Origin of the sequence: Gelatiniphilus marinus (assembly GCF_042684345.1) — a bacterium.
Lineage (GTDB): Bacteria > Bacteroidota > Bacteroidia > Flavobacteriales > Flavobacteriaceae > Gelatiniphilus > Gelatiniphilus marinus.
Genome location: NZ_JBHULK010000007.1, coordinates 57672 through 115342 on the forward strand (window position 1 = coordinate 57672; position 57671 = coordinate 115342).

Annotated in this window: 35 protein-coding genes (2 of these 35 cut by a window edge); 4 read left to right on the forward strand and 31 right to left on the reverse strand. The window is 36.6% G+C overall.

Annotation, left to right across the window (positions count from 1 at the left end; translation table 11 throughout):
- The 21 genes from ACFSQS_RS14110 to ACFSQS_RS14210 all read right to left on the reverse strand — a co-directional run.
- Positions 1 to 662: the 5' portion of a TRAP transporter large permease gene (locus tag ACFSQS_RS14110; RefSeq protein WP_388020318.1), read on the reverse strand. It extends 637 nt beyond the left edge of the window; only the first 662 of its 1299 coding nucleotides appear in the window; it begins with the start codon at positions 660 to 662; its stop codon lies beyond the left edge, outside the window.
- A complete protein-coding gene (locus ACFSQS_RS14115; protein WP_388020321.1) occupies positions 662 to 1126 on the reverse strand; it encodes a TRAP transporter small permease in 465 nt (154 codons plus the stop codon). Before ACFSQS_RS14115 ends, ACFSQS_RS14110 begins: the two co-directional genes overlap by 1 nt.
- 2 nt (positions 1127 to 1128) lie before the next feature.
- The gene (locus tag ACFSQS_RS14120; protein WP_388020324.1) at positions 1129 to 2109 is read right to left on the reverse strand and encodes a TRAP transporter substrate-binding protein; all 981 of its coding nucleotides are present in this window, start codon (positions 2107 to 2109) and stop codon (positions 1129 to 1131) included.
- A 16-nt stretch (positions 2110 to 2125) separates the two neighbouring features.
- On the reverse strand, positions 2126 to 2794 hold the full coding sequence (locus ACFSQS_RS14125) for a bifunctional 4-hydroxy-2-oxoglutarate aldolase/2-dehydro-3-deoxy-phosphogluconate aldolase (RefSeq protein ID WP_388020327.1): 669 nt from the start codon (positions 2792 to 2794) through the stop codon (positions 2126 to 2128).
- A gap of 78 nt (positions 2795 to 2872) precedes the next feature.
- Complete coding sequence (locus ACFSQS_RS14130; protein WP_388020330.1) at positions 2873 to 3919, reverse strand: PfkB family carbohydrate kinase; 1047 nt, start codon at positions 3917 to 3919, stop codon at positions 2873 to 2875.
- A gap of 117 nt (positions 3920 to 4036) precedes the next feature.
- The gene (locus tag ACFSQS_RS14135) at positions 4037 to 6205 is read right to left on the reverse strand and encodes an alginate lyase family protein (protein WP_388020333.1); all 2169 of its coding nucleotides are present in this window, start codon (positions 6203 to 6205) and stop codon (positions 4037 to 4039) included.
- Between the two features lie 12 nt (positions 6206 to 6217).
- The gene (locus tag ACFSQS_RS14140; protein ID WP_388020336.1) at positions 6218 to 6889 is read right to left on the reverse strand and encodes a DUF6250 domain-containing protein; all 672 of its coding nucleotides are present in this window, start codon (positions 6887 to 6889) and stop codon (positions 6218 to 6220) included.
- Positions 6890 to 6897: 8 nt separating this feature from the next.
- Positions 6898 to 8322, reverse strand: a complete 1425-nt coding sequence (locus tag ACFSQS_RS14145; RefSeq protein WP_388020339.1) for a sulfatase — start codon at positions 8320 to 8322, stop codon at positions 6898 to 6900.
- Positions 8323 to 8350: 28 nt separating this feature from the next.
- Positions 8351 to 9946, reverse strand: coding sequence for a sulfatase family protein (locus ACFSQS_RS14150; protein WP_388020342.1), 1596 nt, complete (start codon positions 9944 to 9946; stop codon positions 8351 to 8353).
- Positions 9947 to 9961: 15 nt separating this feature from the next.
- Complete coding sequence (locus ACFSQS_RS14155) at positions 9962 to 11425, reverse strand: sulfatase family protein (protein ID WP_388020345.1); 1464 nt, start codon at positions 11423 to 11425, stop codon at positions 9962 to 9964.
- On the reverse strand, positions 11383 to 13002 hold the full coding sequence (locus ACFSQS_RS14160; protein WP_388020348.1) for a DUF4955 domain-containing protein: 1620 nt from the start codon (positions 13000 to 13002) through the stop codon (positions 11383 to 11385). Before ACFSQS_RS14160 ends, ACFSQS_RS14155 begins: the two co-directional genes overlap by 43 nt.
- 18 nt (positions 13003 to 13020) lie before the next feature.
- A complete protein-coding gene (locus ACFSQS_RS14165) occupies positions 13021 to 16089 on the reverse strand; it encodes a chondroitinase family polysaccharide lyase (RefSeq protein WP_388020351.1) in 3069 nt (1022 codons plus the stop codon).
- A gap of 72 nt (positions 16090 to 16161) precedes the next feature.
- The gene (locus ACFSQS_RS14170) at positions 16162 to 16947 is read right to left on the reverse strand and encodes a hypothetical protein (RefSeq protein WP_388020354.1); all 786 of its coding nucleotides are present in this window, start codon (positions 16945 to 16947) and stop codon (positions 16162 to 16164) included.
- 7 nt (positions 16948 to 16954) lie between these two features.
- Positions 16955 to 18448 carry a sulfatase family protein gene (locus ACFSQS_RS14175; protein WP_388020357.1) on the reverse strand — a complete coding sequence of 498 codons (1494 nt, stop codon included), beginning with the start codon at positions 18446 to 18448 and terminating at the stop codon, positions 16955 to 16957.
- Positions 18449 to 18465: 17 nt separating this feature from the next.
- Positions 18466 to 19686: a glucuronyl hydrolase gene (locus tag ACFSQS_RS14180; protein WP_388020360.1), complete on the reverse strand. Its 1221-nt coding sequence runs from the start codon at positions 19684 to 19686 to the stop codon at positions 18466 to 18468.
- 241 nt (positions 19687 to 19927) lie between these two features.
- The gene (locus ACFSQS_RS14185; RefSeq protein ID WP_388020363.1) at positions 19928 to 21400 is read right to left on the reverse strand and encodes a T9SS type A sorting domain-containing protein; all 1473 of its coding nucleotides are present in this window, start codon (positions 21398 to 21400) and stop codon (positions 19928 to 19930) included.
- Between the two features lie 232 nt (positions 21401 to 21632).
- Entirely contained in the window at positions 21633 to 22580 is a 948-nt protein-coding gene (locus ACFSQS_RS14190; RefSeq protein ID WP_388020366.1) for a DUF5017 domain-containing protein, read from the reverse strand.
- Between the two features lie 133 nt (positions 22581 to 22713).
- Positions 22714 to 24369: a RagB/SusD family nutrient uptake outer membrane protein gene (locus tag ACFSQS_RS14195; RefSeq protein ID WP_388020369.1), complete on the reverse strand. Its 1656-nt coding sequence runs from the start codon at positions 24367 to 24369 to the stop codon at positions 22714 to 22716.
- A 12-nt stretch (positions 24370 to 24381) separates the two neighbouring features.
- Positions 24382 to 27561 (reverse strand): SusC/RagA family TonB-linked outer membrane protein, encoded by a 3180-nt coding sequence (locus ACFSQS_RS14200; RefSeq protein ID WP_388020372.1) that lies wholly within the window; start codon positions 27559 to 27561, stop codon positions 24382 to 24384.
- Positions 27562 to 27763: 202 nt separating this feature from the next.
- Entirely contained in the window at positions 27764 to 31879 is a 4116-nt protein-coding gene (locus tag ACFSQS_RS14205; protein WP_388020375.1) for a two-component regulator propeller domain-containing protein, read from the reverse strand.
- Positions 31876 to 32895, reverse strand: coding sequence for a LacI family DNA-binding transcriptional regulator (locus tag ACFSQS_RS14210; RefSeq protein ID WP_388020378.1), 1020 nt, complete (start codon positions 32893 to 32895; stop codon positions 31876 to 31878). Before ACFSQS_RS14210 ends, ACFSQS_RS14205 begins: the two co-directional genes overlap by 4 nt.
- A 118-nt stretch (positions 32896 to 33013) precedes the next feature.
- Between ACFSQS_RS14210 and kduI the strand changes: the two genes are divergently transcribed.
- The 3 genes from kduI to ACFSQS_RS14225 are packed head-to-tail and all read left to right on the forward strand — an operon-like array spanning position 33014 to position 35863.
- A complete protein-coding gene (gene kduI, locus ACFSQS_RS14215; protein WP_388020381.1) occupies positions 33014 to 33856 on the forward strand; it encodes a 5-dehydro-4-deoxy-D-glucuronate isomerase in 843 nt (280 codons plus the stop codon).
- 23 nt (positions 33857 to 33879) lie between these two features.
- Positions 33880 to 34668 (forward strand): gluconate 5-dehydrogenase, encoded by a 789-nt coding sequence (locus ACFSQS_RS14220; protein ID WP_388020384.1) that lies wholly within the window; start codon positions 33880 to 33882, stop codon positions 34666 to 34668.
- A 16-nt stretch (positions 34669 to 34684) separates the two neighbouring features.
- Positions 34685 to 35863, forward strand: a complete 1179-nt coding sequence (locus ACFSQS_RS14225; RefSeq protein ID WP_388020387.1) for a DUF4861 family protein — start codon at positions 34685 to 34687, stop codon at positions 35861 to 35863.
- Positions 35864 to 35997: 134 nt separating this feature from the next.
- Here ACFSQS_RS14225 and ACFSQS_RS14230 read toward each other — a convergent pair whose 3' ends face one another.
- The 10 genes from ACFSQS_RS14230 to ACFSQS_RS14275 form a co-directional block, all read right to left on the reverse strand.
- Positions 35998 to 38547 carry a DUF4955 domain-containing protein gene (locus ACFSQS_RS14230; protein WP_388020390.1) on the reverse strand — a complete coding sequence of 850 codons (2550 nt, stop codon included), beginning with the start codon at positions 38545 to 38547 and terminating at the stop codon, positions 35998 to 36000.
- Between the two features lie 227 nt (positions 38548 to 38774).
- The gene (locus ACFSQS_RS14235) at positions 38775 to 40166 is read right to left on the reverse strand and encodes a DUF3472 domain-containing protein (protein WP_388020393.1); all 1392 of its coding nucleotides are present in this window, start codon (positions 40164 to 40166) and stop codon (positions 38775 to 38777) included.
- Positions 40167 to 40219: 53 nt separating this feature from the next.
- Complete coding sequence (locus ACFSQS_RS14240) at positions 40220 to 40951, reverse strand: hypothetical protein (protein ID WP_388020396.1); 732 nt, start codon at positions 40949 to 40951, stop codon at positions 40220 to 40222.
- Positions 40948 to 44979: a discoidin domain-containing protein gene (locus ACFSQS_RS14245; protein WP_388020399.1), complete on the reverse strand. Its 4032-nt coding sequence runs from the start codon at positions 44977 to 44979 to the stop codon at positions 40948 to 40950. The genes ACFSQS_RS14240 and ACFSQS_RS14245 overlap by 4 nt, the downstream gene beginning before the upstream one ends.
- Positions 44980 to 45168: 189 nt before the next feature.
- The gene (locus ACFSQS_RS14250) at positions 45169 to 48030 is read right to left on the reverse strand and encodes a discoidin domain-containing protein (protein WP_388020402.1); all 2862 of its coding nucleotides are present in this window, start codon (positions 48028 to 48030) and stop codon (positions 45169 to 45171) included.
- Positions 48031 to 48397: 367 nt separating this feature from the next.
- Positions 48398 to 50248 carry a DUF4998 domain-containing protein gene (locus ACFSQS_RS14255; protein WP_388020405.1) on the reverse strand — a complete coding sequence of 617 codons (1851 nt, stop codon included), beginning with the start codon at positions 50246 to 50248 and terminating at the stop codon, positions 48398 to 48400.
- A 20-nt stretch (positions 50249 to 50268) separates the two neighbouring features.
- Positions 50269 to 51468, reverse strand: coding sequence for a DUF5000 domain-containing lipoprotein (locus tag ACFSQS_RS14260; RefSeq protein ID WP_388020408.1), 1200 nt, complete (start codon positions 51466 to 51468; stop codon positions 50269 to 50271).
- 28 nt (positions 51469 to 51496) lie between these two features.
- The gene (locus tag ACFSQS_RS14265) at positions 51497 to 53383 is read right to left on the reverse strand and encodes a RagB/SusD family nutrient uptake outer membrane protein (RefSeq protein ID WP_388020411.1); all 1887 of its coding nucleotides are present in this window, start codon (positions 53381 to 53383) and stop codon (positions 51497 to 51499) included.
- 11 nt (positions 53384 to 53394) lie between these two features.
- The gene (locus tag ACFSQS_RS14270) at positions 53395 to 56502 is read right to left on the reverse strand and encodes a SusC/RagA family TonB-linked outer membrane protein (RefSeq protein ID WP_388020414.1); all 3108 of its coding nucleotides are present in this window, start codon (positions 56500 to 56502) and stop codon (positions 53395 to 53397) included.
- Between the two features lie 369 nt (positions 56503 to 56871).
- Positions 56872 to 56961, reverse strand: coding sequence for a twin-arginine translocation signal domain-containing protein (locus tag ACFSQS_RS14275; protein WP_388020417.1), 90 nt, complete (start codon positions 56959 to 56961; stop codon positions 56872 to 56874).
- A 254-nt stretch (positions 56962 to 57215) separates the two neighbouring features.
- Between ACFSQS_RS14275 and ACFSQS_RS14280 the strand changes: the two genes are divergently transcribed.
- Positions 57216 to 57671: the 5' end (the start) of an ATP-binding protein gene (locus ACFSQS_RS14280; RefSeq protein WP_388020420.1), read on the forward strand. 3642 nt of this gene lie beyond the right edge of the window; the window shows 456 of its 4098 coding nt (coding positions 1-456); it begins with the start codon at positions 57216 to 57218; its stop codon lies off the right edge, out of view.

Here is a 57671-nt window from a genome sequence, read left to right on the forward strand (position 1 = left end):
CTTATAAATGTTTTGCCAACTTGTTTTATTGTACTTCTTTTACCCACATTATAACCTTTTTTTTTAGCCCAAAACGAAGCTACTACCATAAGGAGCAAACCTGTAATAATACCAGGAACATAACCTGCTAAAAACAGTGCTGCTATAGATACGCCACCACTTGCCAATGAATATACAATAAGCACATTACTAGGCGGAATAATTAGTCCGGTTGTAGAAGATGTAATATTTACTGCCGCTCCAAATTCTTTTGAATAGCCTTCTTTTTCCATTTCTGGACCTAATATGCTTCCCATTGCAGAAGCAGATGCCATTGCTGAACCTGCAATTGCCCCCATTAACATAGCTGCAATTACATTGATTAAGGCCAATCCACCTGGGAGCGACCCAACCAAGGTTTTAGCAAAATCTATTAAACGATGTGCTATCCCGCCTTTATTCATAAGTTGCCCAGAGAGCACAAAAAACGGAATAGCCAACAAAGCAAAACTGTCTAAGCCCGTTGCCATGCGTTGAGAAACCGTTGTGAGCGCGGGGAGCATTGAGATACTGGTCATCATGGTTAATAACGATGAGATAGCAATACTCCACGCTACCGGAACACCTATTAACAATAAGCCTATAAAGCTAAGCACTAAAACGAGTACGGGTAAATATTCCATTATAATTGTTTGTTTATGATATCTGAAAGCTTATAATAAATAATTAGAATACCACTTATTGGAATGATTGAATAGACCAAAGCAAGCGGAATCTGCAAAGCCGGAGAGTACTGGCCTAAAGTAAATGTTATATAAACCAAACGAATACCTCCAACCACAAAAGCTGAAAAGCAAAAAACAATAATAATCCAATTAATAAAAATTTTCAGCTTTGTTTGCCCTTCTTTATTTAACCTTGCTGGCAATAAATCTATAGCCACATGCATTCTTCTTCCCGATATGTATGCAGCTCCTAACACACCTACCCAAATCATTAAGTAACGTGCTAGTTCATCAGTAAACGAACTAGGTGAGCCCATTACAAATCTGGTAAAAACCTGCCAGAGCACATTAACCACCATAACAGCCATAATTACAGCAAGTACGATACCTAAAATACGATCAACTTTTTTTCTTAGCTCCATAATTATTGGGTTTCTTGAATTTTTTTAATAAGGCTATATATAGATTCATTACTCTTGTAATCTTCATAAATAGATGCTACTTTTTTCTTGAACACCGATTTATCTGGCCTTACAACCTTCACACCCGCTTCTTTAACAGCTTGTAAAGCCTCTAGCTCTGATTTGGCCCATAATTCTCTTTGATATTTTACTGAAACATCTGTTGCTTTTTGCAACCAAGACTGTTCTTGGGCAGATAAACGCTCCCACAAATGAGTACTTATAATTAAGACGTCTGGTATAGTGGTATGCTCGTTTAAAGAATAAAACTTACAAACCTCGTAATGCCTAGAAAGGTAAAATGTTGGCGGGTTGTTTTCGGCACCATCAACAACACCTTGCTGTAGTGCTGTGTATAATTCTCCTGATGAAATGGGTGTTGGCGAACCACCAAGACTGGTTACCATATCCATGGCGGTAACGCTCTCCATTACCCTTATTTTTAAACCTTCAAGGTCTTTTGGTGTTTCTATGGCTTTTTCTTTGGTATAAAAACTTCGGCTTCCGGCATCGTAATACCCTAAACCCTTTAGCCAGTATTTTTGTCCGCCGTCCAATAGTCCTTTACCAATGGCTCCATCCAAAACTTTAAAAGTATGTTCTCTATTTTTAAACAAAAAGGGTAACCCTAGTACTTTCATGTTTGGAGAGAAGTTTTCCATAACAGCTGCAGATACTTTGGTCATGTCCAAGCTACCAATTTGGAGCAATTCCAAGCATTGGCGCTCGGAGCCTAATTGCTGGTTGGGGTATATTTCTAATTTTAATTTGCCTTTTGAGTTTTTTTCCAGTTCGTCGCCCATTAGCAACATAGCTTTATGAACAGGGTGTCCGGTATCCAGTCCATGCGCTAATTTGATGGTTTTTTGTTTCTGCAAAGAATCGCATGAGCACAAGGTAAAAATTAAAGACATGGCTATAAATACCGAAGATAATTTTTTCATTAATAATAAATTACAATTATACTCTTACTGCTTTTATAGATTCTAAAGCTTTTCTTACATTGTTTTCCAGCTTTTTGTAATCATTATTGGCGATAATGTCTTTAGATATTAGTTTAGACCCCATCCCAACGCATGTTACGCCAGCATCAAACCATCCTTTTAGGTTTTCCTTGGTAGGTGATACTCCCCCTGTTGGCATAATACTTGTCCATGGTTGTGGGCCTTTAATGCCTTTTACAAATTGTGGCCCATAAATATCGCCCGGGAATAGTTTTACAATTTCGCAACCTAATTCTTCTGCTCTGGCAATTTCTGTTAGTGTTCCGCAACCCGGAGACCACAATACTTTTCGTCTGTTACAAGCTAAAGCTATATCTTCTCTTAGCACAGGGGTTACAATAAAGTTGGCGCCCAATGCCATATATATTGATGCTGCTGCCGCATCTGTAACAGAGCCAACGCCCATAATCATTCCTGGTAATTGCGCGATGGCGTATTTTGTTAATTCGCCAAAAACCTCGTGGGCAAAATCGCCTCTTGCGGTAAACTCCATTAATCTTGCACCCCCATTGTAACAAGCTTTTAAAACCTGTTTGCCAACTTTAATATCGTTATTAAAAAACAAGGGGACCAGCCCAGTTTCTTTCATAACACTTGCAACTTCTATTCTTGTAAATTGAGCCATTTAAAATATGTATTTGTTTGTTTTCTTAATTGTTTATCTGTTAAATTGAATAAAGAACTCAACAGGCAAACACTTATATTATCTTGCTACTCGACCAGAGGCATCCCCATCCATTAATTTTTCAACCTCTGAAACGGTTACTAGGTTTGCATCGCCTTTTATGGTATGTTTTAAACAAGATGCTGCTACTGCAAAATCTAATGCATTTTGGTCGTTTTTTGGGTATTTCAATAAACCGTATATTAACCCACCCATAAACGAATCGCCACCACCAACGCGATCTACAATATCGGTAATTTGATATTGGCGTGTTTGGTACATTGTTTTTCCATCATATAAAACGCCTGCCCAAGTGTTATGGGATGCAGATATTGAGCCTCTTAAAGTGGTTATTACTTTTTTTGCTTTCGGGAATTTTTTCATCATTTGTTTGCAGACCGACAAAAAGGCTTCGGCTTTTACATCCTGGCCCTGCTTGTGCACATCTAAACCTTCTGGATGAATACCAAAGTGTTTTTCGGCATCTTCTTCGTTTCCTAAAACAACATCGCAATACGCGGTTAATTCTGTCATTATTTTTTCTCTTTGCTTTTTATCGCAATAGGTCCAAAGTTTAGCTCTATAATTTAAATCTGTTGATATGGTTATACCTTTTGCACTTGCTGCTTTTACTGCTTCTAAACAAACATTGGCTGCACCTTGTGAAATGGCCGGGGTAATACCCGTCCAATGAAACCATGCGACGTCTTTAAAAACAACATCCCAATCAATCATTCCTGTTTTTATTTCTGCCATTGCAGAATGTGCCCTATCGTAAACCACTTTGCTCCCTCTGCTTACGGCTCCGGTTTCTAGAAAATAAATACCTAAACGGTTGCCACCCCATACTATTTTATCTACGCCAACACCACGTTTGCGCATTTCCATCATGGCGCATTCGCCAATATCGTTTTTTGGTAAGCGTGTTACAAAATCTACAGGCACGCCATAGTTGGCCAAAGATACTGCTACGTTAGATTCTCCGCCGCCATAAACCACATCGAAACTTGATGCTTGCGAAAACCTTAAAAATCCTTGAGGCGCCAACCTTAGCATAATCTCTCCAAATGTTACTACTTTGCTCATTTATTAATTTTATTAGAACTTATTAAATTTATCTTGTAAATTTCGGAATTGTGTAAAAAACACAAAGGGTAGAAACTGCCCAAATTAGAGGGTAAAATTGATACGGTCTTAAAATGTTTATTCTTTAATGATATGAATATGCGAGCCCTCTTTGTCTTTTTCAATTAAAACAACCTCGCCACTTACCAACCTATTATTAACCTTAAAAAAGTTTGATGCTGGCGCAGGTGAATTGTGAACTACGAGCATTGTGTACTCTTTGTCGTTGATAGCAACAGAAAGAGCCTCTACGTCGGTGTCTTTTAGCAACACATTGTTTCTGTTATAAACCGGTACTTTTTTATAGGTTAGTGCCGTATTATCTGGAAAATACAATACCGAAATAAATGAGGCAAAGCCCTGCGCTTTTTTATACAATTGGGCACTTTTACTTTTTTCTCTTAAATTATATTCTGAAGAATACCAAGAATCATTCAGAGCAATCTCAATAGGTTTTATGGGTTGTATTCTCAAATTGTTTTTAAGATAGGTGGTTGTTAAGCCTTGGTTTTCTATTTTAACATTGGTATTTGGAAAATTAAAATACTGCGAGTATTTATGCTTGCCGTTAGATGAAAAACTATCGAAAACCAACCATATATTTGGTTTTAAAAACAGTAATCGTCTTTTTACCGATACCGGATCTTCCAATCGTTTATAAGCTGTGTTTTCTGCTTCGGCATAATCAAAACCTGTTGATATTTTAGTGTAAATACCTTGAGAGCGCGCTTCAAAACTATTAATCCAAGAGTCTTTATAGATAGTATTTGGCAAATCATCTACACCTAGTGTATTGTGGCTTATATTGCTTTTAAACAGATCCCTCCATTTATTATCAACGTAAGTATAGCGGCCACTATCTACCAAATAATCTTTGTTGTTGGCAAAAATTGTAAAATGCAATATGTTATCGTGCCCATGACCGCATCCTAATTTTTTTAAATGAAAACTAGAATATGTGGCATCTTCTGCCCAAGAGGTTCGCATGTACAAATCGCCGGAACTTTGCTGGTAAACAGACAAGAATTCGGGTGTTTTAGCACTTAGGCCTTTGTAATTTATGGCTTTCTGATTTCCTAGTAAAAAGTAAGTCTCGTAATCGAATTCTGGAAATGCCCTTGATTTTAATACAGCATCGTTAAATAGAGACGATGCTAGTGTTATCAGGCCTCTTAAATCTGTATCGTCGCTATCACCCAAAAGTGGTTGATGGAAATTTGGTTTTTGCCATTTTACATTGGCATAGGCCATATCTTTTGTTTTTTGCTCAATGGCTTTTGGCAACTTAAAACCCTTTAATTGAGCTACCAAATTAACATTCATATAACAATGGAATACTTCGTTATGGTACATTGGCGATTGTTCCCATTGAGTGCCATCTGGCAAAACCTGCAAATTAGCACAGGTGGTTAATTTCTCCAATGCATCTTTTTGCCATTGTTGGGCAATTTTAAATTCGGTTAAAAAATGAGCCACGTTAAATAAACCTTGATATTCTAAAACGCCCCAATTACTGGTTTTCGAGAAATTGCTAAACGCACTATTTATATAGTCTGCGTGTTGGTAAAGCGAGGTAATGAATTTTGACAAAAACTCTGGTGTTACGTGTTTGGAGTGTTTTACGTACTCAAAGGTTTTAATCCAGTTTTCGCACCTTATGCCAGCTTCAATTCGTCTCCATGATAATTTTTTAAGGCTATCTTGTAAAGGGTTTTTATCAATCCAATGCGTTATCTGTTCTATAAAACCCTTGGCGTATTTTTCGTTTCCGGTTATAAAATAGGCTTTTCCTAAATCGGTCCAATACTTATGTCTGTTTAACATAAAACACCATTCTTCATCACCATTTGGGATGGCCGTCCAATCTATTTCGTCTTTGAATTGATGGGGAATATTGGTTTTTTCCATGTCCCAATCGTATCGAAACAAAAAATATTTATCTAAAACTTGGTTGGCAACTTCAATGGTTTTTTTTATGTCCTGTGGATAGTTGCCATTAATATATGCCAAATCATTTTTAGTTACTTGTAAATACAGGTTATCTTTGGCTCTATAAACTTTAAGCAATTGCCTTAGGGCTTCTTTATGATTGTTGTTGGCAATCGATTTTTTTACTGATTTTAATTCTGGAACATTGTAGTCAAGCTTGTTAAAAAGAGATTGATTCTTTTTTTGGGCAGAAACACTAATGGCAGATACTACAAAAAACAGAACATAATAAACTGATTTAAAGCACATTGATTTCATTGTATTTGTTATTTAAAGTTGCATTATTTTAAAATTATCGATTTTCATGTGGTTATTTACAGTTCTAAACCCAAAATAGCCATTTGTATAAGGTTGGCTATCATGAACCTTGAAAATTATGTCTCCATCACGCGAATAACTTGTAAAATTATCTTTTACAATAATTTCAATTTTCATTGTTTTATTGGCGGTAATCATAAATTTTTTATCAAGCAAATCATGTTCGGGCAATAAAGGCCTATGTATATTACCATTATAGCGTCTAAATCTGGTTTTAGTATTGTGGTGCCCGCCATAGCCAACATAATATAGCTTTAAGTGGTGATAGTTAGGGAAATGGCCAGCACGTTTTTTCGAGTCTTTAAAAAAATGGTCTGGATTTTTTGGGTCGTTTGCCATCCAAAAGCAATTCATGTCCGATACTCTATCGTATTCTCCTCCATTATCTATAATTGTGATATTGTAGGTTATTTTTACGGGAGCCACCAATTTGTTTTTAAACCAAATAGTACAGCCCTTAGCATCGATAACCTCTATGCTTTTGTTTTTAAAAATGGTTTGGCCGTTACTTTGTTGTTCTACCACCCAATTATCTGAAGAAGCTAGGGCGTTTCTGTAAATAATGCCGTTGCCCTTGCACCCAAGGGCTAAAAAAAATAGTATGCAGAATTGTATATTTTTCAAAATGAATATTAGTTAGCCATTGGATTGGTTGTGGTGGTATTGGCATTATGGTTTTTTTGGAGCTCATGAAGTCGTGCTTGCAAAGCCTTAGCTTTCTGGGGAAATTCATTAGCCAGATTATTGGTTTCTGAAACATCATTGGCTAAATTATAAAGCTCAACTGTTTTGGTTTCATAAAACTCAATAAGTTTCCAATGGCCTTGTCTAATCGCAGCTCCTGGTGTCCAACCACTACCATGATAATGTGGGTAATGCCAATAAATCTCGTTTCTAAGTATTTCATCATTAACAAATAGTTTTGAAATATCTATCCCGTCTATTTTAAGGCTGTCATTTATTTTTATGTTAGCTTGCGAAAGTAGGGTTGGAAAAAAATCGTGTCCAACTACCGGTACTTCGCTTATTATGTTTTCTAACGAAAAGTTTGAAGGTTTTACTAACAAAGGCACCCTAATGCCGCCTTCGTACAACCAACCTTTTCCAGCCCTTAAAGGCCTAACAGAGGTTGGTGCTTTAAAGCTATATCGAGGTTCAAGGGTTGAAAGCCCGCCATTATCTGAAGTAAAGATAATAGTTGTGTTGTTATACAAACCTTCTTTTTTTAATTTTTCTATAAGGTTTCCAATATTTTTATCTAGAGCAAATAACATAGAGGCGTAATCTGGGTTTGTTTGCTGCATTTTTGTTGTAGCTGTTCCTTCTTTCTTGTGGGAAACCTTTAAGCTATCTAGGTTTTTCAGTTTTGTTTCAAACTTATCTATGTATGCTGTATTTGCCTGAATTGGGGTATGTACCGTGTAATAAGATAGAAATAATAAAAACGGCTTATTGCTAATGGTGTCTAAAAAATTAATGGATTCTTGTGTTAACCTATCTGTAAGGTATTCTCCTTTTTTGCCATCTTTTAAATACGGGTTTTTATAGGGCGAATAATAACCTCCTGGTGGCTGTCCTTTTTTATAGCCTCCAATATTTGTCTGAAAACCATGGTCTGTTGGCAAAAACCCTTGATCTCCCAAATGCCATTTTCCGGCAAAAAATGTTTTGTATCCGTTATCTTTTAAAATTTCTGGTAAAGTAGGTTCAGATAGTGGTAATTGGTTTAAATCTATAGCGCCAATTAGCGGTCTGTCTTTGGGGTCGTCTCCGGGCAACCAATCTGTAATATTAAGTTTTGCAGGGTGTTTTCCTGTTAATATTGCTGCTCTTGATGGTGAGCAAATAGAGGCCGAAGCATAGGCATTTGTAAAATTAATGCTTTTTTTACTAAAGGCATCTATATTTGGGGTTTCGTAAAATGTACTGCCAGAATAACCAAGGTCTGTCCACCCTAAATCATCGACAAGAATAAATACAAAATTTTGTTTTACAGGTTCTTCTTTACATGAAAAAAAGAGCCATACTAAAGTAACGGCAAATAGCTTTTTAATCATAATTAGTTTGTTTGTTAAGTTTAAAGGATCAATTTAAATTTACTTCATGCTGATTAGTATAACCATCTTTCTTTAAATTTTTCAATTTAGTTTTCAATTCCTTAACTTTTTCAGGAAATTCCGGAGCTAGGTTTACTTGCTCGTTTGGATCTTTTTTAATGTTGTATAACTGGGGGGTTGGCTTAAAACCAGTTTCTATTACGGGACCCCAGGGCACTAGTTTTGGGCCATCTAGGGGTTCTATATATTTCCAATCGCCTTCCAAATAAGAAATGGGACCCTTAAAGCTTTCTTGAATTAATGCTGTTCTTCCGGTTTTATTCTTACCCATAAAAACATCTAGTGTGTTTTGGCTATCAATTACATCTTTATTTACTTGTTCTATGCCGGCCAATGCAGCAAAAGAACTTAAAAAATCGACCTGACTTACAAGTGCGCTAGAAACGGTACCCTGCCCTTTTCCATCTGGCCATCTTATAATTAAAGGAATTTTGCTTCCGCCATCATAAGCACTATATTTTCCGCCTCGCAAGCCGCCTGTTGGCTTATGGTTTCCTAGCAATTCTCTAGCTTGATCGTGGTAGCCATCATCAACAACTGGACCGTTATCACTAGAAAAGACTATAATTGTATTCTCCAATAAATGTTGTGCTTTAAGTGTTTTTACAATTTCATTAACCGTCCAATCCAATTGTAAAATCACATCGCCTCTAAGACCTAAGCCACTTTTGTCTTTAAACATAGAATTGGCGACTCTTGGCACATGGATATCGTGTGTGGAAAGCAACAGGAAAAAAGGTTGGTTTTTATTTTCATTAATGAATTTATTAGATTTATCGACCAATTCCATAGGTATGGTTTCGTCGTCCCAAAGGGCCGCTTTTCCGCCTGTCATGTAACCAATTCTGCTTATTCCATTTACTATGGTATGGTTATGGCCTTGAGAAGGTTTCATGGTTAACAACTCCGGGTTTTCTTTTCCTGTTGGCCAATCGCCGACTTTTTCTTTATAGTTTACGGTTATGGGATCGTTAGGATCTAGATTCACTACATAATGGTTTTCAACGTAAACACAGGGTACCCTATCGCCGGTCGCTGGGATTAAATACGAATAATCGAAACCTATCTCTAAAGGGCCAGGGCTTATTTTTCCGTTCCAATTTGGTCCGTTTTTATCACCTAAACCTAAGTGCCATTTCCCCACTATACCTGTTTTATAGCCTGTAGTTTGCAAGAGTTTTGGCAATGTGGTTCTGGCTGTATCAATTAACAGGGCTTCGTCTCCTTTTGCAACGCCTGTTCCTTTTTTTCTCCAAGCATAATTTCCTGTTAACAACGAATATCTGGATGGCGTACAAGTTGCTGCGGTTGCATAGGCATTATCGAACAAAATACCTTCTTTTGCCAATGCATCTATGGCAGGTGTTTTAATTTCTGTGGCACCGTAAGCACTAACATCGCCGTAACCTAAATCGTCTGTGTAAATAAAAACAATGTTTGGCTTTTGCTTGTTTTCGCTTGATGTTTCGCTGTTGCTTTTTGTTTCTGCTGTTTTGTTTTTACAGGCTAAAACAACAAAAATAAACAGAACGTAAATAAAGAAGGATTGTTTTTTTAAAGTCATGGTGTTTGGTATTAATTAATAAGGTTTATCGAATAATTCGCTGGCGTGCATTTTACTAGCACTAGGTATTACGGCTTTTTTCAAGAATTTGGTATCGCTGGTATTTTTGCACCAATCAATTAGTGTTTGCCTAAATTGGTCAATATTTTCGATATGATTTTTAGAACGTATTAAATTATTCATTTCGTAAGGGTCTTCTTTTAAATCGAAAAATTGCTCCCTGTTTTTTCCCCAATTATAAACCACGTATTTATAACGGTTGCCAATTACTGCCCGACCCTGGGTTCCGTGTGCGTGCTTGCCTTCAAATTTGGTTTCAACCACCAAATAGTCGTGCGGTTTGTAGTTGCTGTTTTTTGCAATAAGCGGTTTTATGCTTTTGCCTAAAAAGCCGTTGGGAATATCAATATTCGCAAAATCTAAAATGGTTGGGTAAAGATCCAATCCGTTGGAAATTAATGTTGGATTATGTTTTTCTTCGGAAGTATTAGCGTTTTTGTAATTAACGATAAAAGGCACTTTGATACTTTCTTGAAAGAGGGCTGTTTTTTGGTTCCAACCGTGTGATGCATTGCCATCGCCGTGGTCGCTGGTAAATATGATGACGGTATTGTCGCGCAAACCCAAATCATCAATAGCATCGATAATCTTACCGATTTCTTTATCCACTTTTTCAACCAATCGGTAATAGGCATGTCGGTATTGGCGCCAGTCGGCTTCGGTGTAATGTTTTGTTGGATAGATTTTTACCGAAGCATTTTGCTCTATTTGCAAAGCCTCTGGAAAGGTTTCAGATTTCTTGAAATTAATTGGCAACTCTGGGGTTTCGCTTAATGGCACTGGCGGAATATTTCCGTAAGGCAAAGGCTGGTTTCTGGCCCATTCGCAGATGTTATGCGGATTATCAAAAGAAGCCACCAAAAAGAAAGGTCGCGTTTTGGTTGTTCTGGATTTTAAATAATTGATGCTTTTTTCGGCTAGGGGTATATCGCCAAAATCGGCTATTTTTTCAAAGCCGTTCCCCTCTACCATAGCAGCTTCGTGGGCGTGCCATTTTCCGCCGTAGGCGCAATCGTAACCCGCTTGTCTTAAAACATGCCCAAGTCCTGTTTGCTTATCTTTGGGCTGCATCTCCTTTTCACCTTTTTCATTCGAGTTTACGCCCAAACTGTGAGGCATTTTACCCGTAAACATACTAGAACGCGAGGGTGTGCACAACGGAAACGTAACATAGGCATTTTTAAAATAAATGCCCGTTTTTGCCAACTTATCTATATTTGGTGTGTTTAAATTTAAGTTTCCCGCAACGCTTAGCGCTTCGGCTTGGTGCTGGTCGGTCATAATCAAAACAATGTTGGGTTGGTTTTGAGTTTGCCCAAACGATATTGTAAAAACACCCAAACAAACCCATACTATCAGTTTAAAATTATTCATATTCACAGTTTGTTTTGCAGCCATTTCTTTTCTGTTTTTCGCCATTGCCTTAAGGTTTTACACACCCATTTAGGGGTTTTCCCCAATCGATGCTTTAGTTGCGCTTGGTACAAAGATTCGGGAAAAACTTTAGCGCCTAGACTTTCTAAATATCCAATATTTTTTTCATTTAATGAAGTTTTAGAGCCATGTAATCCAACAACTATTGGATTAACCACGGCAAACCCCCAATACATGCCTTTCCCCGAGTGGCTCCAAAAATCGTAATCTTTAGTGGTGTTGCCCACTCTTTTATAGTTCCATAACGTTAAGCCTTTTAAATGATGTGGTTCGTTTTTGTAAAATCCGCCGTGGTTGGTCATTTTAGAGCCTTCATATAAATCGACCAAATTATTTATGGGAATATCGGCATGCGAGTCCCATCCTTGTTTTGGGGTTTTTACTCGCCAAATTACCGAACCCGAAGTTTTATGCGACATGGCTGCCCCGTGAAACTGCCCGTAATTGGAGGCATCGTTTATCAAACCCGTGAGCACCCTAGTAGATTGCGTAACGTTGGTTAATTTGTGCCCGCTATTGCCCTGGACCAAAAGCTGTAAAATAGACGATGCATAGCCATTATTTATGGAAACAGCACCAGTAACATTGCTGAACCTGCATTTTGTAACCCAAGAATTTGCAACACGGTTCATGGCAATAATGGACCACGCATTGTCGTGAATATAATCTTTGTGATGTACGAATTTATCCTTGAAATTTGCCTTAAAAAAAATGTTTTCAACGCCAACATTTTCCAACGGATAAAATGGTTTTGCCTGCCAATTGTAATTGGTATTAATAAAATTTACTAATGGGTCTTTTAGAGTGATTTTATTACCTGAAATACTTTTTATGGCGTGGTTTTCAATAAACGTAACGCCTTTTTCTTTTATTTTTTCCCAATGCGGCCGTGGATTTTTACCTTGTAAGGCTTCTTTGGCTGCATCCAAATTATAAGGCATTTCTAATTGAAGGTATTTTGCATTTTTAAATAATTTTACATTTTCTACTTCAATTACAACATCGCCCGCGTTTGCCTGTTTTATAATGTTTGTTGTAGCATCAGCTTTCCTTTTCGGAAAAAAATTAAACATATAACTCACTTTCCATTCCGGTTCGTCGGGGTAGCGACGCAAAGTGTGGTTTTTCATCTGGATAACCGTACCGTTTTTTCCCATACCGCTCCCTTTTAATACAATGTTTGAAGCCGTTATTTCGATGGGATTGGTTTTGGTTGGGTTTACGTTTACCAAAAATTCGCCTTTGGGAAAAAACACCACACCGCCCTTATTTTTTTTTGCAGCATCAATGGCCGATTGAATGGCTTTTTGATCGGAAATGGAATCGTTGGGAAGGGCACCAAAATCCATCACATTAAAAACTTTTAAATGCTTGTGCTTTTTAGGAATACCTGTTTCTCCAAGTTTATAGCCCGCGTAAGAATAATTGAAAAGTTTGGGGATTTCAGGGTTGGATATTTCGTCTTTAAACTTTTTCCAAATGGCTGCTTCTTGGGCAAAAACATTGAAGATTGCAAAAAAACACAGCAAAAAACTTCTTTTGAAAACCACTTTATCAATCATAATGAAACTTAGTAAAACTTAAATTTTAAGCAGTTTGATTTCGTGCGACAAACCATCTTTTAACTCTAAAGTAATAAGCGTTTCGTTTAAAGTGTTTTCAACCGAAAGCACATTATCTGTTATTGCTGCAGACCACTTTCCGTTAACCGTTATGGTAAATTTTAGGGGCTGGCTGTAATTTTTAAATTTCCCTTTTTTGTGCTCCGGAAAGTTTAAATCGGGTTGCACAACGCTTAATGTGGCTTGCTGTACGCCTTCCTTTTTTGCCATGACCAACACCGGTTTAGAGGCTGTTTTTAAAATGCCGTGTTGTAAATTTTCATCGGCCTTAAAAACAACGTATCCGGTGGTATTGGTTTTTAAATCCTTTACAATATGCGCCACACTATCGGCTTTTAAGATGTTGAAGGATTTATCGTTTTCTACACGTTTATCAAAATTATGTATTTCAGCTTCGTTGTTAAAAGGGTAAACAACATATTGGTAATTGGCATTTTTTGGTGCAAATCCGTGGTCAATCCATGCCGATGCAAAATTGCCTTGGGTTTCTTTTGCCCCTTTTCCCTTCGGATTCATTTTACCGGTATTCACAGAATATTTGTTGTGATATGAATGTTGTTTTTCCTTTTTAAAATGAATCGTGTTGTTCGATAGCATGTGATAGGCGTTTCCGTAAGGGTCGATAATCCAGTTTTTAGCTTCGGGGTTTTTAGCTAATTCACCCTGAAAAGGAAACTTGGTTATTTTTTTTGAAGCTGTGTAAATAGCATCCTTTTTATCTTTTAAAAACGTTTGGAACAAATTGGTTTGTGTTGCATTTTCAGTATCAACACTAGAAATATTGGTGCCAATACAGATTAATTTATCGCCAAAAGAGAATACAGATTTCTTTGCTTTTAGTTTTCCGGGAAAACCAACTTTTGTCTCTGGACCATCGGCGTTGGACCCTTTGCCTTCGTTTAAAACCATTCCAAAAATACCGTTGCCATTTAATGTTGCGGTACCGGCAAAAGATTCGTTAGACCGAAACATAATTAAGGGCATTTTTGCTTCTAATTCTTCAAGTGGTAAATAAATAATAGTTGCTCCCGGATAGCGGTTCCAGTCCCAACCTTCTTGTTTAAATCCGCTGCCTATTTCGCCTTTACTATTTAATAATTGAATAGTCCCGTTGGCCGGATACCTACCGTACCTGTTTGATGCGACGTAAATTTCGGAGGCCCAAACATATTTGCTGTAACCCTTAATAATGGCGGCCCAATCTTTTTCTCTTTTTACTGCAGTGGCAGCGTAAGGGAATGTATAAAAACCAGAGAGTTCTTCTTGGTTTATACCGTGAACTTGGGTAAACAATGTAGTATTTAATATATCGTCTTTTCCCCAAAGCCTTAAATATGCTGCAGCCACCTCTTTGTCTATTTTAGACATTCCTGTTGGATCTCCTGCATTGGCCATCAACAAAAACTGTTCTTTTAAAGATTTTATACTGTTGCCGTCTAATGGGTGCCTGCCAGCATTTCCGAATCCCCAATCGAATTTCTGACTATAAATTCTGGACGCTAAAAATGCCTTTTTAAAATTTTTATGTCCTTGAGTTCCTATTCTAAATCGTGTTCTGGCTAATGTGTTTATTACTTTTGGCACGGTTTGAAATGCCCCTATGCCATAGGCAGGATAATGCCCGTTGTGGTGCCACGCCGTTCCATCTACCTTAAAACCCCATTCTTCGTTTTGTTGCGCCAAGGTAATAGACATGTATTTTGAGTACGCCCGTAATAAAGCGGCTTGTTTTTCTTGAGATTCCAGTAAAAAAATAAGCATTAAATGGTAATACGATTGGGTGTTTAAATAATCGATATTTACATGGAATTTGCTCTCATCGTCTAGCAACATTCCTAAATTAAACAACCAATGCAAACTGCTACCAACCTCTTGCAATAAGCCATTGTTGTACAAAAATTGGCGCATGGTAAAAAAGGCCTCGGTAATTTCGCGAACGTTGTAACCTATGTGGTGCCTCGTGCCACCGTTAGAACCTGCTTGCCAACCTTGGTCTAAAAAATATTTTGTTCCGGTTAAAAACATGCTTTCTATTTCAGCCTTTTCAGTTGGGTTTGCCCTATCGTGAAAATTAGCTAGTTTTTTTAATACTTTACCCAAGCTTTTTACATCGTTGTATCTATTGGCACCTTGTTGGTTTTTATCGTAAAACGATTGTTTTCTATTAAAGGTTAACGGGGGTCCTGTAACGGTTTTACCGTTATCTTTTAAATGTAATTCGGCATACATTTCTCGTAGCGAATTTATGTAAACCTTATATTTTTTTGCGATGGTTAAATCTGCATCAATAAGCTGTTCAAACTTTTTTAAATCTAACCGGATGGCCATAGAAATGGGTTTAGCCTCAAGGTTTTTAATGCGGTTGTAGTTGCTTATTAAGGGCATCCAATGGTCTTTGCCTAAATCTAAATTCGATTTTATGAAGGGTACAATTTCATCGGGGTATTGGTGCCTGTCATCCTGATATTGCGAAAAAATAATATCGTCAAAAAATAAGGTGCCGCTTTTTGAGCTTGTTGAAATTTTAAATACATCGTAATTTACAGCAGCTCCTTTTTTTGGCGCATTACCTTGCATTTCGTAAAAAGGTACCCAAATGGTGCGCCAGCCTTTAAAGTTTAATGTAATATCGAACCAAACTTCTTTTTTTCCAGCTTTTTCATAAGAAATGGTAATGGTTTCGTTTTGAGGTTTTTGGTTATAAATGTCCATTTGCAGTGTTGGGCTTGCAGGAAAATGGTCGCCGTAAGCTAGCGGGCTTTCATCTTGTGTTAAAAATTTAAAGTTTGAGGTTTCAAACGAAGCTTTGTCTGCCCAAGTCCATTGCAGCGCTTTATTACCAAATTTAAAATGGGCATCGCTTGTCGATAAATTACTGTTTGATGCTTTGTATTGATTTAAAACCTTTTCATCTTCAAAAGATTCCACAGCAGGTTTATTATCTTGTGCATAACTTACATTTATAAACAGCCCCATTAAAAACAGAATTGATTTTATTTTATTTGAAAAGCATTTTAATTTTGCCATTTGCCCGTCTTTTTTTTTATTAAACTAAATATTTAAGCTTTTTTTACCATTCCTGAAGCTTTAAATTCAGATTTATTTATCTTTTAACCTAACAACTTTGGTTCCCTTAATTTCCCAATCTTTAAACCAAACGCTTTTTGTCGGGTTTACCTTGTTGGGTTTGCCAGTTACAAAATTACTTACCAATTCCAGGTTTCCAATAAATTTATCCGATGTTATATTTTTTTTTGAAATATGCCCCAAAACCTCACCCTTTTCTATTTCGAGCACTGAAAAATTGATGGCATAACCATTTGTTTCTTTTGATATTAACACGTTTAAATCGATACCTTTTTTTAAGGCCGCAACAATATTTTCGTTTTTATGATTTGGACTTGGAGCACCGATAAACAACGATCCATTTGTACACACACCAATATTTATGCCTTGTTTATATTCTGTTTTGTTATTAAAATTTAATACCCTGTCTTTCGACCCCAAATTAAAACCCGCCCAATTATTATTTAAACTAGAAATTTTGTTGTTATAAAAACCTAACCGTACCGTCATTTCCAAATTGCCCTCTTGTGTTCCCAATTGTCTTGTTAACAATTGGATTTTTCGAGATTCGTTACTTACCAAACATTCTATTCCGTGGCTTGAAATTTGCCAATCTTGTGGATTTTTGGACCAATATTCTGTTGCGTCTATAGAACTTGTAGTTGTGGTATTAAAATTGCTTTTATAAGCGGTTGCCGAATTACCCTTTTTTATACAACTGCCAGCAAAAAGTAATACAAATACTATTAGAGTGCATAATTTAATAGCTATAAATGATTTGTCTATACTAGAAAAAAAATGAAATACACTCAATTTCATTATTTAATTATTTTTGGTATTTATCTAACCAAGGATCCTTCTTTTCCTTTAAGTTTTTAAGTAATTCTGCGTGCAATCTTTTTTCATTGGCATCATCTTTACCAATTAGGTTGGTTAATTGATATGGGTCGTTTTCGTTATTGTATAAAAACTTGCGTTCCACATTATTACTATCTATGGTAATTACGTAAGTATATTTGTGGGTTCTAATACCGCGGTGCCCCGATTGTGGTTGGCCTTCTAAAATAAAATAATACAGTGCCGATGTGGGCTTGTCGCCTTGGTCCTTTAAAAGGATTGATGATAAATCTTGACCATCTAAATTAGTTGGAATACCATCTGTTGCTTCTACTAAATTTAACAGTGTTGGCATAATATCGGTGGCACTAACTATTAAATCGCTTTTTTGATTTGCTTTAATTTTCTTTGGCCATTTTATAATGAAAGGCACATTTATAGATTCTTCAAACCAAACGTTTTTAGACATTAACCCGTGGCTTCCCATCATCTCACCATGATCTGAAGTAATAACAACTATGGTGTTTTCTTCTAAACCTTCGTCTTTTAAAGTTTTTAAAACCCGCCCTATTTGCTCATCAACACCGGTAACCATAGCGAAATGGTTTCGTACATGCTCTTTGGCTAAATGGGTTCGCTTTCTTGTGGCGCCAGAATGAAAGGCCAGATCTTCGGCATCGGTATCTAAATTTACATTATCTCTAACTAACAATTCATCTAATGTTTTATCGCTGTAATGTTTTAAATATTTTTCCGGCACATATTGATACGGCGGATGCGGTGGATTTACAGACCAAAATAAGGCAAAAGGCTTATTAGCGCTTCGGGTTTTGGCTGATGGGTTTTTAATATAATCGATAATCACATCGGCTTCGTGTTTTGGCGACCACTCGTTTACATAAGTCAATTCGTCTTCTTTGGCATCGTTTATCCAATAGTGCGGTGTGTTGTGCTGATCGAAAGTGCCGTAGGCGTACCAGAAGTTGAAACCGTGGCGCAATTCTTTAGGTTGATAGGCGTCCCAAAGCACAGTATCTTTACCAGGAATGGGCTTTGGCGAACGCAAATGCAGCTTGCCAACATAACCGGCATCGTAACCGTTTTTTACCAAAACATCAGAAATACTTATATCCTCCTTTCGCCAAGAATTGTTGTATTTATAGCGATTGGAATTGGCATTGCTAAGCACCGAATTATTGTATGGCAACTTGCCCGTCATTAACATCCCGCGATATGGACTGCACAATGGATAGTTGCTAATGGCGTTGGAAATTACCATACCTTCTTTACCCAATTTATCTAAATTGGGCGTGTAAACCGGATCTTGATTATTAATGGCAACCGATGCATTTCTGAACTGATCGGGAAAAATAAACAAGATGTTGGGTTTCTCGTTTTTGGTTGCTTCGGATTTGGAATCCGATTTACAAGAAACTAAAGTTATTGCTATAAAAACCAGCGAAAAAACCTTTAAACAATTCATTTTAAACATATTAAAATTTACTTTTTAGCTTTTAATTTTTTTAATCTCGATAAGGCTTCAATGTAATAGTAGTCTGCATAAATTAATGCCACATCTATTTCGTGACCTAATGATTTGGCTCCGGTTGAATGCAATAAAAACGAATCGGCTTTACCAACGGCAGAATAATTTTCAGACCCTAAAGATTTCAGCATTTTTACGGCCGCATTGTAATAGCGATCTTGGTCTGCTTTATCTTCAACCAAAGTGCTTAAATCTAGTAATGCCGAGGCAACAATAGCTGCTGCCGAGGCATCTTTTTCTTCTTTTGGGTCGTTTTGAACATCAAAATCCCAGGCAGGCACCATATCTTCGGGCAAGAGATCTAAATACTTATCGGTTATTTTTTTAGCAAAGTCTAAAAACTTTTTATCTTTAGTTTCTTTGTAAACCATAATGTAGCCATACACGCCCCATGCTTGCCCGCGCGACCAACGGCTGTCATCGGCATAACCTTGCTTGGTGTGCCTATTTAGTATATTGCCATTAATTGAGTCGTACTCTAAAACGTGCCACGAGGTTAAATCGTCTCTAAAATGGTTTTTCATTGTGGTTTCAGAATGCTTTACAGCAATATCGTAAAACTTTTTATCGCCTCCGTTTTTAGCGGCCCAAAAGAGTAATTCTAAATTTAACATATTGTCTATAATTGTAATATGCTGTTGCCAACGCGGATGCATTTTGTTGGACCAAGATCTTATGGTGCCTACTTTGGGGTTAAACCGTGATGCCAAAGACGCAGCTGATGTTAATAAGATATCTTTATATTCTTTTTTATCTCCAATTTGGTAACCCAGGCCATAGGCAGGAAACATCATAAAACCAATATCGTGGTGCTCTGTAATGTTTTTAAAATCTTCGAAAACCTCGGTACGTTTTATGGCTTCGTCTTTCCAGCGTTTGTTTCCTGTTACATTGTAAGCATACCACAACACACCGGGATAAAAACCAGAGGTCCAAATTAATTTATGGTTGTTTACCTGTTTCCATTCGGTTGAATCGGTATCGATTAAACGCGGGTGTTTTGTAAGGTCTGTTAGTTTAGGAACTGCAATTTCAAGTTGATTTATGCAATCGTTTATTTGTTTTTGTAAATCTATATCGATTGTATTTTCTGAAACAGAAATTGTTTCGGTTTTATTAGTTTTATTTGAATTTTTACAGCCTACAAAACTTATTAGACCGATTAGAAGAAGCATTTTAAATCGCATGGTTTTATTCATTTTAAAAATTATATTAGTGTTTAAGTCTTCTTAAATATACGAAGCCCAGTAACAAAGATGATTAATAAAAAAGGGAAGGCTGTGGGTATGGTTGTTCATTAAGGTGGTTATAGCTGTTCATTTTAAGAGTATTTAGTTTATAAAAAAACCTCAACTACATTAAAACTATGCAGTTGAGGCCTTTTTTTTGGAAAACTATAAATTGTTTTTTTAAATACTATTTTAAAACAACTTTTTTAGTTAAAACGCCACCTTCTTGAGATTCTAGCCTTAAGAGGTATAACCCTTTAGAATAGTTTTTTACATTTATGGGTTTAGCATTGGTATTTGAGTAAATTACTTTACCGGTAATATCAATAAGCTTTACATTTTTTATGTTAACATTTGTGCTTTTTGTACCTATATTTAAAATACTGTTTGTAGGGTTAGGATACACTTTTAAAGCTTGACTTAACTTATTATTGGCAGTAGATAAAACTGAATTGTCTACCGTAAAGTCTAATTGCTGCAAAGCTGTAAAGTTTGAATTGGGTGTCCAGGCTTTAGACAAGACAAAACGATAGTACCTATAAGCCTGTGATGTTGTTAACGTTATGGGGTATTCGCTTCCAGCACCACTATTTCCACTAAACATACCAACTGCGGCACTTAAATCGTCCCAATTGGTATCATCGTTACTTCCTTGAACAATCCATTGAGACTCATCTGGCGCACCTTTATTAGATGTACCGTTTGCCAACACATATCTTACTTGGGTAACTGCAATTGGATTATATTTACTAGCCACTTCAAATTTGTAACCTTCTCCAATTGGTATCAATACGCCATTTGCCAACCTAGGAACCGATGTGGCTGTTGTTAAAACATCTGCCCATTTTGATGTGTTTGAAAAATTAGAATCGGACATTGAAGCACTAGGCGTGTTAAATATGTTTGTTTGCCCAGACGAACTCGTGTTTAAAGCAGAAAATGCACCGTTAGCAACATCTTCTAGTGCCGCATCAAACCTTACATCTGAAATATAAAATGTTCCATGCTGGCTAACACCAGAATTAAAGGGCGAATTATCTGTTTCCATTTTAAATGCTACCGTTACAGAGTTACCGGTATATGCTGACAAATCTAACTCGCCAAAAACATAGGTTTGAGGAGATACTCCAGAAGTTGCAATGGCACCAGTAATATTAGCGGTTTCATTAGTCCAAGTGGCTGTATTTGGGGCGCTTCCGTGAGAATAGTCTTCAGAAACCCAAACTGTAAGTGCTGCACCACCACCAACAACATAACGTTGCTGGGTCCAAAACGACACTTTGGGAGCATTTGCAGACGAAAGGTCTTGGCTTGTCATTAATGCCCACGCTTCTATTTCGTAATTAGTGTCAGCTGGAGACCCACTTGTATTAGTAAACGCAATGGTTCGTTGCTGTCTTACAGCACCATTAGGTATTCTATTTGCTGGTCTAGAGCTTTCATTAAAAGCAGGACTAGAATCTGAAGCATCAACAACGTCGCTTACTCTTTTACCAACTTGGTTTGCAGCTTGACCTCCTAAGGCCACTTTTTGTACGGTAAATCCTCTGCCTTCATTCTCGTACCTAAAATCTTCGTAGTAAATTGTTTGCGCGCTGATTGAAAATGCAAACAGCCCTAAGGTTAGAAACAACATTAATTGTAAAGTAGTTTTTTTCATAATAATAAAATATTTAATTGTTTATTGTTTTCTGATATTAGTTTGATTTTTATAAAACTAAGTAGAATTAATTATTTAAATAAAGGGTTGGCTGTTCAAAAAGAGGGGTTTTATTAGCCAATATAAAATAAACGTGCCGTGTTTAACAACCATTAGTTTGCTTATTCACAAAAAAAATCCCTAAAACCTATGTTATTATAGCGTTTTAGGGATGTATAAACAAGTGGTTTATTTAATCTGTTACGGTAATGGTGTATTCTTGAATTTTTTCTTGTTGCCCGTGTATGGTTTCGTTGTTACCAATAAAAGTTAGGGTATAGGTGCCTGCTTTTGTGTAAGTGTATTGAAAAGTGTCTAGTTTTTCAGAATATGTTTTTAAGGCCTCTCCTTTGTCTGGTGCAACTTTTGTTAAATTAATGGCATTGGTAATTAACCAATCTTCGTTGGTTATCCAGCTTCCGGACACCTTAACTTGGCCGCGCATTCTCCATAAACCGTCGCTTCCTTTACTGCTGTCCCAGTACCATTTATTGGCGTTCCAACGACCATCGACACCTTGAACATCAACAGGCTTAAACCCTGGCTCTTTTTCTGTGGCCACGGTAAGTGGTGCTGGTGCATCGGCTACATCCATTTGTATATTAAGGGCATCTAAATACCATTCTGCTGGTCTTGTGGCGGTGTTGTCGCAAAAATATTTGAATGCGAAATAAATAGGGTTTCCATCAGCCAAATCTGTTATGTCCACTACACCTGATTCTTGTAGCGTAAAATCGTATAGGGTGGAGATATTAAATCGATCTGAAATCTCTGTCCAAGAGGCATTACCTACCCCTTCAGCAGTACCACTACCATCGTAATCTCTTGAATACCAAACAGTTAGTAGCCCAGATTTATTATCGCCCAAACCCCATTTTTGGGAATTTAAAAAAGACATGGTTACGGTGCCTTCGGCATTGGTACGGTCTCTATATTTATACTGATGCTCGAAATCGCCTGCATAAAAATATAAAAAATTAGGTGCATTTATTACTTTAAACTCTACGGGTTCGCCCACTTTTACAGTGGTATTAAAAGTAACTTCAAAATCTGGAGCGGTTACTTCTTCTTGATCTTCGCAACTCTGGAATGTAAAGCTTATTAGAAGCAACATTGTTAATACATAAACTGCTTTTTTCATTTTGTAATTTTTTAGTTATTATTATTTACACCAATATAAACTTCAAAATAATTGATTAAATCCGCTTCTATATCATCTAAAGAAAACATAATTCGAATTTATTATAAATCATTTTAAAATTCATTTGGTATGATTACCAACCTGTGGTTTGTTTTATGTTTGTATTTACGCCCAATTCTTGCTCTGGAATAGGAAGAATATAATGCTTGCTTGCATCAAAATCATTATAGCCATCATAAAAATCAAAAGAAGCATTCATTACGTTTCTTCTTGGGCTGGTGTTTATAGGCACATTGCCAAATATAGGAATATCGTTAGGACCTAGCTCAAACGTTCCCATGGTTACCCAATCTTCATTATTAAAATTAGGGTCTGCAGCCAAGGTTTCCATGGTTGTTTTGGTTTCGTTTACCTTTTGCTCTAGCAACCCCCATCGAACCAAATCGTATTTACGATGCCCTTCAAAGCATAATTCCAACAAGCGCTCTTCTTGAATTGCACCATCTGAAATTGAGTTTAATGGTGTAGCATTAGCTCTATTTCTTACCATGTTAACGGCATTCAATGCGTCATTGGAGCCGGGTGCTATTTTATTAACCGCCTCGGCGTATATTAAATACATTTCTGACAAACGCAGCACTGGCCAATGGTGCGACCCATAGCTTGTATTGGTTGTATTAGGCTCTAGATATCTGCGATATTTTGATGCCGGAATCATAAACTGGCTGTTAATAAGCCCCAATTGGCAATTATCGTTTCTTTTATTAAAATACGGCAGTGTGTTCCAAAGTCCTCTTTCGTCATTCAGGTCTGCTCTGTATTTTAAAACCAAACTAACGGTAGCATAAGTTAATCCAAAACCTTTACCTTTAAAAGCATCTCCACTGCCACACGCTTCATCATCAAATTTTATCCCAAAAGCAGAACCTATTTTGGAGGACTGATTGGTGTCTAAATCTGCAAACGAAAATCCTATTTGAAATAATGTTTCCTTGGTTTCATAGTTTCCTCTAGCCAATTCATTAAATATATCGGCATAACTAGGGTTTAATTCGTGGTAAGAATCGTCTATAACCTTCTTACTCCAATCTCTTGCCTTCTCGTAAGCTCCAGCCTGATTAAAAGGCGCGCTTGCCATATATAAGTATGCTCTGGCCAACAAGCCTCTAGCGGCACTTTTACTGGCTCTTCCTCCCACGGTTTCGGCTGCGTTAGGCAAATATTGTTCTGCAAACTCTAAATCTGCAACAATTTGCTTAAATACATCTATACCTGGTGTTCTTGGCAACAATTGCTTATTGGTTTCTTCTAATGGCATAGGCACACCTTGGATGCCTCCAAATGCTTTTTGCACATCAAAATATAGAAATGCTCTTAAAAACCGTGCTTCAGCTGTGAACTCTTGTTTTACATGGGTTTCTAAAGGCGATTTTTCAAGACCCACTATTAGGGTGTTTGCTGCCGAAATACCTTCATAATACGTACCCCAAATATCTCTTAACATGGGTTCTGATGCTGTAAAGTTATTTTTTCGCATATCGCGAGCCCCTTTTCTGTTATATAATCCTTCATCTGTCCAATTGGTTGGATATTGAGCGTTTATTACTGCTTCTCTGTAAACGGCCACTACACGACTGTAAGCCCCTGCTAATCCTGCTAAAGCACCTGCTGGTGTACCGTAAAGGGTTTCAGAAGTAATGTTGTCTTCTTGTGCTATTTCTAATTGCTCGTCGCAGCCTTGTATTAAAAAAGCACTTAGGATTGTTATTAATATGAATTTTATTTTCATGATTTATTTTTTTTAAAATGAAACATTTAAACCTAAACTAAATGTTCTGTGTTTTGGATATGCTGAATAATCGATACCTGGTGTAATTAACGAACTCGCTACCGATACTTCTGGATCGAAACCAGAATAATCAGTCCAAGTAATTAAGTTTTGTCCAGATAGATATAATTCTAAACCGTTTAATTTAAATTTCTCTAATACTTCTTTTGAAAAATTATAAGAAAAATTAACGGTTTTTAAACGTAAGTACGAGCCGTCTTCGACTATACGAGATGAAATATCTTGAAAACCTTGGCCACCTGCGCGATGCATATCGGTATTTTGGTTTTCTGGCGTCCATCTATTAAGCGTTGTTGCCAATTGGTTTTGGCCGCCGTTAATCATACCTTCAAGCACCAACCGGTTGGCGTTTAAAATATCGTTGCCGTAAGACCATTGTAAAAACGCACTTAACTGAAAGTTTTTATAGGTAAAGGTGTTACCAAAACCTCCAAAGTGTTTAGGCAATGCATTGCCAATAATGGTTTTATCGGCACCTGTAATTTGCCCATCGCCATTCAAATCTTTATATTTTTCGTCTCCTGGTCTGTGGCTTCTGTAGCTGGCTTGCCCAGGAAGTAAGGTGTGCGTAGAAGCTTCAGGGTCGTAATTTTCAAAATCCGTTGGTTGATAAACGCCATCGGATATATAACCAAACATATTACCCAAAGGCTGCCCTTCTTCTACAAGAAATTGATTAGTGCTTAACAATCTGTAGTAATTGGGTTGACCAAAAATGGGTTTTCCATTTGGTAAAGATACAATGGTGTTTTGATTGAAAGAAATATTGAAATCTGAGGTCCACTTAAAGTTTTTTGTGGACACATTAACCGTATTTAAGCTTAACTCTAAACCTCTATTTCTTACTTGCCCTGTGTTGGTCCAGACAGATTCAAAGCCTTGAGACAAGGCTGTATCGGCGTTAATTAGAAGATCGTTTGTGTCTTTTTGATACACTTCAACCAATAAGGACAGTCTATCATCAAAGAACCCCATATCTAAACCGGCGTTATACTGCTCTGTGGTTTCCCAAAACAAATCTGGGTTAGCGCCAAAACTTGTAGGGCGTTGTCCTTGTACGGTTTGCCCTCCAAAAAAGTAAGAGGCATCGCTATCGGTTAAAAACTCAAATCTTGCGGTACCAGGAATTCTATCGTTACCTGTTTTACCGTAACCTGCTTTAAACTTTAATTGCGAGAATATGTTTAAATTTTTAATAAAATCTTCTTTATCTGCGTTCCACGAAACAGCTGCCGATGGGAAATACCCAATTCTGTTTTGCTTAGGGAAGTTTGAAGACCCATCGCGTCTTATAGACGCCGTAAACAAATACTTTCCTTTATAGCCATAATTAAACCTACCTAGTAAAGAAAATATTCTTGATTCTGCTGTACCACTAACATCATCAGAACTATCTAAAGTTCCACCATCTAAAGAATTGATGCCCAAGTTTTCTAGGTATTGTGGAATGTCTATGGATCTAAAACGGGTTCTTGAGGTGTTTCTAATATTTAAAGTAACCCCAACCAATCCGTCAAAAGAGTGGTTGTTGATTTTCTTTTTAAAATTCAAAGTATTTACAGTAGAGAAATTACGCCATTTTTGTTCATCTAAAGAACCATTTATACCATCAATTTTACTTAATAATCGGCCATAAACCGTTTTACTGTTATTAAAGATACCTGTGTTTCTAAATTGGCGGCTAAAACTTGCTCTGGTTTCAAATCTAAAGGTTGGAGAAATTTTATATTTCAGTCTTAAATTACCTATAAACTGGTCGTTTTCTCGTTTTCTGTATTCGTTATTTAAAGATACTATGGGGTGCCAAACCACAATATTAAAGGCATCAAAATCTTCGCTTATATTATCTAAAGGATCAAAACCTGGTGGATAGTCTCTAAATTTATTAGCCACATTGCTGTAAGTTACTAAACTCCTTAAAAATGAATACGAAGAATTTCCTTTGGTATCAAGACCTTCTTGTGTGTAATTGGTGTAAAGCACATCTGCGGTTAAATCAAGCTTATCGTTAATTTTATGGTTTACCGTCATTCTTCCGTTTAACCTATTGTATTCGGATTTTAATAAGGATCCTTGATCTTCAACGGCATTTATCGAGGCATTGATTCTGGTTTTTTCGTTACCGCTAGAGATGTTAAGCTTGTGGGTTTTAGAATATGCTGTTCTAAAAGCTTCGTCTTGCCAATCTCTACCAGTTGCACCTCTATAATCTTCAAGGTCGCCTACTTGAACACTTTGCCCAAGGTCTTCATCAAAAACAGAAAACCATCTGGTACTTGTGGCATTTTCGTTAATTTCTGAGGAAAGCTTTATATACTCGTAAGGCTCCAAAACATCCAATGTTTTTGAAACGTTTTTTATATCTAAACGTGTTTCGTAACTAATTTTTGTTTTCCCAGCTTTAGCACGTTTTGTTGTAATAATAATAACACCGTTGGCTCCACGAACCCCATAAATGGCAGTTGCCGAAGCGTCTTTTAAAACAGTCATGGTTTCAATATCCGAAGGATCAACAAGACCGGGATTAAAGTTTTCAATAATAAAACCGTCCATCACATATAAAGGCGAGTTATCGCCATTTACCGTATTTCCTCCCCTAATAACAATATCCATACCTGCTCCAGGTTCGCCACCGCCGGCACTTACTTGCACGCCCGCTACGCGTCCTGCCAGGGCTTCATCAAAATTTGCAACGGGCGCTTCGGTTAGCTTATCCATTTTTACAGTAGCCACAGAGCCCGTGAGGTCTTTTTTCTGTACCGAGCCGTAACCAATTACCACAATGTCGTCTAATTTCTGAAGGTCTGGTTTTAATACCAAGTCTATTTTTGTTTGGTCTGTAACCACAATTACCTGGGTTTTGTAACCCACATAACTAAAAGTAAGCGAAGCTCCCGAAGTTATCTGTATGGTATATTTACCATCAAAATCTGTTGTTGCCCCGTTTAATGTTCCTGTTTCCAAGACGTTGGCACCGGGAAGCGGCATACCAATTTCGTCTGTTACAATGCCTGTTATGGTTTTAACTTGTGCATTAGCGGAAAAGCTACACAATGCGATAAACAAAGTTGCAAGCGGTAACATTTTACTAAGCTTTGGCTTTGTTAAAAATAGCTTGAAATGATTTTTCATTAATTTGTTTTTTAGATTTTATAATTAGGTTTGGTTTGTAGAGGTAAATTTAAAATCTAATTCTGTTTTTTTAGGGGGAAACAAAGCTCTTTTAGAAGCGGTTAGCTGTTCATTTTTATAAACAATGAAACTTTTGTTTAGCTTATGGCACTGATTTTAAAGCATTAACATTTAACAGCCAAATGCTTTTGCCCATTTGGTTTTAATGGTTATCTCGATATTGGGAAGGCAAGACGTTAAATAATTTTTTGAATGATTTTCTAAAATGCTTCAAGTCGTTAAACCCTAAATCGAAAGCAATTTCAGAAATATTCATGTCCGATTTACTTATTAATTGCGCCGCTCGTTTTAATTTTATAGTTTTTATAAATTCTGAAATAGACTGGTCTGTTAGCGCTTTTAGTTTTCTGTAAAGTACCGAACGGCTGGTTCCCATCTGGTCTATAAAATTGGCTATTGAAAACTCTGGGTTGGATATGTTTTGTTCTACAACCTCAATAGCTTTTTTTAAAAACACCTCGTCTGCCGAAGTTATTGTTAGCTCTTTTGGCTGTAGTATGATATCTTTTTTAAATTTATTAATTAGGCTTTTTCTGGACTTTAACAAATTAGCCACCCTAAGCTCTAAAATATTTACATCAAATGGTTTTGTAATATATGCATCGGCACCAGTTAGATACCCCGTTTTTTGGTCTTCTTGAGATGTTTTAGCCGTAAGCAAAACAACTGGAATATGACTGGTTTTAATGTTGGTTTTAATTTCGTTACACAGGTCTATACCATCCATAACGGGCATCATCAGGTCGCTTACTATTAAATCGATGTTTTGTTTTCTTGCAATCTCTATAGCTATTTTGCCGTTTTCGGCTTCGAAAACATTATATTTTTTTAAGAAAACCGATGTAATAAAGGTACGAAGCTCAACATTGTCTTCAACAATTAAAATAGATGCCAGAGATTTGTCTGTGGTTTTATCTGCAATCTTATTTTGTTCTTTTTGCTCGATAATTGCTTTTTCAACATAGGCTGCTTTTTCTAGATTAAACCTATTGGTTTGGTTATCTGGCTTCGGGCTTGCAAGCATTTGCCTACTAGTTAGATGCTTGTTTCCCAATGGCAGTTTCACGGTAAAAGTCGCACCTTTGTTTTCGTTGCTTTTAACTTTTATGGTGCCTTTATGCAGCTCTACAAGGTTTTTGGCGAGCGACAAACCAATGCCGGTTCCCGAGCGCTCTCCCAATTGATAAAACCTATCGAAAATAAATTTCCTGCTGGCTTTTGGAATACCTCTGCCATTGTCTGTTACTTTTAGCTTGACCCAATTATTGGTCTTGCTTTTATTGGATTTGCCTGAAACGGAAATATCTATTTGTATTTTACCACCTTCTGGGGTAAATTTAAACGCGTTTGACAATAGGTTGAAAATAATTTTTTTTAGCTTGGTTTGATCGAACCACACCTCGATATCTTTAGCATTATAGGTTAGCGAGAAATCAATTTTTTTTGCTCTTGCCAAATCATCAAACGCCAATTTAATATTCTTTACAAAGGGCACAATATTATTTTGCGATGCCGATAATAGGAGTTTACCAGATTCGCTTTTCCTAAAATCTAAAAGCTGGTTTATTAACTCCATCAAAGCACTGGCGTTACGGTACATGATTTGGTGTTGCTTTTTAACAAAGTTATCTTTGTTTTCTGTTTTCAGCAGCCTTTCCAATGGACCCAAAATAAGGGTTAGCGGGGTTCTAAAATCGTGAGATATATTAGTAAACAACTCTAGTTTTAATTTGTTTACTTCTTCAATCCTTTCTTTTTCAAGACGCTCTTGTTTAAGCTCGTTGCGTTCTTTAATTCGCATTAAAGCAAGCTTCCTAATTACTAAAGCCAAAGCTGTTAATATAATAGCATAAAGCAAATAGGCCCACCAGGTTAGCCAGGGCGCAGGTAAAATGTTTATAGATATGGCAGCGCCTTTTTCGTTCCATAGCCCGTCGTTGTTAGAAGCTTTTACTTTAAAAACATAGTCGCCACTATCTAAATTGGTATAGGTTGCCGATTTTTTATTACCAATGTAATTCCAATCTTTATCGAAGCCTTCTAATTTATAAGCATATTGGTTTTTATTGGGTTGCGAAAAGCTTAAGGCCACAAAATCGAAATTAAAATCGTTTTGCTTATGCTTTAAGGTAATAAGGCCGGTAGAATCGGTAATGTTTAAATAGGGCTTGTTGTTTACTTTAAAAGATGTTATGGTAACGGGAGGTACAAAAGTGTTTTCAACAATATCATTGGGATTAAAAACATTAAACCCATTAGCACCACCAAATAGCAATTCGCCGTTTTTGTTTTTTAAATAGGCGCCATAGTTAAATTCGTTACTTTGCAAGCCATCAGAGGCATTAAAATTTTTAATTTGATGGGTTTGCAGATTAATTCGACTTAATCCGTAATTTGTGCTTAACCAAATATGGTTGTTATCATCTGGTATAATACCATAAATTACATCGTTGGGCAACCCACTTGTAGTATCAAAAATAGCTGTTTCTTGAGTGGCCGTATTAAAATAATACAAACCGTTTCCTTCAGTACCTATCCAAAGGCCTTTGTTTTCATCTTCAAAAACAGCAAGTACAGGGTTGGTGGTTTGTGCGTTTTTTTTGCTTAAAAAATCTATTTTAGAAAGCGTTTTGGTTTCAATATTGATTTTAGACAAACCATTACTACTTGCTATTATAAGCTCATTTTTATTTGAGGTTCTGGCTATGTTGTATATTAATTTACCGGCCAGATTTTCAGTATCCTTAATTCGGGTTATTTTATTTGTTTTAGGGTTTAAAACATTTAATCCGCCACCCGAAGTGCCTATCCATATATTATTTTTATGGTCTTCAAATAATGAAATAATTCTGTTATTGCTTAAACTGTTTGCAGAATTGGGGTGGTTTTTATATCTTTTAAATTGAAAAGGCTTATTATTGGGGTTTAAAAAATTAAGTCCCTCGTCGTGTGTACCAATCCAAAAATTACCTGCCCGATCTTGAATCATGGCCTTTACATTATTGGCACTTAAACTTTTTGGGTTTTCAGGATTATGCACATAATATGTATAAAGCTGTGTTTTTTTGTTGTACACGTTAATACCCCCGCCTTCTGTACCAATCCATAGATTATTGTATGGGTCCTCAATAATCGAGCTTACAACTTTGTAGTTAAGTTTGGTGTTGTTAGCGCCCGACGAAAAATGTTGGAACACATCATAACTTCTGTCGTAATAACTAATTCCGCCAGCGTAAGTACCTATCCACATATCGCCTTTAATATCTTGGTAAATTTTGTAGATGGAATTTTGGCTCAGGCTATTTGGGTTGTTTTCGTCGTGCACAACATGCGATATAGATTTTTTGTTGGCATTTAAAACATAAATTCCGTTATATGTTCCTATCCAAAGGTTTCCCAAATAATCTTCGCGCAAAGTGCGTACATGGTCTGTAACGGCTTTTTGGTTTTGTGATTTTAAGCTAAAAAACTCAAACTCATCGGTTAATTTATTTAAAAGTGCAAGACCGTTTTTAAAGCCTAACCAAATATTGTTTTCTTTATCTTGGTAAAGTACTGATACATTATTTTCGTTAAGTTCTGCAGCCGAATTCTCAGGATAAGCATAATGCTTAACAGTTTTGGTTTTTAAATTATAGACTCCAATGGTTGCTGTGTTTTTTATCCACAACTCGTTTTGGTTAGCAATCAATAAAGCCCTATTAGGCACTTTAAACAGTTTGTTATTAGACTTACTGAAGCCAAACTTTTCAAAAAGACCTGTTTTGGTGTTAAATAGTTTTACACCTAAGTTGGTTCCCAGCCATAGGTATCCATTATCATCTTCAACAATGCTCCAAATCTCAAAATTTTCTATGCCTTGTTTTTGGGTTTCAATTTTATAGCGTTCAAACGTATTGGTTTCTCTGTAGAATTTATTAAGGCCATCAATAGTGCCCACCCATAAATTCCCTTTAGCATCTTCGTGCAATGCCTTAACAAAGCTACTGCTTAAACTTGTGCTGTCTTGAGAGTGGTACCTGAATACCGTAAACACGTTGCCATCGTATTTATTTAAACCATCGCGCGTACCAAACCACAAAAAGCCTTTTTTATCTTGTATAATGCTAAGTACCGAGCTTTGAGACAAGCCTTCTTTAATTGAAAAGTTCTTAAACTTTAAAGCCTTGTTATTGTTTTCTGTTTCTTTTTGCTGACCAAACACTAGACCGGTAAGCAAACAAAAAAGCATATACACGATATGTTTTTTAATTTTCATTTTTTTGAAGATTGGCGCTCTATTAAATTCGACTCCATTACTATGGTTTGCGGACGTAAAGACCTGCTTTGTTTTTTAATATGCTCCAACAACAACCCTGTTGCCTTTTTACCCATTTCAAACCCGGGCTGGTCAATGGTTGTTAAAGCAGGATTTATTACCGTTGAAATGGGTTCGTTACTAAAACCAACAATAGCGATATCTTCAGGTATTTTTATGCCTTTACTTGCAAAATATTTCATAGCGCCTATGGCAGCAACATCATTAGCAGAGAAAATGCCATCAAAATTCAAATTCTTGCTCAACAATTTTTTAGCGTTTTTAACGCCATCGTCCTCCATTAAACTAGAAGAAACCACAAGCTGTTCGTTAAAAGGCAGATTGTTCTTTTTTAAAGCGGCCTTATACCCTTTAAACCTGTTTTTGTATATCTCTAAGGTTTGAGGGCCAGAAAAATGCACCACGTTTTTACATCCGCTTTTTATTAAATGCTGTGTGGCAACAAAACCGCCTTTAAAATCGTCTATAAGCACGTTATTGGTATTTGGTATATTACAATGCCTATCAAAAAAAACCAAAGGCACCCCGCTGCTGTTTAATTGTTGTAAATGGCTATAATCTGTAGTTTCCATAGATATAGAAATAAGCACACCATCTACCCTATTGGCCACCAAAGTGTCTATAATTTGTTTTTCCCGCTCAAGCTGCTCCAAAGACTGGCAAATCAACACATTATAACCGGCAAGGTATGCTGTTTCTTCAATCCCTTGGATGACAGAAGAAAAGAAATGCCGCGATATTCTAGGCACAACTACACCAATAATATTGGTAACTCTTTTTCTTAAGTTAGATGCCACCACATTACGTTGGTAGCCTAACTCTTGAGCTTTTTCAACAATTTTGCATTTTGTTTTCTCAGTAACCCTAGAGCTGTTGTTTAAAGCTCTTGAAACCGTAGAACTATCTATATTCAAAGCCTTAGCAATATCGTGTATGGTTACCTTGTTTATTTCCATTGAAATGATATATCCCGTTTTTGCATTGAACAAATATACAAAAAAATTAAAAATACAATCGATTGTATTTTTATGTAAATTGCCTATATTTGTAAAATATCACTAATACGTTACAACTATGAAAACACATTATTCAACAAGATATGCAGCTTCTCCACAAGATGTAAAATCTTATGACACATCGAGACTAAGAGACGAGTTTTTAATTGATAATTTGATGGAGGCCGATAAGATAAATTTAGTTTACTCGCACTACGACAGATTTATTGCAGGGAGCGCAGCACCAACAAATACGCCGCTAAAACTTGAAACCATTGATGCTTTAAAAGCTGATTATTTTTTAGAAAGAAGAGAATTAGGCATTATAAATGTGGGCGGAACAGGAACAGTAACCGTTGACGGAACAGAACACACATTAAAACACAAAGAAGCTTTGTACATTGGCCAAGGCAATAAAGATGTGGTTTTTGCCAGCAAATCTGCTAGTAATGCAGCACAATTTTATTTAAACTCTACACCTGCACACAAAGCTTATCCTGATAAAAAAATTGGAACTAACGATGTCGAAGTTATCGAATTAGGCTCGCCAGAAACCGCAAACGCCAGAACCCTAAGAAAGTACATAGTAAACAGCGTTGTAGATGTTTGCCAATTACAAATGGGAATGACCACCTTAAAAGCAGGAAGCTCATGGAACACCATGCCAGCCCACGTACACGATAGACGAATGGAAGTGTACTTTTACTTTGAAGTACCCGAAGACCAAGCCGTTTGCCATTTTATGGGGCAACCACAAGAAACCAGACACATCTGGATGGGCAACAACCAAGCCGTAATTTCTCCACCATGGTCTATACATGCTGGGTCGGGCACCAGTAGCTACACTTTTATTTGGGGAATGGCTGGTGAGAACTTAGATTATAGCGATATGGATCATTGCAAGATAAACGAATTAAGATAACCACTAAAAACACACAACAAAATATGTCAACCAAATTATTCGATTTAACAGGAAAAACAGCCCTGGTAACAGGCGCTGTACATGGTTTAGGTATGGCTATGGCGAAAGGACTAGGAAATGCTGGTGCCACTTTAGTAATAAACAATCATACAAAAGGCACTTTAGAAAAGGCTATTGCTGAATATAAATCCTGTGGACTAAAAGCTTATGGTTATGGTTTTGATGTTACAGACGATAAAGCTGTTGAAGCAAACATAAAAAAAATTGAAGCCGAAGTTGGCCCCATCGATATTTTGGTAAACAACGCGGGCATTATCAAAAGAACCCCTATCGTTGAGATGGAAACCGCAGATTTCGAGCAAGTTATAAAAGTTGATCTTGTAGGCCCCTTTATAGTATCGAAATATGTGGCAAAAGGGATGATTGAACGCGGTGGCGGAAAAATAATAAACATCTGCTCTATGATGAGCGAACTGGGTAGAGATACCGTTAGTGCTTATGCCGCCGCCAAAGGGGGGTTAAAAATGCTTACCCGAAGCATGGCTACAGAATGGGCCAAGTATAATATACAAACCAATGGCATTGGCCCAGGGTATTTTGCCACGAGCCAAACGGCTCCTATTCGAGTTGATGGGCATCCGTTTAACGAATTTATTATTAAAAGAACACCTGCTGCGCGTTGGGGAGATCCTGATGATTTACAAGGTGCAGCAATATTTTTGGCCTCTAAAGCAAGTGATTTTGTAAACGGCCACGTGGTTTATGTGGACGGTGGTATTTTGGCAACCATTGGCAAACCAGCTAACGAATAAATAAAAAAACAACAAAATGAAACGACTTTGTAAATCGATTTTGTTTTTTTCAACTTTAGTGATGCTTTCTTCTTGCGAGAAAAAGGAGAAAGCAACAACTATTAGCGTTAAAAATACGCTTGATGTTGAAAGAACTTTTGAAACCGTAGAATTAACCAAATCATTATTAAACCTTGAAGATCTTTCCACTACAGGAATCTTAAATACAGAAACCAACACGTTGGAATTGACGCAAACCGTTGATAACGATGGCGACGGAGTTTTAGATGTTATTTTATTTCAACCCAAAATTAAAGCCAATTCAGAAAGTACTTTCAAAATAGTTACGGTTACAGAAGCCGAAAAACCAAAAGCACCAGAGTTGTGCTATTCGCGTTTTGTGCCCGAACGTACCGATGATTATGCCTGGGAAAACAACAAGGTTGCATTTAGAGTATTTGGCCCAACGGCTCAAAAAATGGTGGAAGATAACGTTGCTGGCGGAACACTATCCAGCGGTATCGATGCGTGGTTAAAACGCGTAGAGCATCCTATTATTAACAATTGGTACAAAAAGGAAATCGAAACCGATGGCACCTACCACGAAGATACGGGAGAAGGCTTAGATAATTTCCATGTTGGGGTAAGCCGTGGCGTTGGTGGTATTGCCGTAAAGGTAGATAGCACATATTATTTTTCGAAAAATTATACCAAATGGCGCAGCATTACCACAGGCCCATTACGTACCAGTTTTTATTTAGAATACGAAAATTGGGATGCTGCCGGAAATACCATTAAAGAATCAAAAATTATTAGCTTGGATTTGGGAAGCAATTTCTCTAAATTCACAACACATATTGAAGGCACTAATACCATTGCTGCAGGTTTAACTTTACACGAAAAAGATGGCGATGTTATTGCAAATGGTACTGATAATTGGGTAAGCTATTGGCAACCTCATGCCGATTCTGAATTGGGTACAGCTATTATTGCCCCAAAAGATTATTTTGTTGGTTTTGAAAATTATAATGTTGAAACTAAAGACCTTAGTAATGCTTATGCGCATTTAAAAGTAACAGACAATAAAACGGTGTATTACGCAGGTTTTACTTGGAAAAAAAGTGGTCAATTTAACTCGAACTTAGAATGGCAAAAACACTTAAGCGATTTTTCAAATAAAATAAACAATCCGTTAGAGGTTAGTTTGAATGAATAATGCTTTTCAGATTAAACACTTAAAATAGACAATAAAAAAAGGAGCGAGGTTAAATTTCGCTCCTTTTTTGTTTAAAATTATTCGCATCGCTTCAGGTTATCAATAACAACTTGAAGCGCTATCACATTTTCAACCTATCGTATAACTATCTTTTTTGTAATTACATTCCCTTTATTGGCTTCCTTCAATCTTAAAAAATATATACCTTTTGCTATATTAGACACATTAATAGTTTCGGTGTTTTTACCGCTGTAAACTGCTTTTCCAATCACATTAAACAAAGAAACAGACCCAATTTTAAATGCTTTATCAGCAACTCTGATATTTAGCGTATTTGAAACGGGGTTTGGATATATTCTAATATTATTTTTGAACTCAAAAGCTTCGTTTGACAAAGCTGTAGGCGACACAAAATACTTAACATCTGATATGTAAAACGTGCCATTTCTATTTGTTGGAGACCAAGCAGACGGACTACTTGTGTATTTAAAAGCCAAAGTAAAGGTTGAACTGGTGTAGGCCGATATATCTAAAACAGATTCGATATAAGTCTGCGGATTTTGGCCAGATGTTGCAATTTGGTTAAGGCTGGAGGTTACATTGGTCCAAGTAGCAGTTGTTACGTTATTAGTATAATTGGTAGAAACGAAAGCTTCTAAAGCCGAAATACCACCATTGGCGTAACGTTGCTCGGTCCAAAAACTAACATACTTATAAATATCGCTAGCACTTATGTGCGGATTATTGGTTGAAACATCAACGGTTTGCATAACCACCCAAGCTTCCAATTCATAATTAGTGTTAGAAGAAGTACCAACAATTGAAAGTGCTCTTTGGTCTCTTGGCTGGTTTGCTGGAATTCTAATTGCCGGCCGGGGTTCTGTAAATTCGTTATTTGAATCTGCCGCATCCGGAATGTCGCTTATCCGTTTTCCTATTTGGGCCTCATTTTGCGAATCGGGGTTTTCTACGACCTGTACCGAATAGCCTCGGTTTTCAGCCCCAAAATCATCATAATGGAAAATGGGGTAAAAAGGGCTTGGCGCCTCTTGGTCAATCCAACTTGGTAAGCTTCCTAACCGGTACGCCAATTGCGCCTCGTAAAGAGATTCTTCATCTACATGCGTGCCTTGAGATTCATTTTCTTGATATTGATTGGCGTTTGTTGACATCGTAAATCCTTTTAGCCCAGAAATTATCGGCATTAAAAATTTAGCGTATCGTGTTTCAGCATTTGGTCGCCAAGATTTAACGCCATTACTTTGATATGAAACACCTTCAAAATTCCACAGCACCATGTGCCTTAAATGATTTGGCAATGCCCCTGTTGATCCACCTTGTTGAAAAAAGAAACCACCTTTACAAACATCAAACAACGTGGTTCTGGGTTGACTGGCATGAACTTCCATACCCGAGTTGCCATTTTGCGGGCTCTCATTTCTCCAAAGTACGTTTCCAATAGATAACCCATTTACGCCACACCCGTGCCATATCCCCGATGTATAATCTATATTTTTTCCTATTAAACAACCTGTTGCAGAATTTGTAACTATAAAATTATGCCCTGGGTTTCCTGTGTACGTATTGTTTATGGCCGTACAATTTGCTGAAAACTTGAACTGTGCCACCTGCGACATATTTGAAAACGCGACGTTTGAAATCCATCCGTTTACCACATGGTTAAACTGTACGCCGCTCCAACCCGACGAACTTAAATAGGCATGAGGCCCACTAACAGGTTCTCCGGGATATAATTCTTGGGGAGCCCTGTGGTGAATGTGGTTCCAAATAAAACCGCCAGTATATTTTAAATCTTGGATGCCTACTTCTTCAAGAGCTTTAAAATTATTGATTTTCCAATTATAAGAAACATCAACAGTTCTGTGCAAAGGTTCTTTAAAAGTAATGGTATTGCCATTTTTACCAACTACTTTATGCACTTCTCTAACCTGTACCCCATCATTTACAATTTTTAAGCTTGAAGGCTGATAAAGATCGGCTGTTGTGTATGGCGAAAGTTCTTCAGCTAATAAAGTAGGATTAGTATCTTTAAGATACAACTCTACCCATTGCCCTACTGAAATTGATGAAGCATCGGCAACATCAAGAGAAAATGTTTCTCTATCGGCATTACCAACAACATCGGTTATATAAGTATTTGCTGAATCTTCACCATTCCAAAACAAAAACAAATATGGGCAAACCCAATCTTTTGTTGCCATATCGGGATGTGTTGTATTGTCTTTTTGATACAATTCGGTGCCTCCAACACCTGAGCCACTTCCTTTTATTACAATATTACTTTTAGAAATTCTTATCACTTCACTCAAATCATCAACACTTCCATCATTTACAACAAAACGCCCCGGTGGAAAAAAAACAACCCCTCCAGTTGGGTTAGCTTCAGCTGCAGCAATAGTTGCCATTATTGCAGATTTATCGGAAATACCATCGTTGGCAACTGCTCCGTAATTTGTAACATTATAAACAGGTTGCGAAAAAGAAGCCGGTAAACCAATCTCGCCATTATGATACCCCGCATAACTAAACGTTGGTAAGATTGGTTCAGAATTATTAATCTGTGCATCAACCCAATTTTGGTACAGAGCACTTGGGTTTTGTGCCTGTAAATGTAATTGGAACAGCAAAAAGAAACATACCAAATAAGGCAATATTGTTTTCATAACAATTTGTTTAAAAAATAATTTAACCAAAACTATATATATATAACAACTTGTTCGAGGGTATAGCTATCCAATTAGGGGTGGTTTAAATGTTTTAGCTTTTGTTAGCCTCTTGATTTAAAGCATAATAACAAACAATTGGCTGAACTAAAAAAGATACATAAAACGCCCTAAATGCCGCAACACTTTACAAAAAACCTAGGCGATTATATTAGGAAGATTTGTATTTAAAACCGATTTTGTTCATGGGCAGGAATTTTAGGCAGTGTTTCAAAATTTATGTTAGGCCATGTTCCTGCTGGTCTTGAAAATTTTTCACCTATGTTGGTCTTGTTATTAAAGAAACCGCAATTCCTTAAAAAGAAAGTGCCTTCAATAGTACCACCTGCATAATCAAGCCTATCCCCATTTATTGCTGTGGCATCTGCAGAAAATATGGTATTGGTAATTTCATTCCAGGTATTATCAGTAGTATATACCCATTGATTTCCAAAGCGTGCTTCTCTGGCAATATAGCCTGTACTTGGTATAAAATTCTCTAAAAACGAATGCAATCTGGTTAAATACGTTTTGGTTTTGGGTCTTCTTAGGCTTGCTATTAATTGCCATCTACCTTCAATTGGATTATAAAAATACCCTGTATAATCGGTAGAGCCCTCAACAACTGAAGGCTCTCCTTTTAACAGGAATTTATAAGTTGTGCCCGCTTGCCAATTAAAAACCTTAAAACTTTGTTTACCAGAACCTTCGTTTCCAAAATCCTGTACTGTAACGCCTTCCCCGTTACCTAGGTTTGTTACTTTAAAATCTTCTGGTATTTGGTCTGGGTTGTCTGTTTTATAGGCACTCCAAATGGAAAATAAAATTCTTCTTTCTGAATTTGAGTTAACCTGCATACCAAAATAACCTTGAGCATGGCCGTTTACCATAAAAAAGGAACCTAACACATCTTCTCCTTTGGGAACCGTAACTTCATTATAAAACCATTGCACCTCTTTTTTTGGGGGCTTGTTGTACAACAAATGGACTGAAGGGCCTCTTCTGCCAAAATAAAAGTTGTTGGTTGGCACAAAATCTACACCATGGGCAATTGCAGAGCCCCCAATTAGCAAGTCTTTAATTTCTGCCACCAACTCACCTGTCTTTTCCAAGCCTTGTATTTCAATATAATTATACCCCGCTGGCACAGTAAATATGCCCACTTTTTCTGTTTTAAACGTATTATTGGTAAGATTAATGCTTTTGGAAACTTGCCCTACGGTAACCTTGATTTTAGAGGTGCCATCTGGGGATTTTACATTTAAACCTATATGTAAGTCTCCGGCTCCGGTTTTAATATAAGTACGTATAACATCATCTAAAGATGACCAATTTAGAATACCGGATTTAGTGATAATCTTTTGGTCTTTAGATACATTATTTACCACCCAACTGCTAGCAGCAATAGGAATTGTTTGGGTTAAGTCTAGGGCCTGCAAATGGTGATCGTTTTTTACTGTTTCTTGCAATGAAAACTTACTGCTTTTAGAAGCAGAAGAACAAGCAAATATTGTATTAATTAAAATTATTAAAACTAAAAAAGCGCTTATTGAATGTGGTTTTGTGATTAAATTTTTCATTTTTTTATTAAATAATAAACCTGACTAAAAGCAATTTGGCCAAATGATTTGTTTTATATTCCTATAAAGCTAAATATGTCTGAATTTGAAATATTTCCTTGAGTATCTTTTGTTTTTATGCTCCAATAATATGTTTTACCGGCCTCTACTGTTACATTATTTAAGGTTGTTTGTGTAATTTCTGTTTTATATTCTGCTGGTGGGTTTGTTTCTCCAAAATAAATATCGTGGCTCTCAATATCGTTATCAACATCACTTGCAGACCACTGCAATGTTATGTTACCATTTGGTACACTTGCACCTAGAACAGGGCTTACAGCCTCTGCTGGAAATGGTGCATAAGATGATACACCATCTCCGGCATTAAAAAATTTCCAAGTTGCACTTATAGCGGTTGTTGATGTTTTATTTGATCGGGATACTATAGACCAAGAATATGGGTTTCCTCTTTTTAATTTTACAGAAAGGCTGTTTTCTATGGCTGAATAACTAGTTGTAGATCCTGTGTTCAAATCTTTTAATTGTAAATTATAACTATCTGTATGTTTACCAGCATTCCATTGAAAATTGATGGTACTCTCGGTGGGTGTTATGTTAGTGCCTTCGGTACATTCGCTATTAGCATCAGGAAAAACAAGTGTAGCTGCAGTTGGATTGTTTACAACTGGAGGTGTTGGATCCTCACCTGGGCTATCTCCATTACTACAGGCAAAAAGGGCGAACAGGCTAAAAAACAATAACGTACTTTTTAGTTGTTTATGAGAGAGATATATTATTTGCTTCATTTTTTTACAATTTTTAAATTAGATGAACTAGTTGCTGTTTCTAATTTCAGCAGATACAGACCATTATCAAAATGACTTCCATCTATTACAATGGTACTATTGTTAACAGGCAAGTATCTTGATTGGATTAACTTTCCTGTGATTGAATACACTTTAACCGAAACCATTTTTGAAGAGTCGTCTCCTATATTAACTAATAAATAGTCTGTAAAAGGATTAGGAAATGCCACTGCTTTGTTTGACACTAAGATTGATTTTTCAAAAACACCTTGACAATCTTTTTCTGTACCTATGCGAATGGTATTCATTCCGTTCTTTAAATTCAAAGTAATTTCTGAATTTGTAGTATATGTTGTTTCACCATTTAAATTAATAGAATAACGCTTTCCGTTTGCTAAATTTAATGAGACCGATTTTTTTCCAGTATTAACTTTTGATAACACAGCTAAATCTGATGGTTGGGTTATAACAATATCATAACACCTTTTAAAATCTGTCTCAGGTATGTTTTTTATAGTAATGCATACGGTATATGTTCCTGCCTGCAAATCTGTAAGCTCAACATCATCAGTAAAATCTAGAGTATCAGTACTTCCATTTCCAGTTAGGGTTACCATATAATCATGCTCCTCAACTGCAGTTATAATAATTTTTCCGTTATCGCTATCTCTACAAGTTTCGCCAATGGTTTGTATTTTAAAGTTGTTAGCCGGTAGTGTAAACAAACTACAACCTTTATCGTTTACAGCATCATTTAGTGGTGTTTCCGGGCATTCATCATCGGCATCTAGCACGCCATCGTTATCGTCGTCGTCGTCACAAGCATCTCCCATTCCATCACCATCAAAGTCTGCTTGGTCTTGATTATCAACACCTGGGCAATTATCATTTACACAACCAATTAATGTTAATTCTGCGGCCGAAGTCCACGCACCATCGTTAACCTCAGAAAGTGCTACTAACCTCATATACCTTCCTTTTATGGGTGCATTAAATGTTACCGTTTGCCTAGAACCTGTATTCTCAAAAGTTCCAGAGTGTGCAACCTCTCCCCAATTTGTACTATCGAAACTAAAATACAATTCATAGTCTTTTATTCTACCATTTTGGCCACTAGGTCTTGGGGTGTATTTAAACTCACTAATACTATACGAATTTCCTAAATCGATTTGAATTTCGTGAGGATATGGATCTGTTCCCGTGCTCCAACGTGTGTGCCATATTGTTGAATCGTCTCCATCAAAAGCCATAGTTGCCAAACCTGGGTTGTTTGTTTCTTCACTATCAACATATATTAACGACCATTCGTTTTTAGGTAATTCGGCAGGATTACTACAGTCTAAAATTGAAGGACAGGTTGTTGTTGTAACCATATTAGGGATTTCTTTTACATAGTCAACACCATTTTGAGTTACCGTTAACTTGACTGTATAAGACCCTGGGCTTCCTAAAACAACCTCTGGGTTTCTAATATTTGCATCGCTTATATAAGCTGGTGCAGGGGTTATTTCCCATTTCCAACTGGCTCCTGAATGATTTAAAATAGAATGATCATCAAAATGCAAGACATCATCCATACATTTATTGGTTACGTTTTCTACCCACGGGTTAATTATTGGAATAAAATCTTGTTCTTGTAATGGTGTTTCCCATACTCCACCACTTCCTGCAAGTCTTAATTTAGCATCTCTGTAAAAAGGAATAGCGGTATTTACACTAAAATTTCCTGGGTAATTATTAGCAAATAAGTCCCAATCTTTCATATTATTTTTTCTGAAATAAGCCTGAGATTTATCGCCGTTTCTACTAGTAGTAAATAAATAAACCAAGTCTTCGCCTGTGTTAGATGGTTGTACAACCAACTTCTTGGTATAACCATTTACTGTTCCGGACCAATTTGTCCATGTATCTCCACCATCGGTAGATTTAAAAACTTTGCCCTTATCGGCGGTCCATGCACCATTAGAATAACAAGCATATACTGTATTTTCATTGTAAAGTGATATAGCAATGCTAGTTCTCCCATTCATTTTACTACCTCCATTAGCATTATTGCTTAATGACGGTTTGTAAACCCAAGTGAGTCCCTGATCTTCACTTTTATAAAGTCCAGCTCCTTTTATATCGGCATATAATACATTTGGGTTTGTTACACTCATTTGCACATCCATCACTTCGCCACTAAAAGTATGTAATGATTTGAAACTTTCGCCCATATCTGTACTTTTCCAGAAGCTATTACCTTCACCTAAAAATAATATTTGAAAATAATTTGGATGGTGTATTAAATTGCCTCTACTACCGCCATATTCTAACATATTGGGGTATTTAGAAAAGTTGAATTTACCTTCGTAAACAGATTCTGCTGTGCTTGGTAATATCCACCCGCCTCCAAGATCATCAAAAGCGACATGTTTACTTTTACCTTGAATGACCCAACCTGTTGGAGATTCGGCACCTCCCATTCGCAATGCCTTTCCATTATAAAAATCTGCCATTGCCGTATTTCCATTATGGTATCTTCCGCCTACAACAATATCTTCATTCCATCCTTGATCAAATCCCCACATATCTGATCCTATCAATCCATTTATTCTGGGTTGAAAATCGGTTTCAAAAGCATCGGTAGAAAAACTCATGCCTCCATCTGTAGCTACCCAAACTGAACCATCTGAAAACCATTTTAAGTCTTGTATATCTGGATGTATTGAAAATCTTCCAAAATAACCACCAATGGCATCAAAACTAAGACCTCCGTTATTTGTTTTAAACAATGTAGTTGTACCAACCATAAACTTAGATTGGTCTGTTGGCGATATTTCTAGCACCAAATCAAAATAACCTTGACCGTTGTTGTAAGGAAAAGCATCTGTGTTACAATCTATAATTTTAGTCCAGGTCCAGCTGCCACCACTTGTAATTCCTTTATAAAGCTGAGGTGTATTATCTGAACTTAACATAGTTGTCAATAGCATATTGGGGTTTGCTGGCGTTACGGCAATTAAGCCACCGCTAGAATCGGCAATTGCAGGAAATCCAGAAACTGCAGAAAAGTTTGTTCCTCCGTCTAAGGACTGTATAATTTCAAAATTCCCATTACTGGCTTTACTTATTGCATAAATAACATTGCTATCATTAGGCTTAAAATCAACATCATAAGTTTGTCTTGTAGATTTCTGTGCCCATGTGTTTCCGGCATCCGTAGATATATAAACACCTTTATTAGTAGATACAAACATTTTATTAGGGTTACCACTATCTATTATAATATGATTTGCAGAAAACTGAACACCACCTTGTAGTAAAGGTACCCATGAGTTTCCTCCGTTAACCGTTTTGTGTATTTGATTACCGGCTGAAACATAAACAATATTTGAGTTTGTTGGATGGATGGTAACGGCATTAATTCCTCCAGAAAACACATAATCGCGTGCTAGTAGTGTCCAATTTTTACCGCCATCAATAGTTTTATTTACATAACCTGTTTCAGTTCCGCTAAAAAGAATATCAGAATTTCCAGAAAAAGCATCAAACGCATAAACGTTTACTTGCCATGGTGCCACTGGTTTTGGTGTTGAGCTATTGTCTTCATTTAACCAAAATGTGTTTTTTGGCCCTAAAAACGTCCAATTAGAATTGGATGCATCAAATAGTTTTTGAGCTTTTTGATTGGCTTTATAAGAGTTAGCACTAGATTTTTTTGCTTCTAAATGGCGTATTACTCCGTTTTTGTCAGCATAACTCGCTACAACTTTTCGCCAAATTTTGTAATAGCGAATTATGGGGTTTTTTTGCTTTCCTTTTTCTTTAAAGTATTGTTGGTATCCATTTTCTATCTCATTAAAATTAATAGGATACTCATAAAGCATTTTTGCCCAGTCGGGATAATTTTCGTTATAGCTTGGTTTATTAATGGAATTAACACCCGGCAATTCGTCATAAGGCGTAATTTCAATTTGAGCACACACGCTTTTGTGCATAAAAAAGAAGACACCTAAGACCGTAATAATTTGTAATATTTTTTTCATTATTTAAGTTTTCTATAAAAATTATTTCTCTGTTAATGATGAATTCGTTTTGAGTTGTTTAATTTAAACACCTTATAATTAAATATTTTGAAAATAAAATTGATTTTGTAATCTTCAGGAAGGAATATTCCATCCACTTCCTACTGCACTTTTAACATCTTAACCCTAAGTTTTACCATTTTCTTTTAATTATCGTGTTTTCACATTAATTTCTGCCGCAGAACTCCATGGGTTTCCATTTACTTCAGATAATGCAACTAATCTGTAATATCTACCCCTTTTTTCTGTAAATGTTACCGTTTGTAAATCTTTACTATTTGGCCATGTTCCAGAAGCTACGGGCTTTCCCCAATTGTTAGGATTATCACTAACATAGATTTCATAATCTGCAATTCTACCATTAGCTTGGTTTTGCCTGGGCAAATAAGTAAAGCCTGTAATGTTTTTAGATTCTTTTAAATCAATTTGTATTTCATGTGGCAATGGGCTTGCTCCAGACGACCATTGCGTGCCCCAGAATGTAGCATTGTTTCCATCAATGGCATGTATAGCAGGAGTGTACTCGTTTGTAGTTTCTTCACTATCTACATAGTTTACAGTTGGTACAACAATTTTAAAATAGGTAATAAAATCTGTTAAGGTTTGTGTGCTTGTTCCTCTTGAGTCTGTTACTGTTAAGGTTACATCAAAACTAGTTCCATTAGCTTTATCGTAAGTAACTACTGGTCGCTCTTCGGTTGAAGTAGAGGGTGTTCCTCCAGGGAAACTCCAAAGATATGTTGCATTTATATCGGCTACGGAATAATCTGCAAACAAAACAGTTGGATTATTCTCGTCAAATGTATTTCTGTTTGCTGTTATATTGGCTTTTGGAGGGGTTAATTCTATCAAATCATTTTCCCATAATCCTCTTGAAGTTCCTAAACGTAATTTTCCTTTTGCATAATTTATAAACATGAAAGGTGTTTTTCCTGCAGGCATACCCGTTCCAAATTGTTCCCATTGAGCCATACCGCTTTTCCTATAATATACGCCAAAGGTTGTACCTACATACAATATATCATCACTACCTCTTTGATAAATAATAGAATATAAATACTGGTCTGGAAGCCCTGTTGAATAATCGCTCCAAGTTATACCACCATCGGTAGATTTAATTACTTTAACAGCATTTTTTGCACTTCTTAAGGTAACCCATAAATGCTTCGGGTTTTTATCACTCACGGCAAGACGCCAAAGAGAATTGCTCCCTATTAAGGATGTTGGAGGCCCTACTTCTTCCCATGTAGCACCTTCATCTGTAGATTTTATAACCCGGTTAGGATCGACCACAGCATATACATAATTTGCATTGGCAAAGCTCGATTTTACGGCAACTGCATTTTTTTGCTCAGCTTCAAAACTTTTAATCACTTCCCAAGAAGCAGCATTATTGGTCGATTTAGCAAGTTTATAACTTTTATTCCTATCGCCATAATCACTACCATATATGGTGTAATATTGATGCGGATGAAACTCAAGATTATCCAAAGTAATATACCCTAGCTCTATGCCTAAGTTTTGCATTTGGTGTCCTGTTTTTCCGGTTAGCGATCTTTTAACGCGCTCGTGCCCCCAAGGGTGATTGTACATGTATTGATCGTCTATAGGGTTAACATTGGCCGCCATAGCATCGGCTCCATTTACAGCAATCCAACCGCCATAAACACGATCGTCTCTGTAACATGTTGAATTGTGATTAAGCCCTACTGCCATGACATCATTTTTAAAAGACTGACTAAAGCCCCAAAGTTCTTGAATGCCAAGTCCATCACTTTTATCTTTAACAACGGTCATCCCGCCATCTAAAGACACATAAACACCGCCATCGTTGGCATTAAATATTTTATTTCCAATAACTGAAAGTCCATGATGGTCGCCATGTACGCCCGTATGCGCATCATTAGATTGGTAGTTATCATATTGACTTCCTGTTACCACGTTTCCAGACCGATCGTAACTCCAAGTAACACCTCCATCTGTACTTAATTTTAACTTATTGGCTGCACATGCCAAAAAGTTTTCGTCTGTTTCTGAAACGGTAAAAGCAAAATTCCATGTTAATTGTGCTAAATGACAAGTTTCTGTTAAGAAATCGGTAGTTCCCTCTGCATTTACAAGAGGACTTGCGGGTGTACCACAGCATTTTTTTCCAAATGAGTTACCTGAATCTGAAGATTTGAAAAAAGATATTTTATCTTCTGCCCCACCACCGTTATAGCCAATTGCAATATATACCACTTCAGCATTTGCAGGAGTGGTTGCCAATCTTGCACGATGCGATTTAGTTGAATAATTAGCTGGATAACCATTACTAATAGTAGTAAACGAATCGCCACTATTTGTGGATTTTTTAAAATTGATCCAATTAGATGATGAAGATGCTTCTAGAATATATACTGTATTTGGGTCATTCGGTTTTATACGCATATCCCAAATTCTTTTCGAGGTTTTGTATTTTTGAGTCCAAGACGTACCACCATCTGTAGATTTTAAAAGTTTATAGACCCCTCTATACCTGCCCCCTTCTTGTGTTGTAGCATAAACTATATTACTATCTGTAGTTGCCACATCCAGCCAATTTAGCTGACCAAAAGCATCTGGTTTAAATTTCCTTAAACCAGTATATGACCAATTTAACCCTCCGTTTGTAGATTTTACAACACCTATATCTGTATTGGCATAAACAATTTGCGGATTACTTCGGCTATAAATAATTTCGTTTACCCATTCTACTTCTGGCACATCTCCAGATACAAAAGTATAAGTATCGCCATTATTACTGGTAAGCCAAATTCCTGCAGTAGATGCACCTATTAAAACTGAATTGGTGTTACTAGGGTTTATACGAATAGACCTTACAACACCTGTGCCTCCATTATCTTGCGTAGTATTCCAGTTTAAAAATATTTGAGACCATGCATTTCCGTATTGTGCTTCAACAAAAAGAACAGATAACAATAAAGTTAAGTATAATACTGTATTTCTTTTTTTATGAATTTTAAATTTCATTTTTTACACAATTTATAATGAACTCATTTAACAAACAGTTGTTATTGTAGTTTAATAGATGACCGGAATGTTATAAGAAAACAACAACCTTAATTGTTTATGGAATACAAATTTCTGTTTAGAACTAGTTGAGTTTAATACATAGCAATTCTAAACCTTCTTAAAAAAATTCTTTTATTAAAAAAATAGAAGATTGGAAACTACTTAAATTAAAAAAGAGACTTAGTATTTTAACTAAAAAAGGTCTCGCATTGTATATTGGATTTAAATCTAGAGTTCACTTATTAAGACTACTGCTTTTAATAATATTAAGCAATAAACAGAAAAGCGCTTTTTAAATAAACGCTCTTCTGTTATGTGTTAAAAACTATTCTATTAATCCAAACACTCTTATTTCTCCTAAAAAGGTAAAACTATTTGGCCCTGCTGTTGCAACATATCTTACATATCTAGCTGTTGTAATTACACCAGTATTAACTATAGCTCCATTATTTACATCTATAGGTGCATTAAGTGTTGCCACTTGAGTAAAGGTTACATTGTCACTACTTACCCAAAATTCATGAGCAGTTGCCCCTCTATTGTCACCACTTCTTGTAAATACCTCGAACCCAGAAATACCTTTTTCTTCTCCCAAATCAATAGTTAAATGATGAGGAAAAGCTGAACCTGTTGACCAGTTTGAATGCCAAAAAGTTGCTGTATCTCCATCAATTGCTGCAGTGGCATATCCATTAACGGGGCCTTCGCCACCTGCTTCTTCAGTTGAAAAGTCAACAATAGACCAATTAGAATTATCTAAACTTTCTATAACATTTAATTCACCTAAAAAGGTAAAACTATTAGGTCCTGCTGTTGCAACATATCTTACATATCTAGCTGTTGTAATTGCATTAGCATTAACTAAAGTACCATTATTAACATCTATGGCGGCATTAAGTGTTGCTATCATTGTATAGGTTACATTGTCACTACTTACCCAAAATTCATGGGTAGTAGCCCCTCTATTGTCACCACTTCTTGTAAATACTTCGAACCCAGCAATGGTTTTTTCTTCTCCCATATCAATTGTTAAGTGATGTGGAAAGGATGAACCTGTTGACCAGTTTGAATGCCAAAAAGTTGCTGTATCACCATCAATTGCTGCAGTGGCATATCCATTAACGGGGCCTTCGCCACCTACTTCTTCAGTTGAAAAATCAATTATAGTCCAGCTACCTTTACCTGCTGCCGGCAGTGGTGTTACGGTGAAAGACATGGCTTGTGAATTTCCGTAAATATCTGAAACTACAATTTGAATTTCCTGTTCTTCACTTGTCATTCCAGAAAACGTATAGGTGCCCAATGACTCAGACGAGGTTACCGTGTTTCTTACCTCAATATCTTGCTTATCGGTGTTTATAAATTCGAAAGTCATTGAAGCACTTTCTGAATTTCCCCAATATGCGATAATACCCCCTGAAATAGGATCGAATGTAAAGCTTGCTAAAATGGCAGCAATGTTATTTGGAAACTCGTACGTTTCCCAATCTGAATCAAATTCATCAATGGTTGTTTCATTACCATCTTCATCGGCTGCTGTTGGCACATAGAAAGTTCTATACATAATTGGTGCTGTACGGTCAACTTGTTCTAAAACACCTTCAGATTCGTCTTGTGGTACAGATACAACAACTTCCTCGCCACTTAAATTTGTGAATTTAATTTCGGTAGATCGTGTTAAATCACTACTTGGTTTTAAACTAACTGTTGCGCTTCCATCACTATTGTAAGCAAAAGCGTTTAAACCTCTTGCTTCTAGATTAGATCGGTACGTTTCTCCATAAACCGTTCCAAATACAGTAACTTTAACCGACTCATTGCCATCTGCGTCCTTTGAATACACATCAAATTCATATGATTTTTCCTCTAATCCAGTTACAATCAAGTCGATTAAATCCGTATCGTTTTGAGACTTTGTATAAGGAAAAGTTTGGCTGTTTTCGCCTTTATCCCAAAACACCGTGATTTCTTCAATGGTAAAACCTTTTGTTAAATATCCAGAAATTTTAATTCTGCCATCTCCTGCAAGTGTAGTTAAAGAATCTACCTTGGTTGCATAAATAATCTCACCATCTTGAATGTATTTTTCATGAAACTCATAAGTATCATTACAGGAATAGAAGCCAAAAAAAAGTAATAAACTTAATGGTAAAATATAATATTTTATTTTTTTCATAATTTGTTTCTTAATATTAATTATTCAACAACGTTGCCCCAGAAAGTCATTTCTGAAAAATTTATATATCCTGCACCATCCCATGTAGAATGCACTGCAATACGGAAATAACGTATTTCTATGGGATCGTCAAACGTGTATTCGTCGCCTCGGTCGAAATGGTCCATATCTTCATCTGTGTTTGTTCCAAGTGGAGAACCAGATGGTTTAATGGATTCACATTCTTTTAGTAATATCCAATCATTTAAATCGCCATCTTGTCCAGGTAATTCTTTAGAACCATATACTGTATAGGTTTTAGGGTTTCCGTGCGTATATGCCCAGTGTCTTCCATTTTCGGGGCTTCTTTGTAACAGGTTAAATCGGCTTAAGGTAACCACGGCCCCTAAATCAACCGTCATAATACTTGGTCGAGGTTGATCGCCTTGGGTATGTACAATACTAGCGGCATCATCATCAAAACAATTCCAATAATCGCCTTCCCAAGCATCCCAGTTATCATCGTTATTTAAGACTACTTTATTAAACTTGGTTTTGTCCAATCGTTCTTCAAATAATGGCGTTAGCAGCTTATCTGGTGTATTTGCGTAAATCGTATCAGAAAAATTATCGTATCTATCTCTAATTAACGCAGCGAATAACCTTGGTAAAGATTCATAACCTCTTATAGAAGACTTTGATTCTGATTTTTCTGTATATATCGTTTCTACAGTTTCCAACTCGCCTGTTGTTTCGTCTGTTGTTAGCAACTCTATGGTTATAGGAGTTTTCGATTCGTTAATCCAAGAAAATCTAGCACCACCAAAGTCGGCAGTTATATCCATGGTTTGTTGAACAAGAAATACAGGTGGCGTTAGTGGTGCCGCTGATACCGTAATGGGCTCTGAGGTATTCTCTGATCGATCTACAGAATATAACTCTACAGTCTTTTCTGTGGTATCCCCGAATCCTAAAATCTCAATTTTATTATCGTAGGCAGAAGTCTTTACTTCGGCTGTTTCTCCTTTAGAGTTTTTATACACCGCCTTTACATATAGTAAATCGCTATCGTTAGGTAAATCATAGCTAATGCTAAGCCCACCGTAAATAGGCGTAACCAGCACATTCTCTACTGCTTGTGGATTGGTTCCATCTGAAACAAGAGGACCGTGTTGCTCTTCGTCGCATGCAAATAACACCAATACCATTGGTACTATTACTAATTTGAATAATTTCTTCATATTTTTATTTTTTTAATTAGTCTATGGTTTACCATCCTGGGTTTTGGATTAAATCAGGATCCTTAATTGTTTCGCTTTCTGGTATGGGCCATAAATAATCTTTCTCAGAATACGATGGGTTGTATAAGGTACGAACCGTGTAATAATCATCAGCTTCTGCTTCCAGAACATTCCAGCCTTTAATAGGCTTACTCATATACTCTTTGGCTAATTTCCAGCGTCTTAGATCCCAGAATCTTGCACCTTCAAAAGCCATTTCAATCATTCTTTCCTGCTGAATGATCTCTCTCATACCATTTTTCGTGGTTGGCTTAGTAGGGTTGTTTGAAAAAGCAGACCAACTGTCTACCACAGTACCTAAACCAGCTCTTTCTCGCACCAAATCGATATACTCATAAACCTGTGCATCGGGAGCCGATTTGGATTCATTTAAAGCTTCAGCATAATATAAGTATAAATCTGCTAAACGGATTATTGGAAACGCATAGCGGGTTGTGCTTAAAGAGGTTCCGTTATTTACTTGTGTAGGAATAGCTACCAGTTTTTTAGGCCAATATCCGGTTACAGAATATTGAGATATTTCAAATACTGAAGCAAACTCGCCACCTCTGGCATGAATAAACCATGGATTGGCTTCATCGTTTGCACCATTGCCATACCAAACACCTCTATCGAAAGCTAAATCGGCATAAAAACGAGTTTCTCGGTCAAAATTCAAAATTGCTGTACTTTGCCCTTGTTCTACATGATATTGATCTTCTGGAGCAGATGTTCTTAATCTATACCTATTCGCATAATCATAAGTAACATCTTCTTCTATAGGCACCCCATTTTTAGAGTAATACATCTCTGCAATGCGTAGTGTAGGAGCATGCCTTGAAGCAACAGGATTTGTTAAATAATTATATAAACGAGGCATTGATTCGTATTCTATGCCCGAGGTAGATCCTGTATGGCCCCAAACAATTTCAAAGTTCCATTTTTCGGTCATTCTACTTCTTAATCCTGCTTTTAGCAGTGTAATATCGGATGTTATAGGGTTACCTGATCTGTTAATATAATCTTCTTTTTTAAATAAACGGAACCCTGCGTCGTGGCATAGATCTATGGCTTCTTTAGCTGCAGTTGCTGCATTATCCCATTTTTCCGGAGCATAAGCTTGAGGAAAAAATGGTTCGCCATCTTGATTTACAAAACCGCTATACACCGAGTTTCCATTAAACAAGGGACTCGCATAAGTAATTAAAACCCGCGCTTTAATTGCTGCTGCTATAGGTTGCGTTATTCTTCCTAATTCCTCACTGTCATTTTGTAATGTAAGAGGCAGATCTACTAACGCTTCGTCTATCAAATCAACCACATAAGCAAACACCTCATCTATGGTATTTCTATTGGTATTTACATTATCTAAAGATTCTGATACGGCAACCAAATCATCACTAATTACAATGGGGCCGTACATTCTTGCCAAATAAAAGTGATAATAGGCCTTTAGCACTTTAGCCTCGGCTTTCCAAATTGTTTTTTCGTACTCTTGGAGACCTTGAACGCCATCAATTCTACTTAAGAAAATATTACAATTTCTTATGCCTTCATATAACCCATTATCTCCCCAAAGGTTGTAACTTGGGTTTGTTGCACTTTGAAAACCTTGTGCAATTCTTACGCCCGTTCTATTTCTCTCGGTTTCTGGATACCAAATTTCGTCGGCACCATTTAGAGCCGGATTGTTACGGTCTCCTGGAGCTGGTAATGCCGAATAAAGTGTAAACAAAAACTTTTGGGCATTAAACCTATTTGAAAAGGCATTGTCTATAGTTGCCACATTATCGGGCACTACATTTAAATAATCTCTTTCGCAAGAGTGAAACATACTTGCTATAAGAACTATTGTTATATATATATTTTTTTTCATATTTTGTTTTTTTAAAATGAAAGATTTACACCTAAATTAAACACTCGCTGATTAGGGTAATTCAATCCGTTACCTGCTAATTCAGGATCCCATAATTTAAACTTGCTCAATACAAGTAAATTAGTACCGCTTACATAAAATCTCACTTTTTCCATTTTAAGTTTCGTTATCAACTTATCAGACAAGCTGTACCCAAATTCGGCTTGTTTTAACCTTAAAAAGGCACCGTCTTGCATAAACCACGTATTGGTTTGGTTGTTATTCTGCACAAAATTATCTGAAAGCCTTGGCCATTTCGCGTAAATGTTTCTGTTGGTTTCAGACCAATAATCATCGGCCCAAGCTTTTAATAATTGGCGTTCTCCAACAAATGGTGCCGTGTTGTATGGGTTAATCCAAAAAGATGAATTACCCGACCCTTGGAAGAAACAAGATACATCAAAATTTTTATATCCTGCAGATATACCTAAACCGTAAGTCATTTCAGGTACTGTTGGGTTTCCAATAGGCACGCGGTCCAGAGCTGAGATTTTACCATCGCCGTTTATATCTCTATACTTAATGTCACCTCCCGAATATTCGCCAAACGTTTGTTCGGGAGAATTGTTTACTTCGGCTTGATCTACAAATAAGCGTTCTGCAACATAGCCCCAAACTTGGTTTATGGGCTGCCCTATTCTAGACAACCATGGTGTAGCAGAAAAATCTGGCTCTTCCATTTTAGTGATTTTGTTCTTAGCATAAGTAAAATTACCTCTGAACTGCAACCAGCCATCGCCGTTTGCAAAATCATCTGAGTACACTAAGGTTCCGTCAATACCTTGACTTCTTGCCTCACCAATATTAGCCCTTACTCCGGCTTGCAACCCTAGGCTTGATGGCAATACCCTGTTAGCCAAAATATTTTCTCTGTCTTCTCTAAAGTAATCAACTTCTAAATCTATTTTATCAAATAGCTCTAATTCTACACCTATGTTCATTTTTTTACCTGTTTCCCATGTAATTTGGTCGTTAGCATAGCGCTCAATGCTTACTCCAGTAAGTCCATTTCCAAAGTTTTCGCCAAAAGTGTAACCATGCTGACCTGAGCTTAAGTTAACCTGAGATAAGTAAAAGAATCTATCGTTAGGCCCACCAATTTGATCGTTACCAACCAATCCGTAAGAACCTTTAACCTTTAATTTGGTTATTACATCTTTAACAGGCTCGAAGAATTTCTCATCGGATGCCATCCAACCCAAGGCTAACGATGGGAAGAATCCCCAACGTTCGTTTTTTGCAAATCTTTCAGAGCCATTGTAACCAAAACTAAATTCGGCAAAATACTTTTGTTTTCTGGCGTAAGTAAAACGACCTGAAAGCCCCATATTTCTATAGGCCAAAGATTTTTGTAGTTGTTGTGCTTCAGAAGCTCCTAAATCGCCATCAGAAAGTGTTGATAATCTATTATTCATTGTAAATACCAACAAACCGCTTACTTCATTATCTTCATCAATCTCTTTATTATATGATAGGTTAGATTCGATATAAGTTGATGATGAAATAAACCTGTTTCTTTGTGTAAAGCTTAAGGTTTCGGTGCCTTCTTCTTCATTTAAAGCGGTTAAAACCACCTCGCCTGTAATTGGATTTAATCGGGGTTGATAGTAATATGGTCGGTAAGACCTTAAAGCTTGATAGCTCGAGTTTTGCGTACCATTAAATACCAATTTAAAATCTAAGCCTTCTGTTATAAAATCGAAATCTTGATTAAATTCTAATTGAGCGATAACCTTGGTATTATCGCCTTCTTGATACCCTCTAACCATTTGCGCATAAGGGTTTAGATAATTACCGTTTCCAAAGTTTCCAAACAGGATGTGGTTGGTAAACTCGTTGGCCGCATCTTTCTCATAAAAAGGTCTAAACAACACTGGGTTTGTTCGCATAACTTGATTGTAAACTGCTGAACCTCCATCCATAGGCCCTGTGTAATCCTCGAAATTAACATTAAAACTTAACTTTAATTTAGATGTTTCGGTTAAGTTTATGTTAGTACTTGAGCGTAAATTGTATTGCTTAAATTTAATGTTGGAATTAAAGTTACTTACTTTTGGTACTTGCAGTATGCCATTATCTTGACTCCCCGCTACTGACACATAATAACGTGCTGTTTTACCACCACCATTTAAACTAAAATTTAATCGTTGGCTAGCTGCTCGATCTTTAAAAAGTTCTGCATACCAATCTGTGGTTGGGTATAATATTGGATTTGTTCCAGCCACCGTGTTTTCGATTTTTTCCAAGGAATATGGCAACAACCCTAATGGGTCTCTGGTTCTAACGGCTTCGTTACCCATTCTCATGTATGTTATGGGATCTGCCAATTCGATATCTCTAGTTGGTTGAGAGGTAGAAGTTTCCATTCTTACCGAAACCCTAACAGGACCTTCAACCCCTTCTTTTGTTGTAACAAAAATGACACCATTTGCACCACGAGCTCCATAAAGTGCTGTTGCAGATGCATCTTTCATTATTGAAAATTCTGCGATATCATCAGGATGTAATCTTCTAAGATCGCTTACACTTAACTCTACACCATCAATTAAAATTAATGGGCTTGACGCATAACCAAAAGTAGTTACACCTCTTACAAAGAATTCGGCGTTGTCCCTACCAGGTTCTCCACCTCGTTGGTACGATATTAATCCGGGTACTCTACCCGCTAAAGCCGTTGTTAAGTTACTGGATGCTATTTTTAATTCTGTAGGTTTTACAGTGGCCACAGAGGAAATAACATTTCTCTTTTTTTGCGTACCAAAACTCATTACCACGACTTCATCTAGTTTGTTATCCGGATTTAGCGTAGCATTTATTACGGTTTGGTCTTTAATTACAACTTCTTGATTTGCATAACCAACGTAAGAAAACACCAGAATATTACCAACATTGGCTTGAATGGAATAATTTCCATCAAAATCGGTAGTTGTTCCTTTGGCTTCTCCTTTAATTTGTATGGTAGCCCCAGGAAGAGGGATACCCGCATCATCAACGACAGTTCCTGTAATTGTTCTTTCTTGTGCCTGTATTAAGTTAATACTGAGCCCAAAAATCAATAAACAAGTAAATAATTTTTTCATAAATTTAATTTAGTTAGTTTTTTCGTTTCGGTTTAAATTTTAATTGACAAATAATTATTAATTGTGATCTTTCTCATAGTTTAAAAAATAGTTTAAAAATTTAAGTGTTTTAATGGTTTAAAATATGTGTTTGGTTATGTTATTAAAAAAACTTTCTTGATATAGAAAGGATGAATAAAATCCACCCCTTCTTTCTCAAAAAAAACTAATTCAAAAAAACTCATTCATATTTAATTTTAATACGATTAGTATCAATGTCGCATATAGCCGTAATTTCAACATCCTTTCTCTGTAGCGCATTGTTTAAATGGTTTGCACCTATTAACCCTACGCCAATAAAGCGAGTTTAAGCTTTTGTTTTGAGGCCCCTTATACAGACCCGTATGATAAATTTGGAAAGGTTGACATCCCTACTCCGGCGAGTGCTGTTTTCTTAACAAAATTTCTTCTTGAACCCATGGTTTAACACTAAACAATATCTTTGAGTAATGTTTAGTTATACCAAATTTAAAAAAACACATCTTTACAATTAATGTATTTATTAATCAAAACTAGGGTGGTAATTAGCATTTAAGGCATTTTGACGAATATTTACTCCTTTTTGAAAAAAAAACAACCCTTTTTTAAGCCGCAAGCAAATGGCATTTAGCCTAAACAAAATATATATTAATATATTTACAGGTGGCTATTAGTGTAGCATAAAATACAAAGCAATGAAATTTACTGGTTTAAAAGACAAGCTATTCTTCTTTATGTTATTTTGTTTGTCCGTTTACATTTTTGGTCAAAACAACATTAATTTTAAGCACTTATCCCCTCAAATAAACAATAGCAATATATTTATTAACAAAACGACCCAGGATTCGTTAGGAAACATTTGGATGGTCTGTGCAAAGGGAATACTAAAATACAATGGTTATAGCTACAAATTAATTACGAAACAAGAAATTTTTCCAGAAATAAGCAATGACGATTGGATTAATAATATCCATAGTGATAAAAACAAAAACTTCTGGATTACCAGCGATAAAGGATTGGTAAGCCACTACAACTCTTACCTAGGGAAGTTTGAGAACAAATTTAGTACACCTACAGACCCCATAGAGCTTATCAACCCTAAGGAAAACGAAGTTTGGTTCATTACAAAAACAGGGCAACTTTACAACCAT

Coding starts and splice junctions, on each gene's coding strand:
- ACFSQS_RS14115 (WP_388020321.1), bottom strand. CDS start 1,126: ATGGAGCTAAGAAAAAAAGTTGATCGTATTTTAGGTATCGTACTTGCT.
- ACFSQS_RS14120 (WP_388020324.1), bottom strand. CDS start 2,109: ATGAAAAAATTATCTTCGGTATTTATAGCCATGTCTTTAATTTTTACC.
- ACFSQS_RS14125 (WP_388020327.1), bottom strand. CDS start 2,794: ATGGCTCAATTTACAAGAATAGAAGTTGCAAGTGTTATGAAAGAAACT.
- ACFSQS_RS14130 (WP_388020330.1), bottom strand. CDS start 3,919: ATGAGCAAAGTAGTAACATTTGGAGAGATTATGCTAAGGTTGGCGCCT.
- ACFSQS_RS14135 (WP_388020333.1), bottom strand. CDS start 6,205: ATGAAATCAATGTGCTTTAAATCAGTTTATTATGTTCTGTTTTTTGTA.
- ACFSQS_RS14145 (WP_388020339.1), bottom strand. CDS start 8,322: ATGATTAAAAAGCTATTTGCCGTTACTTTAGTATGGCTCTTTTTTTCA.
- ACFSQS_RS14150 (WP_388020342.1), bottom strand. CDS start 9,946: ATGACTTTAAAAAAACAATCCTTCTTTATTTACGTTCTGTTTATTTTT.
- ACFSQS_RS14155 (WP_388020345.1), bottom strand. CDS start 11,425: ATGGCGAAAAACAGAAAAGAAATGGCTGCAAAACAAACTGTGAATATG.
- ACFSQS_RS14160 (WP_388020348.1), bottom strand. CDS start 13,002: ATGATTGATAAAGTGGTTTTCAAAAGAAGTTTTTTGCTGTGTTTTTTT.
- ACFSQS_RS14165 (WP_388020351.1), bottom strand. CDS start 16,089: ATGGCAAAATTAAAATGCTTTTCAAATAAAATAAAATCAATTCTGTTT.
- ACFSQS_RS14170 (WP_388020354.1), bottom strand. CDS start 16,947: ATGAAATTGAGTGTATTTCATTTTTTTTCTAGTATAGACAAATCATTT.
- ACFSQS_RS14175 (WP_388020357.1), bottom strand. CDS start 18,448: ATGAATTGTTTAAAGGTTTTTTCGCTGGTTTTTATAGCAATAACTTTA.
- ACFSQS_RS14180 (WP_388020360.1), bottom strand. CDS start 19,686: ATGCTTCTTCTAATCGGTCTAATAAGTTTTGTAGGCTGTAAAAATTCA.
- ACFSQS_RS14185 (WP_388020363.1), bottom strand. CDS start 21,400: ATGAAAAAAACTACTTTACAATTAATGTTGTTTCTAACCTTAGGGCTG.
- ACFSQS_RS14190 (WP_388020366.1), bottom strand. CDS start 22,580: ATGAAAAAAGCAGTTTATGTATTAACAATGTTGCTTCTAATAAGCTTT.
- ACFSQS_RS14195 (WP_388020369.1), bottom strand. CDS start 24,369: ATGAAAATAAAATTCATATTAATAACAATCCTAAGTGCTTTTTTAATA.
- ACFSQS_RS14200 (WP_388020372.1), bottom strand. CDS start 27,561: ATGAAAAATCATTTCAAGCTATTTTTAACAAAGCCAAAGCTTAGTAAA.
- ACFSQS_RS14205 (WP_388020375.1), bottom strand. CDS start 31,879: ATGAAAATTAAAAAACATATCGTGTATATGCTTTTTTGTTTGCTTACC.
- ACFSQS_RS14210 (WP_388020378.1), bottom strand. CDS start 32,895: ATGGAAATAAACAAGGTAACCATACACGATATTGCTAAGGCTTTGAAT.
- kduI (WP_388020381.1), top strand. CDS start 33,014: ATGAAAACACATTATTCAACAAGATATGCAGCTTCTCCACAAGATGTA.
- ACFSQS_RS14220 (WP_388020384.1), top strand. CDS start 33,880: ATGTCAACCAAATTATTCGATTTAACAGGAAAAACAGCCCTGGTAACA.
- ACFSQS_RS14225 (WP_388020387.1), top strand. CDS start 34,685: ATGAAACGACTTTGTAAATCGATTTTGTTTTTTTCAACTTTAGTGATG.
- ACFSQS_RS14230 (WP_388020390.1), bottom strand. CDS start 38,547: ATGAAAACAATATTGCCTTATTTGGTATGTTTCTTTTTGCTGTTCCAA.
- ACFSQS_RS14235 (WP_388020393.1), bottom strand. CDS start 40,166: ATGAAAAATTTAATCACAAAACCACATTCAATAAGCGCTTTTTTAGTT.
- ACFSQS_RS14240 (WP_388020396.1), bottom strand. CDS start 40,951: ATGAAGCAAATAATATATCTCTCTCATAAACAACTAAAAAGTACGTTA.
- ACFSQS_RS14245 (WP_388020399.1), bottom strand. CDS start 44,979: ATGAAAAAAATATTACAAATTATTACGGTCTTAGGTGTCTTCTTTTTT.
- ACFSQS_RS14250 (WP_388020402.1), bottom strand. CDS start 48,030: ATGAAATTTAAAATTCATAAAAAAAGAAATACAGTATTATACTTAACT.
- ACFSQS_RS14255 (WP_388020405.1), bottom strand. CDS start 50,248: ATGAAAAAAATAAAATATTATATTTTACCATTAAGTTTATTACTTTTT.
- ACFSQS_RS14260 (WP_388020408.1), bottom strand. CDS start 51,468: ATGAAGAAATTATTCAAATTAGTAATAGTACCAATGGTATTGGTGTTA.
- ACFSQS_RS14265 (WP_388020411.1), bottom strand. CDS start 53,383: ATGAAAAAAAATATATATATAACAATAGTTCTTATAGCAAGTATGTTT.
- ACFSQS_RS14270 (WP_388020414.1), bottom strand. CDS start 56,502: ATGAAAAAATTATTTACTTGTTTATTGATTTTTGGGCTCAGTATTAAC.
- ACFSQS_RS14275 (WP_388020417.1), bottom strand. CDS start 56,961: ATGGGTTCAAGAAGAAATTTTGTTAAGAAAACAGCACTCGCCGGAGTA.